This window comes from Dyella nitratireducens, from assembly GCF_014642835.1.
Classification (GTDB): Bacteria; Pseudomonadota; Gammaproteobacteria; order Xanthomonadales; family Rhodanobacteraceae; genus Dyella_B; species Dyella_B nitratireducens.
The window spans coordinates 711,785-769,455 of sequence record NZ_BMJA01000002.1; the positions used below are offsets into that span (position 1 = coordinate 711,785).

29 protein-coding genes (1 of these 29 cut by a window edge) are annotated in these 57,671 nt (G+C 59.1%); 22 read left to right on the forward strand and 7 right to left on the reverse strand.

The window, feature by feature from the left end:
* Nucleotides 1–322: 322 nt before the first annotated feature.
* Nucleotides 323–652, forward strand: coding sequence for a hypothetical protein (locus IEX75_RS14255; protein WP_188794957.1), 330 nt, complete (start codon nucleotides 323–325; stop codon nucleotides 650–652).
* 133 nt (nucleotides 653–785) lie between these two features.
* Here IEX75_RS14255 and IEX75_RS14260 read toward each other — a convergent pair whose 3' ends face one another.
* Both IEX75_RS14260 and IEX75_RS24185 read right to left on the reverse strand, forming a co-directional pair.
* A complete protein-coding gene (locus tag IEX75_RS14260; protein WP_188794958.1) occupies nucleotides 786–1,826 on the reverse strand; it encodes a cytochrome-c peroxidase in 1,041 nt (346 codons plus the stop codon).
* A gap of 31 nt (nucleotides 1,827–1,857) precedes the next feature.
* Nucleotides 1,858–2,367 (reverse strand): hypothetical protein, encoded by a 510-nt coding sequence (locus IEX75_RS24185; protein WP_229720827.1) that lies wholly within the window; start codon nucleotides 2,365–2,367, stop codon nucleotides 1,858–1,860.
* 400 nt (nucleotides 2,368–2,767) lie between these two features.
* Between IEX75_RS24185 and IEX75_RS14270 the strand changes: the two genes are divergently transcribed.
* The 10 genes from IEX75_RS14270 to IEX75_RS14315 all read left to right on the forward strand — a co-directional run bounded on the left by IEX75_RS14270 (nucleotide 2,768) and on the right by IEX75_RS14315 (nucleotide 32,296).
* Complete coding sequence (locus IEX75_RS14270) at nucleotides 2,768–5,371, forward strand: IPT/TIG domain-containing protein (RefSeq protein ID WP_188794959.1); 2,604 nt, start codon at nucleotides 2,768–2,770, stop codon at nucleotides 5,369–5,371.
* Between the two features lie 109 nt (nucleotides 5,372–5,480).
* Nucleotides 5,481–10,787 (forward strand): RHS repeat-associated core domain-containing protein, encoded by a 5,307-nt coding sequence (locus IEX75_RS14275; RefSeq protein WP_188794960.1) that lies wholly within the window; start codon nucleotides 5,481–5,483, stop codon nucleotides 10,785–10,787.
* A gap of 485 nt (nucleotides 10,788–11,272) precedes the next feature.
* Nucleotides 11,273–15,544 carry an RHS repeat-associated core domain-containing protein gene (locus IEX75_RS14280; RefSeq protein ID WP_229720828.1) on the forward strand — a complete coding sequence of 1,424 codons (4,272 nt, stop codon included), beginning with the start codon at nucleotides 11,273–11,275 and terminating at the stop codon, nucleotides 15,542–15,544.
* Nucleotides 15,545–15,547: 3 nt separating this feature from the next.
* Complete coding sequence (locus tag IEX75_RS14285; protein ID WP_188794962.1) at nucleotides 15,548–16,207, forward strand: hypothetical protein; 660 nt, start codon at nucleotides 15,548–15,550, stop codon at nucleotides 16,205–16,207.
* A gap of 413 nt (nucleotides 16,208–16,620) precedes the next feature.
* Complete coding sequence (locus IEX75_RS14290; protein WP_188794963.1) at nucleotides 16,621–17,430, forward strand: class I SAM-dependent methyltransferase; 810 nt, start codon at nucleotides 16,621–16,623, stop codon at nucleotides 17,428–17,430.
* Nucleotides 17,431–17,641: 211 nt separating this feature from the next.
* Nucleotides 17,642–17,848, forward strand: a complete 207-nt coding sequence (locus tag IEX75_RS24480) for an IS3 family transposase (protein ID WP_423373293.1) — start codon at nucleotides 17,642–17,644, stop codon at nucleotides 17,846–17,848.
* A gap of 1,966 nt (nucleotides 17,849–19,814) precedes the next feature.
* Entirely contained in the window at nucleotides 19,815–28,433 is an 8,619-nt protein-coding gene (locus tag IEX75_RS14300) for a glycoside hydrolase family 94 protein (RefSeq protein WP_188794965.1), read from the forward strand.
* A complete protein-coding gene (locus IEX75_RS14305; RefSeq protein WP_188794966.1) occupies nucleotides 28,430–29,113 on the forward strand; it encodes an HAD family hydrolase in 684 nt (227 codons plus the stop codon). The genes IEX75_RS14300 and IEX75_RS14305 overlap by 4 nt, the downstream gene beginning before the upstream one ends.
* 166 nt (nucleotides 29,114–29,279) lie before the next feature.
* Nucleotides 29,280–30,938 carry a phosphoglucomutase (alpha-D-glucose-1,6-bisphosphate-dependent) gene (pgm, locus tag IEX75_RS14310; protein ID WP_188794967.1) on the forward strand — a complete coding sequence of 553 codons (1,659 nt, stop codon included), beginning with the start codon at nucleotides 29,280–29,282 and terminating at the stop codon, nucleotides 30,936–30,938.
* A 335-nt stretch (nucleotides 30,939–31,273) separates the two neighbouring features.
* Nucleotides 31,274–32,296: a cupin-like domain-containing protein gene (locus IEX75_RS14315; RefSeq protein WP_188794968.1), complete on the forward strand. Its 1,023-nt coding sequence runs from the start codon at nucleotides 31,274–31,276 to the stop codon at nucleotides 32,294–32,296.
* Nucleotides 32,297–32,570: 274 nt separating this feature from the next.
* Here the strand turns inward: IEX75_RS14315 and IEX75_RS14320 are convergent, their stop codons facing one another.
* Nucleotides 32,571–34,355, reverse strand: a complete 1,785-nt coding sequence (locus IEX75_RS14320) for a DUF2334 domain-containing protein (protein ID WP_229720829.1) — start codon at nucleotides 34,353–34,355, stop codon at nucleotides 32,571–32,573.
* Nucleotides 34,356–34,764: 409 nt separating this feature from the next.
* Between IEX75_RS14320 and wecB the strand changes: the two genes are divergently transcribed.
* Genes wecB through IEX75_RS14340 form a run of 4 tightly spaced genes read left to right on the forward strand, consistent with a single transcriptional unit; the run spans nucleotide 34,765 to nucleotide 41,915 of the window.
* Complete coding sequence (gene wecB / locus IEX75_RS14325) at nucleotides 34,765–35,877, forward strand: non-hydrolyzing UDP-N-acetylglucosamine 2-epimerase (protein ID WP_188794970.1); 1,113 nt, start codon at nucleotides 34,765–34,767, stop codon at nucleotides 35,875–35,877.
* 16 nt (nucleotides 35,878–35,893) lie between these two features.
* Nucleotides 35,894–38,119 (forward strand): glycosyl transferase family protein, encoded by a 2,226-nt coding sequence (locus IEX75_RS14330; protein WP_188794971.1) that lies wholly within the window; start codon nucleotides 35,894–35,896, stop codon nucleotides 38,117–38,119.
* A complete protein-coding gene (locus IEX75_RS14335; protein WP_188794972.1) occupies nucleotides 38,116–41,019 on the forward strand; it encodes an NfrA family protein in 2,904 nt (967 codons plus the stop codon). Before IEX75_RS14330 ends, IEX75_RS14335 begins: the two co-directional genes overlap by 4 nt.
* The gene (locus tag IEX75_RS14340; RefSeq protein ID WP_188794973.1) at nucleotides 41,019–41,915 is read left to right on the forward strand and encodes a DUF4434 domain-containing protein; all 897 of its coding nucleotides are present in this window, start codon (nucleotides 41,019–41,021) and stop codon (nucleotides 41,913–41,915) included. Before IEX75_RS14335 ends, IEX75_RS14340 begins: the two co-directional genes overlap by 1 nt.
* A gap of 95 nt (nucleotides 41,916–42,010) precedes the next feature.
* Here the strand turns inward: IEX75_RS14340 and IEX75_RS14345 are convergent, their stop codons facing one another.
* The gene (locus tag IEX75_RS14345; RefSeq protein ID WP_229720830.1) at nucleotides 42,011–42,907 is read right to left on the reverse strand and encodes a hypothetical protein; all 897 of its coding nucleotides are present in this window, start codon (nucleotides 42,905–42,907) and stop codon (nucleotides 42,011–42,013) included.
* A gap of 646 nt (nucleotides 42,908–43,553) precedes the next feature.
* Between IEX75_RS14345 and IEX75_RS14350 the strand changes: the two genes are divergently transcribed.
* Nucleotides 43,554–44,543: an LLM class flavin-dependent oxidoreductase gene (locus IEX75_RS14350; protein ID WP_188794975.1), complete on the forward strand. Its 990-nt coding sequence runs from the start codon at nucleotides 43,554–43,556 to the stop codon at nucleotides 44,541–44,543.
* A gap of 96 nt (nucleotides 44,544–44,639) precedes the next feature.
* On the opposite strand, the gene IEX75_RS14355 is transcribed toward IEX75_RS14350, so the two are convergent.
* Entirely contained in the window at nucleotides 44,640–46,109 is a 1,470-nt protein-coding gene (locus tag IEX75_RS14355) for an MFS transporter (RefSeq protein ID WP_188794976.1), read from the reverse strand.
* A gap of 269 nt (nucleotides 46,110–46,378) precedes the next feature.
* Here IEX75_RS14355 and IEX75_RS14360 point away from each other — a divergent pair, with 269 nt between their 5' ends.
* Together IEX75_RS14360 and IEX75_RS14365 are read left to right on the forward strand one after the other, a co-directional pair.
* Entirely contained in the window at nucleotides 46,379–47,038 is a 660-nt protein-coding gene (locus tag IEX75_RS14360) for a response regulator transcription factor (RefSeq protein WP_188794977.1), read from the forward strand.
* A complete protein-coding gene (locus IEX75_RS14365) occupies nucleotides 47,035–48,438 on the forward strand; it encodes a sensor histidine kinase (RefSeq protein ID WP_188794978.1) in 1,404 nt (467 codons plus the stop codon). The genes IEX75_RS14360 and IEX75_RS14365 overlap by 4 nt, the downstream gene beginning before the upstream one ends.
* A 175-nt stretch (nucleotides 48,439–48,613) precedes the next feature.
* Here the strand turns inward: IEX75_RS14365 and IEX75_RS14370 are convergent, their stop codons facing one another.
* Both IEX75_RS14370 and IEX75_RS14375 read right to left on the reverse strand, forming a co-directional pair.
* A complete protein-coding gene (locus IEX75_RS14370; protein ID WP_188794979.1) occupies nucleotides 48,614–51,589 on the reverse strand; it encodes a TonB-dependent receptor plug domain-containing protein in 2,976 nt (991 codons plus the stop codon).
* 137 nt (nucleotides 51,590–51,726) lie between these two features.
* Nucleotides 51,727–53,556, reverse strand: a complete 1,830-nt coding sequence (locus tag IEX75_RS14375) for a YncE family protein (RefSeq protein WP_188794980.1) — start codon at nucleotides 53,554–53,556, stop codon at nucleotides 51,727–51,729.
* Nucleotides 53,557–53,893: 337 nt separating this feature from the next.
* Between IEX75_RS14375 and IEX75_RS14380 the strand changes: the two genes are divergently transcribed.
* The 4 genes in view from IEX75_RS14380 to IEX75_RS14395 are tightly spaced (at most 25 nt apart) and all read left to right on the forward strand, a layout consistent with a single transcriptional unit that may run on beyond the window.
* Complete coding sequence (locus tag IEX75_RS14380; protein WP_188794981.1) at nucleotides 53,894–54,385, forward strand: MarR family transcriptional regulator; 492 nt, start codon at nucleotides 53,894–53,896, stop codon at nucleotides 54,383–54,385.
* Nucleotides 54,386–54,395: 10 nt separating this feature from the next.
* A complete protein-coding gene (locus IEX75_RS14385; RefSeq protein WP_188794982.1) occupies nucleotides 54,396–56,522 on the forward strand; it encodes an FUSC family protein in 2,127 nt (708 codons plus the stop codon).
* Nucleotides 56,512–56,709 carry a DUF1656 domain-containing protein gene (locus IEX75_RS14390; RefSeq protein WP_188794983.1) on the forward strand — a complete coding sequence of 66 codons (198 nt, stop codon included), beginning with the start codon at nucleotides 56,512–56,514 and terminating at the stop codon, nucleotides 56,707–56,709. The genes IEX75_RS14385 and IEX75_RS14390 overlap by 11 nt, the downstream gene beginning before the upstream one ends.
* A gap of 25 nt (nucleotides 56,710–56,734) precedes the next feature.
* Nucleotides 56,735–57,671, forward strand: partial view of an HlyD family secretion protein gene (locus IEX75_RS14395; protein ID WP_188794984.1) — the 5' portion only. 86 nt of this gene lie beyond the right edge of the window; 937 of the gene's 1,023 nt are visible here — the first part of the coding sequence; the start codon lies at nucleotides 56,735–56,737; its stop codon lies off the right edge, out of view.

Consider the following 57,671-nt stretch of genomic DNA (forward strand, 5'->3'; position numbering starts at 1 on the left):
GCCGGAATGACGAATCGCTTTGAAAAAGCATTAACTCGAACTTCGGTTCTTGCCGGAATAACGGAAGAAGTTCGTAAACTCAGTTAGCAATCGCAGCAATGCAAACTTGTGTGTAGATGCTCAAGTAAAAGCTGCGCACATGACCTGTCATTCAATCCTTACAGACAGGCCCATACAGGTTTGCTACGTTCGCCCCGTCATCGACGCCATCCTAATCCGTGCAACGTCGATGACCCATGCAGCAATGCTTGGAGAAGCGCAGATCGTGAGAGCTGGAACTCCCACGACCTGCTGACCACAACCAACTATCATGGAGTTGATCATGGCTGCCATAGATCATACGGCACGCGCACGCCCTCAGGTTCGCAACGAACCCTCATCCCCACCCGATCCGTTCATCGACCAGCGCGACCCGCTGGGCCTGGGCCTGGAAAAGTTCGACAACTACACGGCGAAACTCGCTGGCACCTCGTTGGCCATCAACGTTCTGCGAGGTCTGCTGGAACGCAGTGAAACCAGCAAGAAACCCAACGCCCCGCGCAGCGCGCAGACGTACTGGCCACTTAACTCAGTGCAAGTCACCGGCCTGCATGCAGCCATCTACTTGCTGCAGCAATACGTGGATACGCTCAACCCTGAGCCGGGTGGATAACGCGTTCGCGTCCGTATGGTTCCTTCGCGGCGGGTCGCTTGAGGAACGGCGCGCCGCTTTTGGGGGAATCGTTATTCGTCACTTCGTCGGACGACGGACGCCATGAAATACGTCACCGAGCATTTCATGGCCGTCAGAGTGAGCGCAGAAATTCGGCCAGATCGAGCCGTTCTTCCACGCTGAGATTCAACGGTCGACCTGCCTGCAAGCTGCGGTAATAAACCTCGCGATCAATCGCGTCTTCAAGTGTCGGTACGCTTCCATCGTGCATGTAAGGTGCCGTGTGGGACACGCCACGTAAGGATGGGGTGCGAAACAACCCGATATCTGCCGGGTCCAGTGTGACGTTGAATCGCCCAAGTTGTGCTTCATCCGCATGCGTGGCGACGCGGTCACCCACAGCGCCGCCTTGTAGCGAACGTGCTATCACTCCTTCGGTGACTGCGGGAAGATTCGCCGCGATGCCATCCAAACCGACACCGGATCGGTGATAGGCATGATCGGTAAACGCGGGTGATGAGCCGTCTAGCCGATGACATTCGGCGCAGCCGGCTTTGCCTCGGAACAGGGCTAGCCCGAGTTGAGCACGAGGACTCAAGGCAGCACGATCACCCTGCCGATAACGGTCGAACGGGCTGTCGGGCAGCGTCAACGAGCGGACATACGCGGCGAGCGCCGTGCCAACTTCGTTGGGAGTGGGCGAATCGCCACCGTCAGAAAAGGCTTGCGCAAAAGCCGCGCGGTACGCACTGCTGCGCGTGATTCGCTGCAACAGTTGCGTTTGGTCGTGAAGCCCCATCTCCACCGGATTGGTCAGCGGATCGAGCACCGCTTGCTCAAGCGCCGTACGACGCCCATCCCAAAAGAACGAAGATTCGCTTGCCGCAGCAATAGTGAGAAGACTCGGCGTATTGCGTGTTCCCGCATGCCCATACACCCCGATTGCTACAGGGCGCCCATCCGTATAGCTCTTTTCTGGCACGTGGCAGGACGCGCAGCGCACAGTGCCGTCCGCGCTCAATGATGGATCGTTAAAGAGCTGCTTGCCCAAAGCGATGCGCTGGGCAAGCACTGCTGCGCTGGGCGACGCTTGAGTCGGATGCAATACGAACCCAGTCGCCGCACTGATTAGCACGCCCGCAACCAACGACCCGATCAAAACCCTGCGCGGCATCCTGCACGTTCTCCTGTGACGGATAGGCTATCTACATCGTCACAAAGCGCACGGTTGCGGCACTGGGTTTGAGCGCTGCCGTATCAGCCGATTGCTCGGACGCATCGCTCACGACCATCACGACAATACCCTTCATCACATCCGCTTTCAGCTGCTTGGAAAGGTTTGTGATGAACACGGTGGTCTGCTTCGCATCCGGTCCACCCACAATCAGCATGCCACCCGGCATCAGAATCGGTCCGATGCTGTGCACGATCGAATCCGTTTCATTCTGGCGCCGATCATTGGCTGCCACGCTGTCGCCAGCAGGAATCACGTAGATGTATGGCCGCATGCCCACATCCTTGCCGTGCAGCTTGCCTTGCTGGGCAAGATAGTTACCCCAGGTGTTTTCATCCGCCGTGGCCGCCGGCTTGGCCGGGCCAGCCGGAGGCGATGCATTGGTATTCGAAGCGCCACCATTGGAAGACGCCGAGTGGTTGCACCCTGCCACCGCCACTGCCAAGGCTCCCACGCCTACAAGCAATCCTGACCGAGTCATGTGTTCCCTCATTAAGAAATGGCGCTACCCCTGTGAATGGACTCGGGATCGAATCCATGCGTCTTCATGCACTTCGCTGCGCATTAAAGCTTATGCGTGGATGTGATGGCTACTGGGTGTTTCTTCACAAAATCGTCACGCCATTTTGTGATGGTATACACAAAGGTCATGCCCGCGACGCGTCTATACCGCCACGGACAAGGGGCGCCTATTCAAGGGCATCGCATTACATCAAGCCAGCCATTCGTGACCAGGCGGCATAAGGGACGTGCGTATGGAGTTGCAGCACTGCGGAGCAGTTAAGGGCCAGAACCGTCGCTTTGGCTTGAGATGGGGATGCCGATCAGGGCGACATTTGCTTGTCTTGGTCTTTTGGCTGCTATGCAGCGCCGTGCTTGGCATGAGCGAAGCCAGTGCACAATCAACCAGCTACGTCTATGACGCCAACGGCCGCGTTGTGGCAGTCACCGCGAATAGCGGCACCAGCGTTCAGTACGGCTACAACCCCCTGGGGCACACCAATCAGATCAGTTCGGCGCTGTCGCCCGGACAACTGGCGATCTTTGCCTTTATACCCATGCATGGCGTAGCTGGCACGGAGGTTACCCTCGAAGGCCAGGGTTTCAGCAGCAGTGCGGCCAACGACAGTGTGAGCTTCAACGGCACGGCGGCGACGATACTTTCCGCTTCGGCCACCCAATTAGTGGTCAACGTTCCCAACGGTGCGACGACGGGGCCGATCAGCGTGACCGTCAACGGTCAAACAGCAAGCAGCGCCACGCCATTCGAGGTCGACGATACCGGGGTACCTCCCACCATCAGCCAGGTCAGTCCCGCCATCGTGGCGGTGGGCGGGACAGTGACCGTGACCGGTACGCACCTGGATCCGTTACCTGGGCAAACAGTGGTTCAAATGGCGGGGAACGACGTTACATTGTCGGCTGCATCCGATGCCCAATTGCAATTCGTCGTGCCGAGTACGGGCACGAGCGGCTATGTCGTGGCACAAACAGCATACGGACAGGCATCGAGTCCGGCTCCTATCCTTGTTCTGCCCGCTGGGATCAGCGCAGCAAGCGTGGTGAGTAGCGGCAATACCACCGTCGATGGGGCTTCGGTCAATCTGAACATCGGGGCAGCCGGTCAGACGGGTGCGGTGCTATTCAGCGCGACTGCAGGCAGCTGGCTAAGCCTGCAGGCGAGCAATATCGTCACCACGGCAAGCAATATCGCCTATACGATTTACGCGCCAGGTAATCAGGTGATCCTGTCAGGCACCGTCTCAACCGCGTCACCGTCGATCCACTTACCTCAGCTCAGCGGCAACGGTACTTATCTGGCGACCTTCCAGCCGGATACAGCGGGGGCACAGTTGACGGTGATGGTGCAGACCAATCAGGCACTGACGCCTAGCGTGCCGGCGACAGTGGTTACAACGGTACCCGCGCAAAGCCAGCGCGTACTGTTCCAGGCGACGGCAGGGGAGTCGCTGGCATTCGACGTGGTGAATACCACCACGTCACCGGCCAACCAAGCAGTGACCTATACCGTATATACGCCGAGCGGCGCGAGCTATACCAGTACGTCGACGGCGAGTACGGGTTTGATCAATCTCGGCAATTTGCCGACAAGCGGGACATATCAGATTGTGATCGCGCCAGGTGGCGGCGTGACAGGAACGATGCAAGTGGAGATGATCCCGAGTGCGGCTGGGACGCTGCTTCCAACCGACACACCGCAAAGTTATGCCACCACGATCTCCGGTGAGAACGCCTACCTGTCATTCACAGCCAACCTGGGCGACAACCTGGATCTGACGTTCAATAACGTCAGTGGTTCCTTCAATGTGACCGTGTTCAATGCAGCCGGAACGCAGATAACAAGCTTCTCATGCGCGCCGTCGAACCCTGGTGCGAGTTGCATGCAACACCTGTGGTATCTGGCAGCGGGGACCTATTCCGTCGTGGCTGTACCCACTGGAGGCACCATCAGCTTCAGTGTGCTGCTTCAGCCCGATGTGGTGGGGCCGGCGTTAGTGTCCGGTACCCCGGTAACGGTCAATCTGAGTGCAGGGCAGGCGGAGCGGCTGACGTTCAACGCGAATGCGGGTGACTCGGTGACTTTGAATTTGTCGGCAGTGAGCACAACGCCTGCAGGCCAGTATGTGTATGTCAACGTGTATCGCCCGGACACAGGCCCCATTACGACGGACAACCACTATTCATACCTCGATAGCACCGGTGCGAGCACGACGTTGAATCTGTCAAACCTTCCAGCCACTGGTACTTACACCCTTGTGGTCTACACGGTTTATGGGGAACCAGCGAGTGCGCAACTCACGTCAATAACGAGTGGGGTGCAGACGCTACCTTCAACCGGCACGCCGCAGAGTTATGCCACCACAGTCGCCGGTCAGAACGCCTATCTTTCATTCACCGCGAACCTAGGCGACAACCTCGATCTGACGTTCAATAATGTCAGTGGTTCCTTCAATGTATCCGTGTTCAATGCAGCCGGAACGCAGATAACAAGCTTCTCATGCGCACCGTCGAATCCTGGTGCGAGTTGCATGCAACACCTGTGGTATCTGGCAGCGGGAACCTATTCCGTCGTGGCTGTGCCCAGTGGAGGCACCATCAGCTTTAATGCGTTGCTTCAGCCTGATGTGGTGGGGCCGGCGTTGGTGAGCGGCACCCCCGTTATGGTCAATCTGAGTGCAGGGCAAGCGGAGCGCCTGACGTTCAACGCGAATACGGGTGACTCGGTGACCTTGAATTTGTCGGCGGTGAGCACGACGCCGGCAGGCCAGGATGTGTATGTCAACGTGTACCGTCCGGATACAGGTCCGATCACGGCGGACTACCACTATGCGTATCTCGACAGCACCGGCGCGAGCACCACGTTGAACCTGCCAAACCTTCCGGCCACTGGTACTTACACCCTTGTGGTCTACACGGTTTATGGGGAACCAGCGAGTGCACAGTTGACCGAGACGGCGCAGTAGCCAACACCGCGCGATCGGGTATTTCGATGAACATATGGAATCAAGCCGCAGCGTTTCTGGGGAGCTGGTGATGAAGGCGCAATGGAAGGGATGGTTTGGGACGGGGAGCATGAGCGCCCTTGGCATAGCGGCGCTCAGTGCGGTTGCCTTGGCGTTGCCGCCTGCGACCTCGCCGGAGCGAGTCATCAGCGCCGGTCACACCTATGTATTGCCGGCCTCCGCTGACGTCAGTCACACGTTGTTACCGGACGGCCGCACCTTGGAAATTCATGGTGCGCAAGGCAGGGGGGCTATCGTCGATGGTGATCAGCGCCTGTCGTTCCCGCTTCCGGAAATACGCCGCTTTGCTTCCGTCACCGTCATGCCAAACGGCTTGGTATTACTGTGGGGCGGTATCGATGCACAGGGGCACCTGCTCGATAGCGGCGAATGGTTCAATCCCGACACGCAACATTTTGTACGCACAGGCCCCTTGGGCTTGCCCGCACGTGCAGGTCATACACTGACGGTGCTGTCGGATGGTACGTTGCTGATGACGGGTGGCTGGTCGTCCGATGGCACATCGGCTACCACGGCGGTGGTATGGCAGGAAGCCTCCCATCAAGCCACCTCGTTGCCGGAGACCCACGTGCCGCGCATGGATGCGATCGCCACGTTGCAGGCCGATGGCTCGGTGCGCATCGAGAACGGTGTCGATGTCAAAGGGCAGCCGTTGCATGATGCGTGGACCTTCCATCCGGAGGTTTCGTCAAAGCTTGCCACCGCAAAACCGTCATTAGCGTCGCTGATTGCTGAAACCCGTCCCCTCTCGGATACCCAACAAGCCTCCATTCACGGCCCCTTGGTGTTGCGCTTTGCCGTACCGGTCGATCTCAAGCAACTGAATACTCACAGCGTGACGTTGCTGGGACCGGAAGGCACGGTACGTGTGCACGTGATCGGCACTGAGGGCGGCCGCTTGGCGTTCGTGCAATTGCCGGATGACCTGTATCCCGGTTCGCGCTACACACTGTTCGTGAAAGGCTTGCATACCTCGACAGGGGCGGCCATGCCTTACACCACGGTCGGCTTTACGACCGCGAGTACCGATGCCACGGGCGTGGTGGTGGCGGGTCACGGTGGACGGCCGGCGCCGGAAGAGACGACGGCTACTTCCTCACTGCCGCCGCTTTACGTAATGGCGGGTGGCGATCATGCGGCACCCTGCCCAGACGATAGCTTGTGTCGCGCGCACAGCTTTGTGCGTGATGGTGCGTTTTATCCTGGCAAGAACAATGCGCCCGATTTCACCGGTGCGCACTGGCGCCTCTATGCTCCTTATCAGCATCTGCCCGATACGCATGCACTGGAAGCCGCGTTACCGAAGGGCACGACAGCGCTGATCGGCCAGGTGCGGCAGATCGACGAAACCCCGGTCGTCAACGCAGAAGTGAGCATCGGCGAGACCACCGTGCACACCGATGCAAAGGGTGTGTTCGTGCTGTCCAACATCCCGGCCGGCCGCGACGAATTGCTCGTGGACGGCGCCTCGGCTAGCCACGGTGAGGTGAAGTACGGCCGCTTCGTCGTGGGTGCGGACGTGAAGGCCAAGGCCATCAGCCACATGCCGTTCGTGATGTACCTGCCGCGCATTTTGCCGCGCGATGAAATCACGCTGCCGACGCCAACCACGCGCGAAGTCGTGCTGACCCACCCGGATATGCCGGGATTGGAATTGCACGTACCCGCGGGTGCAGTGTTCAAAGACCGCCATGGCCACGTGCTGACGCATATTGCGTTGGTACCCACGCCGGTCGATCACGCCCCGTTCCCGCTGCCCGACAACTTTCCGATGTACTTCACCATCCAGCCGGGTGATGCGGTGGTGCAGGGGCTTACACCCGAAGCGGCCCGGGGCATCCGTGTGGTGTATCCGAACTACGGCAAAGCTAAAGCCAGTGCGCCGGCGGATTTTTGGGTGTACAGCGTCAAGGAAGGTTGGCAGATGTATGGCTCGGGGCACGTGACGGCTGATACGAAGCATCTGGCACCGGACCCGGGTGTGACGTTGGCTTGGGCATTGGGTGCCGGTGCTTCGCAGAGCAGTGGCAATCCACCCAATGCAAAAAAACCGAACAATTGCAAGAAAGGACAACCGATCGATTTGCAGACCGGCATCCTGTTCCACGAATGGAACGACTTCGCCATCAATGATGTGATGCCGCTGACGCTCACACGCGCCTACACCTCGGCCGATTCCAATTCCCATGCCTTCGGCATCGGTGGCAATGCCAACTTCGGCATCCATTTGTGGAGCGCGGCCAATGGTGGTGTGACCACGGCCATGTCGTTGGTGCTGCCCTGCGGTGAAGGGATTGCCTACAACCAGATCAGCGGCAACGATACCTGGCCGCTAACCGGTGCCGTGTGGGAGCACACGGGCACCGACTCGGCCTACTACGGCTCGACCATCCAGTTCCTGCTGGACAACACGCCACTAGGGGCGCACTGGATACTCACCATGAAGGACGGCACCCAGTACGCCTTCACGCGCCACGTGCCCAATTCCCTGTCGTGGATACAGGACCGCTACGGCAACCAGATCCAGTTCAACTACAACGGCGGCCTGATCCAGCAGATGGTGTCACCCAGTGGTCGCACCATCACCTTCAACTACGACAGCAGCAATCGCGTCACCAGCGCCACCGACAACAGTGGACGCACGATCGGCTATGCCTATAACAGTGCCGGCAGCCTGGCCACGGTCACCTATCCCGATCAGACCACCGAGCAATACACCTACGACAGCAACAACCGCATGCTGACCATGCAGGACCGGCGCGGTCATGTGTGGGTCACCAATCAGTACGACACCAATGGAAGGGTGACCAAGCAAACGTACGCGGATAACACGGCCTACCAGTTTGCCTACGCCACAGACAGCAATAACAACGTCACCACGACCACCGTGACCGATCCCAACGGCAACCAGGAACAGGTGGCGTTCGATCCGGTCAGTAGTTATCCCAGCAGTGACACCCAGGCCTACGGCACCTCGTTGGCCCAAACGACGACTTATCAGCGCGAGCCATCGGGTCTTCTTGATGGTGAAACGGATGCCCTGGGACGTACCACGGCTTACACCTACGATGCATTGGGCAATGTCACGAGCGTTACCCGGTTGTCCGGTACACCGAATGCGGTCACTAGCCAGTTCACCTACACCAGCGACTACAATCAGCTCGCGTCGGTGACTGATCCGCTGGGTCATGCGATCAATTTCAGTTATACCAACGGCTGCTTGACCCAAGTCACCGACCCACTAGGCCACAGTACGACGACTCAATGCAACAGTGCGGGTCAGCCCACGGCGACCCGGGATGCACTGGGCAATACGGTGACGTTTGCCTACCAGGGCTATGACCTTCAAAGCACTACTGATCCCCTGAACCGTACCACCAACTATGTGGTGGATACCTTGGGTCGTCGCATCGCCATCCGCGATGCCTTGGGTAACGTCACACTCACCCAGTACGACACCAACGACCGCGTGGTGTCCAGGACCGATGCGCTCAATCAGACCACCTCACTGAACTACGACGGCAACGGCAACCTGTTGAGCGTCACGCTGCCCAACACCGGCGTGGTCCAATACACCTACGACAACCGCAACCATCCAATCACCCGCACAGACGCGATGAACCAGAGTGAGTCGTGGACGTATGACGGCATGGGCAACGTGCTCACGCACACCGACCGCAAAGGGCAGGTCACGGACATCAGCTATGACGCGCTCAACCGTCGAAGCCTGGTGTCTTATGCAGATGGCTCCGGCATCCAGTCCAGTTACGATGCTGGCAATCGCCTCACAAGCCTCGTCGACTCGATCAGTGGCACGTTGAATTGGGGCTACGATGGCCTTGACAGAGTGACAAGCACCAGTAACCCGCAGGGCAGCATCAGCTACACCTACGATGCGGCCGGCAGGCGCATCAGCATGACGGCCGCTGCCCAGGCAACAGCCAACTACAGCTACGACAACGCCAATCGCCTGACGGCGATCACGCAGGGTAGCGAGACGGTGCAGTTGGCTTACGATGCAGACAACCATAGAACGACGTTGACGCTGCCTAACGGCATCAGCGTTGCCTACGGGTATGACACCGCCAGTGAGTTGACGGGGCTGACGTATACCCAAGGCAATGGTACGAATCTGGGGAACCTGACCTATGGCTATGACGCGGATGGGCGAATCGTCAGCAAAGGCGGCACTTTCGCGACAGACGTGTTGCCCATGGCAACGACGCAACCGGCGACGTTCGATCTCAATGATCGGGAAACGAGCTTCAACGGTGCAGCACTCACCTATGATGCCAACGGCAATCTGACCAGCGATGGCACAAATACGTATACGTGGAATGCGCGCAATCAGCTTACGCAGATCAGTCAGGGCGGTAACGCCCCACTGAGCTTCATCTATGACGCGCTGGGGAGGCGTATCAGCAAGACGATACAGGGCACTGCTACACAGTTCCTGTATGACGGGAGCAATGCTGTGCAGGAGACGCAGGGCAGCACGGTCAACCCGATTCTGGTCGGGCTAGGTATCGACGAGCGCTTCGCACGCAACGACGTGACGGGACGAACCTACTTCCTGACGGACTTGCTCAACAGCACGATTGCTTTGATTGATCCAACTGGCGCTATCAAGCAGAAGTACAGTTATGACCCATATGGGAACGTGACAGCGAGCGACACGACCACGGGGTTTACGAATCCGTATCAGTACACAGGTAGGGAGGCTGACACGGCTGGGCTCTACTACTACCGCGCGCGCTATTACAGCCCCATGATGGGTGGGTTCATCAGCGAGGATCCCAGCGCGTTTGGCGGAGGACAACTAAGCTTCTATGCCTATGTAGGGGGCAATCCGATTGCAGGTACTGATCCTCTTGGTTTAGATGATACGTTTTGCAGAATTGACCCGAGTTCGTGCGGTTGGAACGTCGACAATCCCACATATGGGAACATTTCCGTGGGGATCAATGAAACCGGAAACGAAGCTATTTTTGGCGAATCAGGAGAATGGGGGTTTGCCGCTGATACGACTCCGAACATGTGTTTTTATGCGACAACTTGCGGATCGGTGGCTACCACCATGGGTGCTGGCGGTGCAGTGGGAGGGACCGCTGCGGTCGGCAACGGAGCTCTAAGTGATGGTGATTCCACAACTGCTAACTTTGGCTTCGATGGAGGAGAAGCGATTACTGCAGGTGGCTCGTTGCAGTATGACCCCGACAGTGGCCAAATAACCGCTGCTAAGGGTTTTCTAGGCGGCGGGGGTGGCATATGGGGTGGCATGATGGTGTGCAAATCACATTTTTATTGCGCACGCAAAGGGCCGCCGCCCAAGCCAAAGCCTAAACACAAGTGCTGAGTAAAATTGAGCATGAAAAGATTTGATCTTACTATGATATTTAAAGAGCGCCGATTTCTTGGCGTTCGATTGTGGCTTTACACATTTCCATTCGCGGGAATCGGTTTTTTCCTATTCTTGACAGGGCAGAAGACGATTGGATTATTGCTTTTTCTTTTCTCTTGGATTTCGACTGTGATCGGATTCTTTATCCACATTTCCCATTGGCGAGACCGCGAATAGGCATACTCCGTCTCAGGGTAACCTCATGACTCTTCGGCGCTACTGGATACGATTCCAACTTGAGCTTTCCCAGTCCGGCCCAAAGCCGGGGTGTGGTGTAACAGCCCACGACTATGAAGGCCGAAACTGGGGTTGCACTTTCATCGGGTAATCTCGACTTTTTTTGGCTTTCCGATCTTGGCTGGTCGAGCGCGCCACCCGAGTTGAGCCTCAATGACTGCACGAGCCGGTTACGGCACAAAGCTAAGGATCCAGGCCCATCATTGCCACCGCTCTACGTGATGGCGGGCGGTGGCCATGAAGCACCTTGCCCAGACGATAGCTTGTGTCGCGCGCACAGCTTTGTTCGTGATGGTGCGTTTTATCCTGGCAAAAACAACACGCCCGATTTCACCGGTGCGCATTGGCGCCTGTACGCCCCGTATCAGCATCTACCTGATACGCATGCACTCGAAGCCGCGTTGCCGAAGGGCGCGACAACGCTGATCGGCCAGGTGCGGCAGATCGATGAAACCCCGGTCGCCAACGCAGAAGTGAGCATCGGCGAGACCATCGTACGCACTGATGCGCAGGGTGTGTTCGTGCTGTCCAACATACCAGCTGGTCGCGACGAATTGCTTGTGGACGGTGCACCGGCCAGCCACGGTGATGTGAAGTACGGCCGTTTTGTGGTGGGTGCGGACGTGAAGGCCAAGGCCATCAGCCACATGCCGTTCGTGATGTACCTGCCGCGCATCCTGCCGCGCGATGAAATCACGCTGCCGACGCCAACCACGCGCGAAGTAGTGTTGACCCACCCGGATATGCCGGGATTGGAATTGCACGTACCCGCGGGTGCAGTGTTCAAGGACCGCCACGGCCACGTGCTGACGCATATTGCGTTGGTGCCCACGCCGGTCGATCACGCCCCGTTCCCGCTGCCCGACAACTTTCCGATGTACTTCACCATCCAGCCGGGTGATGCAGTGGTGCAAGGACTTACACCGGAAGCGGCCCGAGGCATCCGTGTGGTGTATCCGAACTACGGCAAGGCCAAGGCTAGCTCGCCGGCGGATTTTTGGGTGTACAGCGTCAAGGAAGGTTGGCAGATGTATGGCTCTGGGCATGTGACGGCCGATACCAAACACTTGGCACCGGACCCGGGTGTGACGTTGGCTTGGGCATTGGGTGCCGGGGCCTCGCAGGGTACTGCCAATCCGCCTAACGCAAAAAAACCGAACAATTGCCAAAAAGGACAGCCGATCGATTTGCAGACCGGCATCCTGTTCCATGAATGGAACGACTTTGCGATCCACGATGTGGTGCCGCTAACACTCACGCGTGCCTACACATCGGCTGATACCAATTCACACGCCTTTGGCATCGGTGGCAACGCCAACTTTGGCATCCACTTGTGGAGTGCGGGCAATTTATGGACCAGTGGTGGCAGCAATGGGAATACCTCGATGTCGGTGGTGCTGCCCTGCGGCGAGGGGATTGCCTATAACCAGATCAGTGGCAACGACACCTGGCCACTGACTGGCGCTGTGTGGGAGCACACCGGTACGGATTCGGCCTACTACGGCTCGACTATCCAGTTCCTGCTGGACAACACGCCACTGGGGGCGCACTGGATCCTCACCATGAAGGATGGCACCCAGTACGCCTTCACGCGTCACGTGCCCAATTCCCTGTCGTGGATACAGGACCGTTACGGCAACCAGATCCAGTTCAACTACAACGGCGGATTGATCCAGCAGATGGTGTCGCCGAGTGGTCGTACGATCACCTTCAACTACGACAGCAGCAATCGCATTACGAGTGCCACCGATAACAGTGGACGTACCATCGGCTATGCCTACAACAGTGCCGGCAGTCTAGCGACCGTGACTTATCCCGATCAGACCACGGAGCAATACACCTACGACGGCAACAATCGCATGCTGACCATGCAGGACCGGCGCGGTCACGTGTGGGTGACCAACCAATATGACGCCAACGGAAGGGTGACCAAGCAAACGTACGCGGATAACACGGCCTACCAGTTTGCCTATACCACTGACGGCAATAACAACGTCACCGCCACCACTGTCACCAATCCCAACGGCAGCGAGGAACAGGTGGCTTTTGATCCCATCAGTGGTTACCCCAGCAGCGATACCCAGGCGTATGGCACCTCGTTGGCCCAAATGACGACCTACCAGCGTGAGTCATCGGGTCTCCTCGATAGTGAAACGGATGCTCTGGGGCGTACCACCGCCTATGCCTACGATGAGCTGGGTAATGTCACGAGCATTACTCGATTGTCTGGCACATCGAATGCTGTCACAACTCAGTTCACCTACACCAACGACTACAACCAGCTCGCCTCGGTGACCGATCCGTTAGGCCATACGGTCAACTTCAGTTATACCAATGGCTGCTTGACCCAAGTCACCGACCCGCTGGGTCACGGTGCGACGACTCAATGCAACAGCGCTGGTCAGCCCACGGCGACCCGGGATGCACTGGGCAATACGGTGACGTTTGCCTACCAGGGCTATGACCTTCAAAGCACCACTGATCCCCTGAACCGCACCACCAACTATGTGGTGGATACCTTGGGTCGTCGCATCGCCATCCGCGATGCCTTGGGTAACGTCACACTCACCCAGTACGACACCAACGACCGCGTGGTGTCCAGGACCGATGCGCTCAATCAGACCACCTCACTGAACTACGACGGCAACGGCAACCTGTTGAGCGTGACGCTGCCCAACACCGGCGTGGTCCAATACACCTACGACAACCGCAACCATCCGATTACCCGCACAGACGCGATGAACCAGAGTGAGTCGTGGACGTATGACGGCATGGGCAACGTGCTTACGCACACCGATCGGAAAGGGCAGGTCATGGATATCAGCTACGACGCGCTCAACCGTCGAAGCTTGGTGTCTTATGCGGATGGCTCCGGCATCCAGTCCAGTTACGATGCTGGCAATCGCCTCACAAGCCTCGTCGACTCGATCAGCGGCACGTTGGGCTGGAGCTATGATGGGCTCGATCGCGTCACCAGTAGTAGTACGCCGCAAGGCAGCGTTAACTACACCTACGACGTCGCTGACCGGCGCACCAGTATGACAGCGGTCGCTCAGGCGACGGCCAACTATACCTACGACAACGCCAATCGCCTGACGGTGATTACACAAGGCAACGAAACAGTGCAACTGGCCTATGACGCCGACAACCGAAGGACAGCGTTGACGCTGCCTAATGGCATCACTGTTACCTACGGCTACGACATCGCCAGCGAACTGACTGGGCTGACCTACACCCAGGGCAACGGCAACACGTTAGGCAATCTCACTTACGCTTATGATTCAGATGGTCGGGTTATCAGTAAGAGCGATACGTTTGCGACGGACGCGTTACCTACAGCGACCACCCAAGCGGCAACGTTCGATCTCAACGACCGTGTAACAACTTTCAACGGTGGAGCACTTACCTATGATGCCAACGGAAATCTGACCAGCGATGGGACAAACACGTATGACTGGAATGCGCGGAATCAGCTTGCGCAGATCAGCCAAGGCAGCAATGTCCAATTGAGTTTTAGCTACGACGCGCTGGGCCGGCGTATTAGCAAGACCGTGCAAGGTGTTGCGATGCAGTTCCTGTATGACGGCAACAATGCTGTGCAGGAGACACAGGGCAGTACGGTTAACCCGATTCTGGTCGGGCTAGGCGTTGACGAGCGGTTTGCTCGCAATGATGTCACGGGGCGAACCTACTTCTTGGCAGACTTGCTCAACAGCACGATTGCATTAACTGATCCGACCGGTGCAATCAAGCAGAAATACAGCTACGACCCATATGGGAACGTGATACCGAGCGATACGACCACGGGATTCACGAATCCGTACCAGTACACGGGTAGGGAGGCGGACAGCTCGGGGCTGTATTACTACCGTGCTCGCTACTACAGCCCGATGATGGGAGGCTTCGTCAGTGAGGATCCAGTCACATTTGGCGGCGGTCAACTGAGTTTCTATGCATATGCCGCAAGCGATCCGCTGAGCTACAACGATCCAACAGGGCTGAATGTGACCATGACTTGTCGTCCTTTAAGTGCGCTGGCGATATTGGGCTGGACTACCCCCAAACATTGTGGTGACTTTGTTTGGCATTGGGCTACAGATCCTTGCACAGGCAAAAAATATAAGGTGATCGACTCCCAGTATTCGTTGCCTGGGTTTGCGACTGCACCGACTACTGATCCAAATAATCAGACGTATATAGATGACCGGGCCGCGTTCAATAACCCCGGCGGTGCTAACTCCAATTACGATATTCCACCGCCTCCTGGCATGACACAAGCGCAATTTGATCAGAGCGTGACAAATTGGGGTAATCAATACTCACAAGGTGACTATCGTCTATTCCCTGGCCCGAATTCAAATACCGCAGCATATGACATTATTTTTGGAGCTGGTGGTAATCCACCAGATGTACCGGATGCGCCCGGAAATCTTTATTATCGAATGCCCCATTTTCCGCCAGGCTATGGACAATAACCTATGACTAAGGTTAAGAAGATTATGTTTGGGGGCCGGATGATTGTTGTCATGGGCCTTGCGGTCAGTAGCGTAAGCTGCACGAATTCCGTGTTTGTTGAATCAAAGGACATCACAAAGGGAGAAATTGGTGGCTTTGCAATTGGTATGAGCAAACAGCATGCTATGGAGATTGCACAGCAGGAGCATGTCCATTCGATTAGACCACTCCTAAATGTAGCCTCTGTATATAACTATTCAAACAGCGAAACGCTCCTGTCTCTGGGAGAGGGTCGGTCGATTGAACTCGATAATGGCCGTGATTTGAAAGTTGTCTATACCGTCGCTAGATGCAAAGTCGCCAATGTCCGAACTATCGGTCGCGTAGACAGTCCGTTTGATACACCTGTGGGGACCTCCGTCAATGACTTGATTGTGGAGTTAAAAAAAGCACTCAACGAAAATCATTCACTTTCAGCGCGAGAGGTAGTCAGTAGTGGCAATGGGACATGGTTCGTGGTTGATCAGGCAAAATCGAAAGAGTCGGGAACAATTTTTGCTTACGACGTTTGGTCCTTTGAGGTAACTGCGATTAAACCGGCTGGAGCGGAATTTGTCGTGTACTTTTCGGAGGGATTGATTGATCGAATAACTTACAAACGACCGCGTATTCGTATTGAATGATGTGTATAGAGAAAACGGGGTTAGGAACAAAGAGGCCATTGCTGGCAGTAGTCATCAGGGGGTGTGCATGATTGGTCATAAAAACATAGGCGTGTACAACGCAATGCTCATGCAAAGTGATTTCGCGTAGGTCATCGAGGTACCGAACACGATCGATGTCAATGAAAAAAAGCACGGTTGCTTATTGTTGCCATGCTAGACAACATACTGAGGTATGCCAGCAAGATCGAGTCGGAGCTGGCGAGACATGGCTCTTGGGTCCATCACAGGGTGACTTCATCACGCAGATGACCAGCACCGGAGGCGTCCGGAAACTATCGCGTTCGAGTGACGGAAAGTGCAACCTACCCCTATTTCGTTAGACCCTCGTTTCGCTATGATCGCTGCACTAGTGGAGGGAACGGATAAGCAACATGAAACTACGCAGGCTTGTGCGTAACACGCTTTATGGGTTACTCGATATTCGCGATTCCCTGACCGGGCGCCGTGGGCCAATGGTGCCACCCCGCCGGCTGATGAATGTCGGAAGCAATTCGCGCTGGTTGAACGACTTCACGTCGATCGGCGACGAGGTATTCGGGTATCTCAAAGAGGTAGGTGGAGTGAAACCCACCGATCGCGTGCTGGACATTGGATGTGGCGTTGGCCGCTTGGCGATCCCGCTGACCGGCTATCTGACGTCCGGAAGCTATGAGGGTTTCGATATTGAAAAGGCACCGATCGAGTATTGCCAGCGCGTGATTACGTCGAGGTTCCCAAACTTTCGGTTCAGGCATATCGACCTGTTCAATACGCACTACACGCCGAATAGTTCAACTCAGCCGCACGAGTTCCGATTCCCCTATCCGGACAACAGTTTCGACTTCGTATTCTTGACGTCTGTATTCACGCATATGCGTCATCGTGAAGTAGCCAGCTACCTGGCCGAGATTCGTCGCGTTTTGGCTCCAGGTGGACGATGCTTTGCAACATTCTTTCTGCTGAACCAAGAAACCGATACAATGATCGAGACTAATCCTCAAACTCTGACGTTCAGGCACCCCATGGAGCATGGACGGGCGAACAACGCAGCCAATCCCGATGCGGCCTTTGCTTTCGATGAGACATTTATCCGGACCCTCTATCACGACAACGCCATGCAGATAGAACGTCTTGCCTACGGCTCGTGGCGCGGAATACCTAGCACTACTGGTTATCAAGACACTGTCGTTTCGACCAAGTAAGGATGGAAGGTAATTATCTTATCTCCGATCCAATCATTGAGTTGCTGAAGGCGTGCCTACAGGAGCAACAGTTCATTGATGGCCAAAACGTGAGATGTGGGCTCCACTAAACCAAAGCTAGTGGGGCCCATAGGTGCCAAACCAAGACGTTGCGGCGGCACAAGGTGTGCCGCGAGCACATCATCTCGCAGCACGTTCTTGATGACGAAGAATTCATCACGACAATACCGTCATGGAGAGCTTTTTCAGCTCGCTCAAGCAGGGGCTGATGTATCACGAACGTTTCAAAGATCGTGATACGGCCAGAGCTCTCATTTTTGAATACGTCGAAAGCCTCTATAACCGGCAACGATTACATAGTAGCTTGAGCTACCACACCCTCGACGCTTTCGAGAGAATGGCTGAGGTGACTAATTAAACTGTCCGTGGAAACGGGGTCGCTCAACCTGAACCTTGTTTTGCCAGGCGTGTACTACTATCGTGCTTGTTACTGCAGCCCGATGATGGGTGGGTTTATCAGTGAAGAGCAAATTGGAAAATTAATTGAAACGCGATTAGCATGTGAGGTTCGTGGTATGGATTGGCTCACGGCTTTTTTTTCTGATTGGATGTCTCCAGCTTATTTATTTGTTTCATTGTTGCTTGGGCTGTTGTCATGTCTTCTGTTATCAAATAAAAATCATGAATCTTTGCGATTTTTCAATAAAAGATCAAGGTTCGTAAGATTTTTTTGCGCGATGTTTTTTATTACATTTTCTATGATATCACTATATGCTTCTCACGGCGCGCTAGCTTTTCAGTACTATCTGGATATTAAAAAATTTCATCCATAACGCGAGTTATACATAATGCAATCTAATTAATGGTTTCAATTGAATAGGGTGAATCAGGGTTCATCATTTTGCTACTAGCGTCAATTGTATGCAGAGCGGTGTAATGCTGTGTAGATCGCATTTTTATCGCGACTTACAGGTCCATCTTTCAAGGCCAGAGCACAAGTGCTGAGTTGAATTAAGCAATCATGCATGAAAAGATTTGATCCATCTATGATATTTAAGGGTCGCCGATTTCTTGGCGTTCGATTATGGCTGTACACATTTCCGTTCGCGGGAATCGGCTTTTTCCTATTCTTGACAGGGCAGAAGGCGCTTGGATTTTTTTTTCTTGTCTCTTGGATTTCGACTGTGATCGGATTCTTTATCCATATTTCCCATTGGCGAGATCACGAATAGGGATATTCCGTCCCAGGTAACCTCCCATGACTCTTTAGCGCTATTGGATACGATTTCAGTTCGATCTTTCCCAGTCCGGCCCAAAGCCGGGGTGTGGTGTAACAGCCCATGACTATGAAGATGCCTTGGTGATTTTGCGTAGCACTGTCTTTCGGGATAGGGAGATGCCCGTTATCGAGCAGGTTATCGAAGGAGTGGACATCTTTTCGTTGGATCAAAAACACGTCATCCCAAATATGGAGGTGCCTGTTTGGAGAGGAGTTTGGTATCCAAAGGGATACTCTCAAACGCCATAGCTCTGAGCTAGCCTAAGTCTATGCTTAGATCACTTGCCGAAGACTTGCGACAGGACGACGACGTTCACTTTGCAAAAACACAAAGATCGGGACGGGTTTGGTTAAGCGGCTTAACTTCTTTCTAGCTACCTTGCTGCCCGCTTTCAGCCAAATCAAACAAAGCATGGCAGGCACTTGGTGCAATCAAGCCCTCGACAAACATCGATCATCAATGATGAAAAGGCGACTTAGTGTTTTGCTGTGTTTCTTCTTGGCATTCGGCGCTTATGCTACGAATTGGCTAAGTCCTCCGCCAACACTCAATCAAAAGGTTTCGGACCAAGAAGTCTCCGACTCAGACTTCTTTGAAGTTCCGGTTTCAAAGTTTGAAGCGGCTGAGGAATCTCTGAAGACGGATGCTTAATGTCTCGCTGAGAAGCAACGAGGCTTCCTATTACGGTCACCCGGGATTTCAGTGCAGCTCGCCGAGGAGGCTTTATTTGGTACGCGCGTCCTTTGGCAACGGCGGCACCGGTAAGTTTTCGATGTACTGGCGGGGGGCCTGGCTTGTTATTTCACATATGTCGCTCGGGCCATCCGGAGAGCCTAGGCGATCCGCGCTGGTAGCCTGCCTTTCCAAGGTTCCCGTTGCTGTTTATGGCGCCATCGGTGGAGCGCTTTAACTACAACGTACCGAAACTAAAGGGGGAGGCCCGCCTCATAACGTCCACCTTCGCGCTTACGTACCTCAATTTCACGTTCCGGCAGCTACTTTTTAATTTCAGCGCACCGTGACGCATGCCCGCGGGCGTGCGAAAAACGCCGGGGCATCGGATCTGCCCCAGCGGAAGTTCGTTACCGAGCCGGGCCGGGAGCGATGTTCAAGACCAGCCAATCCGTTCTGTTGCAGGCTGCATTACATGCCCATTCGGCGGCCGAATCCTTGGCGGCGGCCGAGCAATCGATGGAGCCGGCGCTGCGGGCGGAGTTGTTCAGCGCCGAGCAGATGGAGCAGCACGGCATCGGGCTGGCCAAGCAGCACAAGCTGAGCCCGCGCTCGTCCTCGGATCGGCTGCTCAAACGCCTGGATGAAAACGCAACGCTACTGGTGCAGGCGTGTGAAGCGTTGACGGCGGCGGCCAAGAGCAGCCGGCGCATGTCGCCGGCGGCGGAATGGTTGCTGGACAACTACTACCTGATCGAAGACCAGATCCGCATCGCGCGTAAGCACTTGCCGCGGCGCTACAACCGCGAGTTGCCGTGCCTGGTGCAGGAAGGCGAGGGCAGTGGCTTGCCGCGCGTATACGTGCTGGCGCTGGAAACCATCTCGCATGGCGATGGCCGGGTGGATGATGAAAGCCTGGGCCGTTTTATCACCGCCTATCAGAGCGTGCAGCCGCTGAAGCTGGGTGAGCTGTGGGCCATTCCCATCATGCTGCGCCTGGCGCTGATCGAAAACCTGCGCCGCGCGGCGGTGCGTGTGCTGTCGGATTGGCGTTACCGCGACCAGGCCGGCAAATGGGCCGATCTGCTGGTGGAGATCGCCGAGCGCGATCCAAAGAGCGTGGTGATCGGCGTGGCCGACATGGCGCGCTCCGATCCGCCGATGACCAGCGCTTTTGTGGCGGAACTTGCGCGCCGTCTGCAGGGGCAGAGTCCCGTACTGGCGATGCCGCTGACCTGGGTGGAGCAGCGCCTGGCTGAAACCGGTTCCGGCATTGAACATGAATTGCAGCTCGAAGCGCAGGAGCAGGCCGCCAACCAGGTTTCCGTCGGCAACAGCATTGGCACGCTGCGTCATCTGTCAGCGATCGATTGGCATGCGTTCGTCGAGCGCTTGAGCATCGTCGAGCAGGCGTTGCAGAAAGATCCGGCTGGGGTGCATCCGCACATGGATTTCGCCACGCGCGACCAATACCGCCACGTGATCGAGCGGTTGGCGCGTTCGAGCAACTTTGCCGAAGGCGAGATTGCGCAGCAGGCGGTCGAACTCGCCACGGCCCACGCGACGGAGCACACGGTCGCCGGCATCGGCGCACACGTAGGCTATTACTTGATCGACGAGGGGCTGCCCGCGTTAGAACAGAAGGCCGGCTACCGCTATCACGCGTGGGCCAACCTGCGGCGCGCGCTGCAACGTCACGCGCTGGTGTTGTACCTGGGCATGACGACCTTGCTCACGCTGGCATTCGCCGTACCGATGGTGCGAGCCGCCAGCATCAGCGGATTTCCGGATTGGGCGCTGGTGCTGATTGCCATCCCGGCTTTGCTGGCCACCAGCCAGTTCGCGCTGGGGCTGGTGAACTGGATTGTCACCGTGACGACCTCGCCCAGCATGCTTCCGCGCATGGATTACGCACGCGGTGTGCCACCTGCCTCACGCACGCTGGTGGCGGTGCCGGCCTTGCTGGGCAGCGCACAAGATGTGGAAGACATGATCGAAGCGCTGGAAGTGCACTTTCTGGCCAACCGCGACCAGAACGTGCACTTTGCCCTGCTCAGTGACTTCAAGGATGCGGACGAGGAATGGCTGGAAAACGACCAGCCCATCCTGCGTCTTGCGCGGCAACATCTGGAAGCCTTGAACGCGAAGTACGCTCCAGGTTCCGGTGATCGCTTTTTCCTGTTGCATCGTCCTCGCCGCTTCAATGCCGCGGACAAGCTATGGATGGGCTACGAGCGCAAGCGCGGCAAGCTCACCGATCTCAACAACCTTCTCCGCACGGGCAACACGGCAGCGTTCATGCTCACCGTGGGGCCGATGGAGTCGCTGCGCAGCATCCGTTACGTGATCACGCTGGATGCGGACACCCAGCTGCCGCGCGACACCGCGCAGGCGTTGGCCAGTGTGATGGCGCATCCGCTCAACCGCCCGGCGTACGATGCATCGACAGGCCGCATGCTGCGCGGCCACGGCATTTTGCAACCGCGCTTGGGCATCAGCTTGCCCAGCAGCGGCCGCTCGCGCTACGCCATGCTGTTCGGCAGCGAAGTGGGTATCGATCCGTATACACGCATGGTGTCGGATGTCTATCAGGATTTTTTCGGTGAAGGCTCCTTCATCGGCAAGGGCATCTACGATGTGGAAGCCATCGCGCAATCGCTGGATGACCGCTTCCCCGACAACACCATTCTCAGCCATGACCTGATCGAAGGCTGCTATGCCCGCTCCGGCCTGCTCAGCGATGTGCCGCTGTATGAGGAATACCCATCCAGCTACGTCGGCGATTACCAGCGCCGCCACCGCTGGATTCGCGGCGACTGGCAGTTGCTGCCGTGGATGTTGTCGCGCGTGCCCGACGCACAGCGCGAGTGGGTGAAGAACACGCTGGATGGCCTGTCGCGCTGGAAGATCTTCGACAATCTGCGGCGCAGCCTGGTGCCGCCTTCGTTCGTGGCCTTGCTGCTGATTGCCTGGCTCGGTTTCACGCAACCGATCATCTGGACGGTGGCGATACTGGCTTTGCTGTTTACCTTGCCGTTGTTGTCCTCGCTGCTGGCGATCGTGCAAAAGCAGGAAGACATCACGCTCACCTCGCATCTGAAGTCCGCCCTGACGCCGGCCGGCCAGCACATCGCACGCGCGCTGTTCAACCTGACCACCTTGCCGCACGAGGCGTATTACAGCCTCGATGCGATCGTACGCACGCTATGGCGCATGGCGGTGAGCGGACGAAACCTGTTGCAATGGCGCACCTCGCGCGACGTGGCGCAGGAAGGACCGCACACCGCCGCGCGCACGTATCGCTTGATGTGGGTCAATCCTGCGCTGGCTGTGTTGACGGCTGCAGCGGTGTGGTCGCGTCAGCCGCTGGCGCTCGCGCCAGCCGTGCCGGTATTGCTGCTGTGGTTCCTCGGCCCGGTGGTGGTGCGCCGGTCGAGCGAACGGCGCAAGGAAGTGGCCTTCGTGCCTTCGCGTCGGCAGACACGCTTTATGCGCTCGCTCTCGCGCCGCATCTGGGCTTTCTTCGAAACCTATGTCGGCCCGGAAGATAACTGGCTGCCGCCCGACAACGTGCAGGAAGTGCCAGCCTTGGTGGTGGCACATCGCACGTCGCCGACCAATATCGGATTGTCGCTGCTGTCCTGCCTTACCGCCTACGATTTCGGTTACATCACCGCCGGGCGGCTGCTCGACCGTGTCGCCAAGACCGTGCAGACCTTGCAGGGCATGTCGCGCTATCGTGGGCATTTGTACAACTGGTACGACACCGTCACGCTGCAACCGCTTGCGCCGAATTACGTATCTTCCGTGGATAGCGGCAATCTTGCCGCGCATCTGCTGGTGCTGCGGCCCGGCTTGCTGGCCTTGCTCGACGAACCGGTGTTCCATCCGCGCTCGCTGGAGGGCCTGCGCGATACGCTCACGCTGATGCGCGATGCCATGCCGGATGGCAACGCCAACGCCGCCATCGCCAGCTTGCGCCAGTTGCTGCGCGACCATGTGCAGGAGCCGCCCGCATCGCTGGATCGCGTGTTGATCCATCTGGTGGACCTGCAGATGCGTATCGACAGCCTCGGTACCGCCGTTCCCCGCGATGGCAACGACGAGACCCATTTCTGGCATGAGCGCTTGCGCGAGCAGCTCGCCGATATTCGCCACGAGGTGGAGCTGGTCTCCGCATGGGCCACCCACTTGTCGGAGCAGGAAGGTATTCCAAGTTTGCGCCAGCTGCTGCTTGCCGCCGGCACCGGCGGCGATAGCGAGTCGTCCAGCCCGAAGGCGCGCCGTGATGAAATCTTGCGTCTGTCGTCGAGCATCTCGGAGCTGGCGACGATGGATTTCCGTTTCCTGTTCGATCCGCGCAAGAAGCTGTTGTCCATCGGCTACAACGTCGACGAGCGCCGTCTGGATGCCAGCTGTTACGACCTGCTTGCCTCCGAAGCGCGTCTCGCCAGTTACCTTGCGATTGCGCAAGGGCAGTTGCCGCAAGACAACTGGTTTGCGCTGGGCCGCCTGCTTACCACCGCGGGCGGCAAGCCGGTGTTGTTGTCATGGTCGGGCTCGATGTTCGAATACCTGATGCCGATGCTGGTGATGCCCACCTACGAAGGCACGCTGCTGGACCAGACCTGCCGTGCCGCCGTGCGGCGCCAGATCGACTACGGCCAGCAAGCCGGCGTGCCGTGGGGTGTTTCGGAATCGGGTTACAACACGGTCGACGTGCATCTGAATTACCAATACCGCGCGTTCGGCGTGCCGGGCTTGGGCCTGAAGCGCGGCTTGGGCGAAGACGTGGTGATCGCACCTTATGCAAGCGTGATGGCCTTGATGGTGGCGCCGGCTGACGCGTATGCAAACCTCGAGCGGCTGGCAGCTGACGGCAGGCGAGGGCGTTTCGGTTTCTACGAAGCGGTCGATTACACGCCGGCACGTGTGCCGCATGGGCAGACGGCGGTGACCATATCGTCGTTCATGGCGCACCACCAGGGCATGAGCCTGCTGTCGCTGGCCTATCTGCTGCTGGATCAGCCGATGCAGAAGCGCTTCGACAACGATCCGCAATTCCGCGCCGTCTCGCTGCTATTGCAGGAGCGTGTGCCGAAGAACGCCACCGAATACCTGCAGAGCGTCGGTTTCGAGACCTGGCAGACCGGCATGGCCACCGCCGACAATCCGCTGCGCGTGTTCACCGATCCGAACATGCCGCGGCCTGCGGTGCAGTTGTTGTCGAACGGCCGCTATCACGTGATGGTCAGCAGTGCGGGCGGTGGCTACAGCCGTTGCCGTGATCTTGCCGTGCATCGTTGGCACGAGGACATCACCCGCGACAACTGGGGGCAATTCTGTTATCTGCGCGACGTGGAAACCGGCGAGTTCTGGTCCACTACCTACCAGCCCACGCTGGCGAAATCCGATCACTACGAAGCCATTTTCTCCGATGCACGCGCGGAATTCCGTGTGCGCAAGCACCACTACGATGCGCATACCGAGATCGTCGTATCGCCCGAAGACGATATCGAGCTGCGTCGTGTGCGCCTGACCAACCGCGGCCGGCGTCCGCGCACCATCGAGATCACCACGTTTGCCGAACTGGTGATCGCACCAGCCATGGCCGATGCCTCGCATCCGGCCTTTAGCAATCTCTTCGTGCAGACCGAATGGGTCGCCGCAACGCAGGCCTTGATCGGCACGCGCCGCCCGCGTGCGAACGACGAACGCGTACCGTGGATGTGCCATGTGATGGCCGTGCACGATGCGATGATCGACGAGATCTCATACGAGACGGATCGCGCGACATTCGTCGGTCGCAGCCGCAGCATCGTGAAACCCTCGGCGCTGAGCAAGCTGGCATCGCATGCGCAGCTTTCCAACACGGTGGGCTCAGTACTCGATCCGATCGTGTCGATTCGTGTGCGTATCACCTTGCCGCCGGAAGCTTCGGCGACCATCGATGTCGTCACGGGCGTTGCCGAAAACCGCGACGCCTGTTTGCATCTAGCCGACAAATACCGCGACCGTCACCTGGCCGACCGCGTGTTCGATCTCGCCTGGACACACAGTCAGGTGTCGCTACAGCAGCTCAACGCGACGCATGCCGATGCGCGACTCTATGAGCGCATGGCCGCTTCCATTCTTTATGCCAATACTTTGCTGCGCGCCGAAGCGAGCGTGTTGCAGGCCAACCGGCGCGGGCAATCGGGTTTGTGGGGGCAAGCGATTTCGGGTGATCTGCCGATCGTGCTGCTGCGTATCGGCGATATCGCCAACATCGAGTTGGTGCGTCAGGTGGTGCAAGCGCACGCATATTGGCGCATGAAAGGCATGACGGTGGATCTGGTGATCTGGAACGAGGATCAAGCGGGCTATCGCCAGGAATTGCAGGACCTGATCCTGGGCCTGATCGCTTCGAGTACGGAGGCGAGCCTGATCGATCGTCCCGGCGGTATCTTCCTGCGTCCTTCGCAACAACTGTCGTTGGAAGACCGTGTGCTGGTGCAATCGGTGGCGCGCATCGTGCTCTACGACAGTCGCGGTACATTGGCCGAGCAGATCGAGCGACGGCGCGTGGAACCGCAACTGCCGGCCTTGGTGATCAGCCGACAGGGCGGCACCGAGACCACGGCGATCGAAGACAACACGCAAGCGCTGTTTGACACGTTGCAGTTGGGCAACCGCTATGGCGGCTTCTCGCCCGATCTCAGCGAGTACGTGATCATCCAGGGCCCCGGCCGGCACACGCCTGCGCCGTGGGCCAACGTGCTGGCCAATCCGGATTTCGGCTGCGTGGTCTCCGAAGCCGGCAGTGCTTACACCTGGGCCGAGAATTCGCACGAATTCCGCCTCACGCCCTGGCACAACGACCCGGTCAGCGACAGCTGCGGCGAGGCGATGTACGTGCGCGATGAGGAAACCGGCCGCTACTGGTCGCCCACGCCGCTGCCGCATCGCGGCAAGGGCAGCTACGTGACGCGGCATGGTTTCGGCTATTCGGTGTTCGAGCACGTCGAAGAAGGCATCCATACCGAGCTGTGGATGTACGTGGCCTTGCATGCGCCGGTGAAGTTCTGGGTGCTGCGTGTGCGCAACCGTTCGGGGCGTGCGCGGCGCCTGTCCGCCACCGGTTACGTGGAATGGGTGCTGGGCGATATGCGCAACAAATACGCCATGCATATCGTCTCCGAATCCGATCCCGTCACCGGCGCCTTGCTTGCGCGCAACGCGTACAACACCGAATTTCCCGGCCGGGTGGCGTTCTTCGACACCGATGCCACCACGCGCAGCGTGACCTGCGATCGCATGGAATTCATTGGCCGCAACGGCCATCCACGCACACCGGGCGCGATGAGCCGCACCGGTTTGTCCGGACGCATCGGTGCGGGCCTTGATCCTTGCGCGGCGATCCAGGTGCCGTTCGAGCTGGGCAAGGATGACATGCGCGAAGTGATCTTCCGGCTGGGCGCTGCGCGCGATGCCAAAGGTGCGAGCGATCTGGCGCATCGCTATCGGCGCTCCAACGTGGCCATGGCGGCACTGGAAGAAGTGCGCATGCATTGGCGCTGGACCTTGGGGCGCGTGCAGGTGAAAACACCGGATATGGCCGTGAATGCGCTCGCCAACGGTTGGCTCATGTACCAGGTGATTGCTGCGCGCTTCTGGGGGCGCAGCGGCTACTACCAGTCCGGCGGCGCATTCGGCTTCCGCGACCAGTTGCAGGATTCCATGGCGATGGTGTATGCCAGCGGCTACAACGCGCGGCAGCACCTGTTGCTGTGCGCGGCGCATCAGTTCGTGGAAGGCGACGTGCAGCACTGGTGGCATCCGCCTTCCGACCGCGGTGTGCGCACACATTGTTCGGATGATTACCTGTGGCTGCCGCTCGCACTCAGCCGCTATGTGCACACCACGCACGACACCGGCGTGATGGATGAGCGGATCGGCTTTATCGAAGGCAGGGCGGTGCGGCCCGATGAGGAATCCTATTACGACCTGCCGATGCGTTCGCAGCAGAGCGCCACGTTGTACGAGCACTGCGTGCAGGCGATCGAGCGCGGCATCAAGGCATGCGGCCCGCACGGCTTGCCATTGATCGGCACCGGCGACTGGAACGACGGCATGAACAAGGTCGGCGAGAAAGGCATCGGCGAAAGCGTGTGGCTGGGTTTTTTCTTGTACCAGGTGCTGACGACCTTCGCCGAAACCGCGCGGCGTCACGCTGACGAAACCTTCGCGCTGCGCTGCGAACAGGAAGCGCGCAAGCTCGCCACCGCACTGAATGAACATGCCTGGGATGGCGAGTGGTACCGCCGTGCATATTTCGATGACGGCACGCCGCTGGGTTCCAGGCAGAACGAAGAGTGCCGCATCGATTCGATTGCGCAGAGCTGGTCGGTGCTGTCCGGCGCGGCGCCGCCGGAACGCCGCGAGCAGGCGCTGGAATCGCTGGACAAGCACCTGGTGAAACGCGAGGACGGCATCATCCAACTGCTCGATCCGCCGTTCGACCGTTCGTCGCTGGACCCCGGCTACATCAAGGGCTACGTGCCCGGCGTGCGCGAAAACGGCGGGCAGTACACGCATGCGGCCGTTTGGGCCACCATGGCCTTTGCAGCCATGGGCGATGCGCGCCGCGCCTGGGAGCTGCTGCACATGATCAGCCCGATCAGCCACGGCAGCGGCGAGCGCATCGACGTGTACAAGGTGGAGCCCTATGTGGTGGCCGCCGACGTGTATTACGGCGGCGTGCACGACGGGCGCGGCGGCTGGACCTGGTACACCGGGTCCGCCGGCTGGATGTACCGCCTGATCGTGGAATCCCTGCTGGGCCTGCGCGTGGAGGGCGAAAGCCTGTACATCGACCCCGTGCTTCCGCCAGACTGGCCGGAGTACCGCCTGAGCTACCGGCACCGCGAGACCGACTACCAGATCCTGGTGCACGCGGCGCAGGGCAGGGCGGAACCGCGCCGCATCCTGTTCAATGGTAAACCGGTCGAGGGGGACCGCCTGCCGCTGATCGACGATGGCGGCGAGCATCACGTGGATATCTATTTGTGAATCAAGCCAACGCTTCGCACGTATTTTTGCTGGACGTCGACAACACCTTGCTCGACAACGACCGCTTCGGCGCCGACCTGCGCGCCCATCTCACGCGTGAATTCGGCCTGGAGGAATGCGATCGCTACTGGGCGATCTACGAGCAGCTCCGGGATTCGCTGGGCTACGTCGATTACCTGGGGGCACTGCAGCATTTCCGCCTGGAAAACGACACCCGCCCCAGCATTTTCACCTTGTCGTACTGGCTGCTCGATTACCCGTTCGAGCAGCGGTTGTATCCCGCTGCGCTGGAAACCATCGATCAACTCAACAAGCTCGGCCGCACCGTGATCCTTTCCGACGGCGACGTCGTGTTCCAGCCGCACAAGCTTGAGCGCGCCGGTATCCGCGGCGTGGTGCGCGGCGAGGTGCTGATCTTCGTGCACAAGGAGTTGGCGCTGGATGAAATGCTGGCGCGTTATCCCGCCTCTCATTACGTGATGGTGGACGACAAGCCCAACCTGCTGACCAAGATGAAGCGCAAGCTCGGCGACCGTCTCACTACCGTGTTCGTGCGCCAGGGCCATTACGCCTCCGTGGCGAACCTGGCCGAACTGCAGCCCGGGCCGGATTACATCATCCATGCAATCAGCGAGCTGCCGGCGCTGGCCGCAGACCTGGTAGGGGCCACGGCGGCCTGAACCGACTGCGATCGCTAACGCGGCGCAGACGCTGGGTTGATGCTCCGTCGCCGATAATTTGCCGCTGTAGGTTGGGGTGCAAACCCCAACGACGCCATCTTGGTTGACACGACCATGTTGGGGTTTGCACCCCAACCTACGCATACCTTGCGAGGAACCCTTACACGTGAACCCCAAAGTCGACGCGCTTGCCGGAAAACCCGCTCCGGAATCCATGCTGGTAGACGTGCCCAAGCTGCTGGATGCCTATAAGGCGCTGCGCCCCGACCCTTCCGAAACGACCCAGCGCGTGAGCTTCGGCACCTCCGGCCATCGCGGCTCCTCGTTCGACCGCAGCTTCAATGAATGGCACGTGCTGGCCATCACCCAGGCCATCTGCGATTACCGCCGCCAGAAGAACATCACCGGTCCGCTGTACATCGGCATCGATACGCACGCGCTATCCCAGCCGGCGCTCGAAAGTGCTGTCGAAGTGCTGGTCGCCAACGAAGTGGCCGTGGCGATTTCCGCCGGCGGTGAATTCACGCCCACGCCCGCGGTGTCGCACGCCATCCTCACGTACAACCGCAATCGTCATGATGGTTTGGCTGACGGCATCGTCGTTACGCCTTCGCACAACCCGCCTGCTGACGGCGGCTTCAAGTACAACCCGCCCAATGGCGGTCCAGCCGAAACCGACGTCACCAGCTGGATCCAGCAGCGTGCCAACGCCCTGCTCGAAAGCCGCCTGGATGGCGTCAAACGCATCAGCTTTCCGCAGGCGCGGCGTTCCAGCCTGGTGCAGGAATACGACTTTCTCGGCCGTTACGTCGACGATCTGAAAAACATCATCGATTTCGAGGTGATCCGCAGTGCCGGCGTACGCATGGCCGTCGATCCGCTCGGCGGTGCGGGTGTGCATTACTGGCAGCCGATTGCACAGCGTTACGGTATCGACCTGAACGTCGTGAGCGACACGGTCGATCCCACCTTTCGTTTCATGACGGTGGACTGGGACGGCAAGATCCGCATGGATCCCTCGTCGCAATATGCGATGCAACGCCTGATTGGTTTGAAAGATCGCTACGACGTGGCCTTTGCCTGCGATACCGATCATGACCGCCACGGCGTCGTATCGCGCAGCGCCGGCCTGATGCCGTCGAACCATTACCTGTCGGTGATGGTGGATTACCTGTTCCGCCATCGCCCGCAGTGGACCGACAAGGCCAGTGTCGGCAAGACCGTGGTGAGCAGTTCGCTGATCGACCGCGTGACGAAGCGTCTTGGCCGTCGTTTGTATGAAGTACCGGTGGGCTTCAAATGGTTCGCCGATGGCTTGTTCAACGGCGTGCTCGGTTTCGGCTGCGAGGAAAGCGCAGGCGCTTCCATGCTGCGCCACGACGGCAAGGTGTGGACCACGGACAAAGATGGCATTGTCCCCTCGCTGCTTGCCGCGGAAATGACGGCGCGCCTGGGCAAGGACCCGGGCGAGCTGTATGCCGATCTGACCGAAGCCCTGGGCAAGCCGTATTCCAGCCGCGTCGACGCCGCCGCCAACGCACAGCAGAAGGCCAGGCTGGCCAAACTCTCGCCAGGGCAATTGCAGAGCAAGGAGTTGGCCGGCGAGAAGATCACCGAGGTGCTCGACCGCGCGCCCGGCAACAACGCCCCGATCGGCGGCATCAAGGTGATGTCGGAAAGCGGCTGGTTTGCGGCACGCCCGTCGGGTACCGAGGAGATTTACAAGATCTATGGCGAGAGCTTCCGCAGTGAGGAACATCTCAAGGCGATATTGAGCGAAGCGCAGGGCATCGTGGATGCGGCGCTGGCGGGTGATATGGATTAACCCCCCAATTGCCTCACCGTCATTCCGGCGAAGGCCGGAATCCATCGCCAGTACGAAGCATGGATTCCGGCCTTCGCCGGAATGACGGTGAGGCGAGAGTTGACTTGAACGCTAACCTTTAGCCCCCGTACTCGTGTCCGCATTCCTCGGGCATGGGATGCTCCTGGCTGGGCGGACGTCAACGCTTTTTCACATATGGGTTCGACCGGCATCAAAGGGGCGTGCGGGGCTGGACATCGTTGTCATTTCGCCGACAAAATCGCAGTTGCTGCAGGCGGGCCTGCGCTAGGCTCGCTTTCCAATGGCTGCTGCCACGTAACGCGTGAGGGGATGTCATGGCGAACGTCGAGTTGAGGCCGGTGGTCCACGTCGACAATGAGTGGCGCCGATGGATTGCCGAAAACCTGCTGCTGGATGGCCCGCCGCAGGCTATCTACGAACAGATGCTGCAAGCGGGCATTGCGCATGAAGAAGCCGTGCAGGAAATTCAGCAGGCGATGACCAGCCCTTACATCGTGGGTGCGCAGCGCTTGCGCAACCGCCTGGCGAAACACGATTGGGTGCTGGAAGCGCAGCGTCACATGAATCGCCTGCGCGACACGGAGGTGCCGCGCCGACACAAACTGTCGCGCGAGGAATTTCTCGACGCGTACTACACGGCCGGCCGCCCGGTCATCATCACCGGCATGATGGACGACTGGCCCGCGATGACCAGGTGGAGCCTGGATTATTTCAAGGAGCGCTGCGGCGATCGCGAGGTAGAGATCCAGTTCGGCCGCGATTCGGATACGCAATACGAATTGCGCAAAACGGCGCATCGCAAGACGATGCTGTTCGGCGATTACGTCGAGATGGTGCGCAACGCCGAGCGCAGCAATGATTTCTACATGACGGCTTACAACGAGGGCAAGAATCGCAAGGCGCTCGACGTGTTGTGGCAGGACATCGTGCAGATTCCCGAGTACTTGAACGGCAATGATTCAACACAAGGGTTTCTGTGGTTCGGTCCACCCGGCACCATCACGCCGTTCCATCACGACCTCACCAACAACTTCATGGCGCAAGTGATGGGCCGCAAGCGCATCCTGCTGATGCCGGCGTGCGAGATCGCTCACGTCTACAACCACGAACACTGCTTTACCCATGTGGATGGCCGACAGATCGACCTGCAGCGCTATCCGCGCATGGCCGGCGTGCAGGTGCTGTCGTGCACCTTGAATCCTGGCGAAGTGCTGTTCTTGCCGGTCGGTTGCTGGCACTTCGTGGAAGGGCTGGATATGTCGGTGACAGTGTCGTTTACCAACTTCCTGTGGGATAACGATTTCACGGCGGAGTATCCGCAGCAGCAAGTCTTTTAGTTTGGGCTTGCGAGTAACGTGACCTGGCCTCACCGTCATTCCGGCGAAGGCCGGAATCCAGTTTAAATATGCGTCCGAAGGACACAACATGTTTTATGTTGAGTGCTTCGCACGACTCATTTGTACTGGATTCCGGCTTTCGCCGGAATGACGATTCGCTTTGAAGTGGAACTCACGCGAGCGCCAGGTTTGCAGCGCACGAGGGAGCCCCTTTCCCGAAGGAAAGGGGCTCTTCATGCCGGAGGTTTGCAGGGTGGCCGCCGGCGATGAACTGTCAGCCCTTCGTAATGACACTCACGGACACGAAGGTGTATCCCATCGCCTGCAGGCCTTGCACGATCTGCTTGAGGTAGCTGATGTCCAGGGTCGGATCGATAAAGAAGCTTTGCACGGCATCCTGGATCACCGTGTTGCAGTTGGCGCTATACAGGATGTCGGCCGGAAAACGTGGCGGATTGTTGTTGTATTCCACCAGTTCGACGTCGCCCAATTGTTCGGGCATCACCACGGAACCGAACACGTTGCGTACCAGGTACGGATAAAACTGGCCGTAGATGCGGGTGTAATCCGGTGTCCCTGTTCCGCAAGCGCCATTCGGGCACCAGCCGATGGCATACAAGTCGCGTTGAGACATCGCATGGAAGTTGGATTGGAATACCTGGTAGTCGACCGCCGAGGCGGCATAGTGCGGCGGTACGAAGACCGTGGGCAGGATCAAACCCGCCTTGGCGAATTCCTGGAAGCCGGCGGTGACGCGTGCCTGCGTCCATGATGCGGAATCGACCGGCACGGGGGCGTCAAAAATCACGTAGTTGGACGAGTCGATATGTGCCGTATAGAACTCGAAATCGTCACCACTGACACCGGTGTAGGGATTGTCGATATTGGAATATTGATGCGTGTAACCATGCATCATCATGACGCCGCCCCTGGCTTCCATGTATTTCAGTGCACTGACCAGGGCCGTGGCCTGATACAGATGGATCGATACCGGCACGCCATTGTTGTAGTAGCCGTTCGGATCCACGTAATACGGAATCAACGCGACGCTGAAAGGCACGTTCTTGCTGTACAGGTAGTCGGCGATCGCACGCAACTGGGCAGGGCTGTCTTCCGCATCCACGTCCTCAATGCGCACCAGCGCACGTTTGCGTGACAGCATGTTCGGGTTGGATACCTTGCCGATCAGGTCGATGGCCGCCAGGTAACGATCGTTCGGGCCGGTATAGCTGAAAGGAATCTCGCCGATATAGGTGAGATTGGCACCCTTGGTCGCCCAGTTGACGGTGCCGCCAGTGTCGTTGGTGGCGACAGCCAATACCTGCGCCTTGGTGGAATCGTTGATGGTTGTCTGCAGCAGGCCGGAAGGCACGGCCAGCGCATTGCGTTGCAGCGCGATGTTCTTGTAGGTCACCGTCAAGGTGTTGGAGAAGTCGAAGTACATCGGTGTGAAGCCGTATTGCCCGGCGAAATTCGTAGCGCGCGCAGACAGCTGCCAGATGTTGTCGTTCATCCACAACACCGGCTTGGTGGTCGCCAGTACGTCGTCCAACAGCGCGGTGGGCAAGGGCTCGCCATAGGTCGAGCCGATGTAGATCAATCCCGTGTAGCTATTGAGTTCGCCCGCAACGTAGTTCACGGCGGGCTGCAACGTGTATTTGCTGCCGTGCGTGACAAGGTTGCCGGCCATGACGCCATAGGCTTCGCCCAGCCAACCCCATTGCCCGGTGATGTCATACAGCACGAGCGTGTTCTGGTTTGGATTTGCACCCGGCGCGGCAGCGTAAGCATTCGCAGCGGCCGTCACCGCGGCCTTGATCGTGTGCGTGATGGTGCTCGATATGTTCGACACCTGCTTGGCCGATATCTGCACTTTCGGCAGTGCTGCGTGAGGTGGCGGCGGTGGCGCAGGCAAGGCCGCGCGATCAAGGCTCGGCATCATGCTGCCTTGGGCTGCATGCGCAACGGACATCGGGCCGGATGCCGCGAGTAGCGCCACTGCAACGCCGAGGAGGAAAGATTGAAAACGAGATGGCCCGCAGAGTGATGGTCTGAGCATGGGATTTCCCTCGCGCAAAGACGAAGACAACGCGCAACAGCCGCTATGCCGCCCTGCGCGCATGGCTGTGAATGCGATTCAATCCCGAAAGCCCAGGCCCCTGTCCCGTGTAAGGAACGCCTCGCCGTGGAAGAGATTACGTCGAAGCGCTCGATTTGTCGACTAGCAAATTATTTGTATCGAGTCAATATGCCTATAACAATAAAATAATGAAAATAATGTGTTTACTTAACTCGTAGTTGGCAATATGGCGCACAGCGCAGCTTTTTGCGCCGAACTGCCAGCGCATTCACCGATTCCGTCCACTCGGAACATGCGCGGTCCGCTGCTCGCGACTGGGCATTAGGGGGCGAGGACAGGATGTTCGGGAAGCAGGGTGGTGTCGCCATCCTGCACGTGAGGGGGATGTATGCAGGACATCCTGATCGTTTCCGGCACGCGGCCGGAGATCATCAAGCTGGCGCCGTTGTATCACTGCCTGCATGCAAGTGGTTGGGCGCGACCGCACTGGCTGCACACCGGGCAACATGGCGAGATGGCGCAGCAGATGCTCGCCTGTTTCGACATCATTCCCGACATGGCGCTTGAGCGCGGCGGCGATGGCTTGTGCGAATTCAGCACCTGTTGCCGCCAACTGCTCGACAACGTGATGGCAGATGGTGCGTGGTCGCTGGTGCTGGTGCAGGGCGACACCGAAAGCACCTTCCTCGGTGCGCTGTGCGCCTACTATCGCCACATTCCTGTTGCGCACGTCGAGGCGGGTTTGCGCACTTACGATCTGGGCCGGCCCTTTCCCGAAGAGGGATTGCGCCAGATGGTCAGCCGCATCGCCAGCTTCCACTTTGCGCCGACCGAGCGCGCGGCGCTTGCGTTGCGTCGAGAAGCCATTTCTGAGGAACGCATCAGCGTCACCGGTAATACCGTGATCGATGCGCAGCACTGGGTGGTGCAGCGCCATCGTTTGCAGCGTCGCATGGAAGGGCGCGGCCATCTGCTGGTGACGGCGCACCGCCGCGAAAACTGGGGCAGCGATCTGCGCGAAATCTGCTATGCGATCGCTGATGTGGCGAACCATCATACCGAGCTGCAGGTGTTGTTTCCTGTGCATCTCAACCCGGTCGTGAGCAAGCCCGTGCACGCGATCCTTGGCGGTTTGTCCAACGTGCGCTTGAGTCCGCCGCTGGATTACCTGCAGATGCAGCAGGCGCTGCTCGATGCCTGGCTGGTGCTGACCGATTCGGGCGGTTTGCAGGAAGAAGCCCCCACCTTTGGCGTGCCATTGCTGGTGCTGCGCACGGAAACCGAACGGCCGGAAGCGATCGAGGCCGGTTGCGCGCGGCTTGCCGGCACGCGGCGGGCATCCATCGTCAATCAGATCGAGGCGTTATGGTCGGATGCGGCTGCCTACGGTGCCATGGCACATGCGGGCAATCCATTCGGCAACGGCACGGCCAGCGTGCGCGTCGTCGGTCGGCTCAAGAGAGCACTTGCCAGCGACGAGCGCAGGCGCGAAGCGAGCTGAGCCAGCGAGGTGCCCCATGTGGTGGCTCGACGCATTCTCGACCTATCTCTACGCGCTGGGCGCGGTGGTCATCGTCATTGCCTTGCTGATTTTGATCAGCGGCCTGGATGATTTTTTCATCGACGTCGTCTACTGGACGCGGCGCCTGTGGCGGTCGTTGTTCGTCTACAACACGTGCGAGCACATGCTGTACCACCAGTTGTACCGCCCGGCGGAAAAACCGCTGGCGATCATGGTGCCGGCATGGCAGGAAACCGGTGTGATCGGCCCTATGGCCGAGCTGGTGGCCACCACCCTGGATTACGAGAACTACCACATTTTCGTAGGCACGTATCCGAACGACCCGGATACGCAACGCGACGTGGACGAAGTGTGTGTGCGCTTTCCCAACGTGCACAAGGTGGTGTGTGCACGGCCCGGACCGACCAGCAAGGCCGACTGCCTCAACAACGTGCTCGATGCGATCTTGCAATTCGAACAGCGTGCGCGCATGACCTTCGAGGGATTCATCCTGCACGATTCTGAAGACGTGGTGTGCGAACACGAGCTGCGCCTGTTCAATTATCTGGTGCATCGCAAGGACCTGATCCAGATTCCGGTATATCCCTTCGAACGGCAGTGGAACAATTTCACCAGTCTGCATTACCTCGATGAATTCGCCGAGCTGCATGGCAAGGATGTGCCGGTACGCGAAGCGCTGGCGGGCCAAGTGCCCAGTGCGGGCGTAGGTACCTGCTTCAGCCGGCGCGCCGTGCTTGCCTTGATCGAGGAAGGCAACGGCATTGCGTTCGATGTGCAGAGCCTCACCGAGGATTACGATATCGGCTTGCGCTTGAAAGCACGCGGCATGGAAGAGATCTTCGTGCGCTTTCCGGTGCTGCGCTACCAGCGGCATCCCAAGCAGCCCGACCGGCTAGGCCAGAGCCGGCACGAGGCCAACGTGGTCTGCGTGCGTGAATATTTCCCGGACCGCCTGACGACGGCGGTGCGGCAGAAATCGCGCTGGATTATCGGCATCGTCTATCAGGGTTATCGCACCCATGGCTGGAAGCGCAGCCTGGTGCTCAACTATTTCCTGTGGCGCGACCGTAAGGGTGCCATCAGCAACTTCGTCAGTTTTGCCGCCATGCTGATCATGCTGCAGCTTGCCGCCGTCGGCCTGCTGCAGCTGGTGTGGCCAAGTGCGCCGCGCTTCGTGTCGATCTTCGAAGGGCAGGGCTGGTTCGACGGGGTGCTTGTCGCGAACGTCGCGTTGATGGGTAACCGCATGCTGCAGCGGATCATCTTCGTATCCGGCTATTACGGCGTGAAACAGGGGCTGCTTTCGATCCCGCGGTTGCTATGGGGCAACTTGATCAATTTCATGGCGAACTGGCGTGCGATTCGCCAGATCATCCGCTGCGGCGATCCGCGCCGGGTGGCATGGGACAAGACGACGCACGATTTTCCCAGCATCGGCGGGGAGAACCACGCCAAGCGATCGCTGGACGAAGTGTTGGTCGACAACGGCGTGATCTCCGCGGCGGACTTGCACGATGCACAACTGCATCGCATCGATGGCCTGCAACTGGGCAGCTCGATGATTCACGAAGGCCGCATCACGGCCGAGCAACTCGCGGCTCCCATCGCCGAACAGATCGGCGTGTCTTGCGAATCGGTAGACCCCGCCAGCCTGCCACGCGAATTGCTGATGGCCGTGCCCCGGCACGTCGCGCTGCATTACGCCGTGCTGCCGCTACGCGTCGAGAGCGGCACGCTGGTGCTTGCGAGCGAGTCGTACATCGATCCGGTGTCGCTCGCCGCCATCGCACGCCAGCTCGGGCGGCGCGTACGTTATGTGATCGCGTACAAGGGCCAGGTGACGGTTGGTCTGCGTCGCTGGTACGCGCATGCAGAGAAGGGCGATCGCGATCCTCATCATCTGCTTGAAATGGCCGCCGACCGTGGGTTGATCGCGCGCGAACGTGTGTCTCAGTTGTGGAACGGGTACATGTCGCGCCAGGTGATGCTGGGCGAGATTCTGGTTGCGCAAGGCCATTTGGATGAGGTTGCGTTCCGGGCTTTGCTGCTCAATCACGCGCGCAGCGAGCAACGGCTTGGCGAATTCCTGATCGAGCAGGGCGTGATCAGCAAGGAAACCTTGCATCGCCTGCTGCGCTTGCAAGCGTCGTTGCAGCCCAGCGTGACGAGCCTGCTTGAACAGGAATGCGCCAGCTTCCAGCGGCTGGAGCGTGCCTCATGAAACAGACCTTGCCGAGCCGTTGTGCGTTGGCGCTGTTCATCATGGTGCCTGCCTGGCCGCTGTGTGCAGAGAGCCAGGCGTCGCCCGGTGACGGCAGCCGCTATCAGCACTTTATGGTGTATCCGCACCGGCAAGCGGGTTATGCGGCCATGCGCGTTGGCGACGAGCGCACCGCCATCGCTGAATTCACGCGTGCGCGCGAGCTTGCGCCGCAGAGTGTGGATACAGCCTTGGACCTGGCTGAAGCGTACCGGCACTTCGGCCATGCCGCGCAAGCGCAAACGGTATTGAACGAGCAGATGCGCTACACACCGAACGATTCACGGCTACGCGCGGCGATGACACCGCCCGCCTCGCCGGCCGTGGACTGCAACCGCGACAACCGGCCCGTATGCCGCGCCAAGCGCGGCTTCGGCGACCTGCAGACGGGCGATCTCGCTCGCGCACAGGCCGAGCTTGATGCCCCCGACTTCGCCGCCAGTCCGGAAGGCCGCCGCTTGCGCCATGCCCTGGTGCAGCGGGCGATTTATATAGGCGACGACCAACGTGCCGTCACGCAGCTGGCCGAACTGGATGCACACGACAAGCTCAGTAGTGACGAGCGCAATCAATGGTTCATGCTGTTGCTCAAGCTGGGCAAGCTCGATGCTGCGCAACAGCTGCAATCGCGTGGCGGACTGGATGCGCCAACGCAGCAGCTGTCCATGGCGCAGGCGATGGGAAGCAGTGGCGATCGCAAGCTGCTCGCGTCGTACATGGCGGTGCATCAGCCCACCTTCGCCAACGCGAAGGACGAGCGGCAATGGATCAATCTGCTGGCGATGGCAGGGCGCATCCAGCCCGCGCTATTGGATCATTACACGGTGCGCTTTCCCGCCAATGCGGCCTGGCAGGCGCGCGCTGCGCTGCCCTTGGCGATGATGCGCGGCGACCTTACGGTGGCTGGCAGCATGCTGTCCCGCCTGCCGGCGGATGGCTTCCACGAGGAGCGCTTCAGCCTCGATCTGCAGCAAGGTCGATATGCCGAAGCGCAACAGCAGGCAGAGATGCTGATCGCACAACCGGACGGTTATCGTTTGCTTGATCCGCTCAGCTATCGCCTGATGGAAGCCGGCGCGCTGCATGGGGCGAAGCAACTGCTGCTCGATGCGTATCCGTTTACCGGCAATACGCATTCGGCGGCTTTATGGGCTCGCCTGGCAGTGTTGGCCGGCGAGCAACCGGCGCTGTTCTCGGCCGACGATCGCATACGCCTGCGTCGGCCGCTCGATAGTGTGACGCTGCGTGTTGCACAGTTGCAGATTCTGGGTGCGTTGCGTGATTGCGACGGTATCCACCAGGTGATGGCCGATTTGTCGCCGGACTATCCTGCCGAGCTATGGCGGCAATTGGGCGACTGCTATGGCAAGGATCGTCCTGGCCTGGCCGAATATGCCTATGCGCAAGCCGGCAAGCGCAAACCCAGCATGGATACGACACGCGCGCTGGCGTATCAGGCCTATAGCGCGCAGGACTATGAAACGGCTCTGCTGGCCTGGCGTTCCGTACCGGCAGCGCACATGGGGCAGGCTGATCTGATCGCTGCCGCCACTACTGCGCTCACCATCCACGAAACGGCCGTGGCGAGCGCATGGCTGGATACCTATGCGGCGCAAGGCGGAAAGCAGGACGGGACTTACTGGTGGCTGCGCGCGCAAGCCGACGAGCCGCACGATCCGGTGCTGGCGAGTACGGATCTGGAAAACGCCGTCGATGTGCAGCCTGATCCGCGCTACTACGCGCGGCTTGCCGCGTTGCAAGCCCAGGCGGGTGACGCGCAACAGGCGCTGGCTTCATGGCAGCACGCAAGCGCGCTCGCTCCCGATGACGGCGGCTTGGCCGCATCGCTCGGCTATGCCTACCTGCAAGCCGGAGAGCCGCAGAAAGCTCTGGTGTCATTCGAGCGCGCACATCAAGCGGATCCGGATAATCCGGCATTGACCCGCCAACTGCTGTACGTGAACCAGCGGTTGGGCGATTACGCACGGGCGCGGTTCTACGATGAGCAGGCGATCGATCAATTCGGTGCAGTGGACCCTGACGGAACCAGCAGCGATACCAAGCAAGACCAGGACGCGCTCTATAGCCTGCGCCGGCTGCACGAAAACCTTGGCCGTACGTGGAGCTTCAACGCCGACATGTCGTTGGGCGACACCGTATCTTCGGCTGCCAATACCGTGGCGCCCGGTGTTTCCTATCGAAGCTATGCGCAATGGGAGGCTCAATATCATCTCGACCCACAGCTCACCGGAGGGGACCTCAATACACTTACGGCTTACGCGCGCCTGTTTGCCGGCAGCGGCGTCAGCGGCGCGGTGTGGCCGGTGCACGAAGCGATGCTTGGTATCGGTGTGCATTGGAAACCGCTGATCTCGCAAAACATCGTGCTGTCGGTGGAGCAGCAGACCCCTGCCGACAACAGCCGCGATACGCACAACGACACCTTGTTGCGCGCCAGCGGTTCATGGTCGTTTGGTCCGAAACTTAGCGACGACTGGCACGCGAGCGGGTGGGGGTGGCCTGCGCAGAATTTCTATGTCGACATCGCGCACTACCTGCGTGCCAAAGAAAGCGTCGTCACCCTCGATTACCGGTTCGGATTGCATGACAAAATCGCCAGCGGACAAACCATCGAGCCATATATCCATCTGCAATACACCGGCATCGACCGCTCGCAAGGCTTGACCTATCTGCGCGACGGACGTGCTGGCCTCGGCGTGCAGTGGAACGTGTGGTACGGCGAAACGCATTACGACGCTTATCCGCATCGTTTCAGCGTCGCGGTGGAAGGGCAGCACGCCTTCACCACCTATCTGCGTGATAGAAACGCGGTATTCCTGATCGTGAGGACGCAATGGTGATGCGCACATGGCTACGCTTCACGCTGCTGCTGTGGCTGCTCACGCCATGCCTGGCCTGTGCGTCGACGGCCATCATCTATCAGCCGCAGCTGCGCGATCGTGCCGTCGCCGAGACGCAGTGGCCGCTGCTCTTCACGCAATTGCGCGCGCAAGGTTTCGACACGCTGGTGGTGCAATGGACGCAATACGGCGATGCGTTCAGCGATGCCGAAGGCCATGCTTGGTTGCTGCGGCGCGTGCGCGAGGCGCGCAGCGCGGGGTTGAGCATCGTGCTTGGCTTGAACAGCGATCCCGCTTTCTTCCAGCGGCAGGAGGCGTCGACCGCTGCGCTGGGAGGCTATCTGCACACGCTCTCGCGTCGCAATGACGCTTTGGCGCATGGGTGGGTGAATGATTTGGGCGTGGAAGCCATTGACGGCTGGTATCTGCCTTTGGAGATCGACGATAGACGCTGGCGCGATCCTGCAGCGCGCAAGGCATTGCAGGAATATCTGGTTTCCGAACGCCGCCAGCTCGATCGGATTGCAGCGCGACCGGTGTATGTCACCTCCTTTTTCGCCGGCAATATGGCGCCGGAACGCTACGTGGAACTGCTCGACGACGTGCAGCGCACGGGGGTACGAGCATGGGTGCAGGATGGCGCGGGAACCGGGCATCTCAGCGAGGGCGAGCGCAAGCTGTATCTCGATGCAGTCGGTCAATGCACGGCGGCACACGTACACGGCATCGTCTTCGAGATTTTTCACCAGATCGGCGAAGACAAGGCGTTCAGTGCCACGGCGTTGCCCAATGCCAACGCAAGCACGGCCTTGGCGCAACGTGCACCATGCGGTGGCGACAGTGTGTTCTTTGAGTTGCGTTACCTGCCGGAGATGGCGGGGGTGATGAAGCGGTAGGGCGTGGCGCCCGAAACGCTTGCTTCGTGCAGGAGGCATCGCGGACGAAGGCTCGTGGCGAACCTTCGTCCGCGCATGCTGCGCTTACCTGCGCATTATTGCGGAACCTTCAACGGTGCGATCGTCTGATCGAGCGTGCTCCAGTATGCCTTGGTGTACGGCACCATCTCTTCGGCGTAATACCACCAGAAGAAGCCGCCGATGAACTTCGGATCCTTGAAGCTGTTGACCATCGGGTAGTACGTCTTGATCAGGCCCGTCTGTACCGACGTGGGCGCGCCGGTGCTGGACGTGCCGATCTCGCCGAAGCCCACTTTCGCGTTCGGGAAGATGCTTTCGAGTGCACTGAAATCAGAGCTCCACGAAGGCGACAATCCTGGGCAATCCTGGTACGGGTAGTAGCTGAAGAGCGCGTAGTCGGTACTCTGCAGAACGGAGGCCGGCAGGAACGTTGTGGGCCAGGTCTTCCAGTAATCCTGGGGCTTTTCCCAGCAATTGTTTCCCTTGCTGTCATCGTTGTAATACAGCGTGACCGCGGTCTTGCCGCCCGCGGCTTTCACGATAGCGCTGGCGGCGGCGACCATCTGCCCGATCTGCGTCTCTTCCGCATTCACGACGCTGTTGCTGCCATCCGGATTCTGGCGCAGCCATTCGCCGTTGATCTCGTTGGCGATCTCCCATACGTCGACCGTGCCGTTCAAACCGTTGACCAATTCCTTGGTTCGCGCGGTGTACGTGTTGATATTGGTCGGGAAGTAATACGAGTCCATGATTTCGCCCATCACGTTGGCGACGGCGTGCAGCTTCACCAGTGAGGGGTAGTACTCGGCGGCGGTGGTGCCCGGATCGAACACCACGCGAACGGTGGGACGATACGGCAGTTTGCTTAGCGAGGTGATGATGGCGTTGAGGTTGGAAAGATCATCCAGGGTCACGCCGTAGATCGGTGCTTTCAGGGTCGCTGCAGCTTGTGCGTCGGCATTCGACGCCAACGGCGCGGATGCTGCAAAAAGAGCGACGGATGCGGCAAGTGGAGCAAGAAGTTTTTTCGTTACGGGTGCAAGTTTTCTCATCGATTCGAGTTCACATACGGTGGCGCTCCTTCGCCTGGTTTAATGTTGTGGCAGTAACGCAAAGCTTTTGGCCACGACATGACGGCGGCGCCGCAAATGAAAGATGCGGCTCCGAACTTGGTCGTGCTTATCCGAGCACCATGGAAATCATCCGTAGAACGGCTTGATCGTCTTCCCCTGAGCGCCGAAACGCGAAAGATGATGGGCAGCAGCCGTTTGGAGTGCCTGCGAAACGTCGAGTACTGCGAACGGTCGACATGCCGACCACCATTCGCTGCGCCGCACGGTGCTTCCCGGGCGGTTGGGAAGCCGTGCGGTACCTATCCTGGGAATGACGCACCTGGATAACGCGGGCCGTTGGGAGTCTAGCGATCGATCCCGCGTGGGAATCAAAAATTGGTTAGATCGAGCTATGTGGCTGCTTTTTTTGTGATCGATCTCACATGGATGCAACTTGAAAAGACTTCGCCGTTCCAGAAGCAGACAGCCACGCGGTTGAGGCGGGAGCCCTGGCATTACGCACAACCGTCCCCACGTTGGGAGCTTCCTTGCATGGGCCTTACGCATGATCCCTTTTTCCGTACTCGACCTCGCCCCCGTCATCGAAGGCAACACACCCACGCAAGCCTTCGCCAATACCCTGGATCTTGCACGCTGGGCCGAGCAACTGGGCTATACCCGCTATTGGCTGGCCGAGCATCACAACATGCCTGGTATTGCCAGTGCGGCGACGGCGGTGTTGATCGGCCACGTGGCTGGTGGCACGTCGACGATCAGGGTAGGGGCGGGCGGCATCATGCTGCCCAATCACGCGCCGCTTCAGGTGGCCGAACAATTCGGTACGTTGGCTTCGCTGTATCCGGGACGCATCGATTTGGGATTGGGACGTGCGCCGGGTACCGATCAAGCGACGGCACGTGCATTGCGCCGCTACTACGAAGGTGCGGAAACTTTTCCCAACGACGTGCAGGAGTTGCTCGCCTACTTCGAACCTGCTGCACCGAGCCAGCTTGTGCGTGCTGTACCTGGCGCTGGGATTGAGGTGCCGGTGTGGCTGTTGGGATCAAGCTTGTTCAGCGCGCAACTCGCGGCTGCACGGGGTTTGCCGTTCGCCTTCGCCTCGCACTTCGCTCCGGATGCGATGGATGAGGCACTGATGCTTTATCGACGCGATTTCAAGCCTTCTGCGCGTCTGGAAAAGCCGTACGCCATGCTTGGTGTCAACGTAGTGGTTGCTGAAACGGATGGTGAGGCACGGCGCTTGTTTACGTCGCAGCAGCAAAGCTTCGTCAATTTGCGGCGTGGGCGACCTGGACTGATTCCGCCGCCGATTGACGATATGGATGCGTATTGGGCGCCGCATGAGAAGGCCATGGTGGAGCGTGCGCTGGCCTGCGCCGTCGTGGGTGATCGGGATATGGTGCGGGACGGCTTGGCGGCGTTTATCGCACGGCATCGGCCGGATGAGTTGATGGTGACGGCGAATATTTTTGATCATGCGGCGCGGAAGCGGTCGTTTGAGTGGGCGATGCAGGCGCGCGAGATGCTCCCGTAGGTTGGGGTGCAAACCCCAACATCGAGATCTATGCAGGCATGGCAACGTTGGGGTTTTCACCCCAACCTACACGCCGTATCGGCGCGACAACCTACCTCAATGGTTGATTCTTTCCAGCGCAATGCCCTTCGTCGAAGGCCCAAAGACACCGATAACGGTAATGCCCACCACCATCGCTATCGCAATGAAGGTGGCGACAGCGAGTGCACCGCCAAGCTCGAGGAAATAACCAACCGCCAGCCCTGCAAACGCAGCAGCAAAGCGGCTCCATGAATACACAAAGCCAACCGCACGCGCACGAATCCGGGTGGGATACAGCTCAGCCTGATAGTTGTGATAGGCGTAGGACATGATGTTGGCGGCAAGCGTGAACACCACGCCAAGCGTGATCAGTACCACGGGCGATGTGGCCTGTGCGAAGCCGAGCATCGCCACGCCCATCACAGCCAGGCCCAGGATGATCTGTGTTTTCCTTTCCAGGTAATCGGCAAAGTAGGTGCCAACCAGCGGGCCGAATGGATTGGCGATGGCGATGATGAAGGAATACTGCAGGCTGTGCGTGATGTTGATGCCGCGTGCGATCAGCAACGTCGGCACCCATGCGGCGAAGCCGTAGAAGCCGATCACCTGCGCCATGTTGAACACCGACAACATGACGGTGCGGCGCCAATAATGTGCTGCAAAGATTTCCCGGAACCGGCCCACGCTTTCTTCCTCCGGCGCTTCGGCATGGACTGGCGGAAGAGGTCTGCCCGTTTCCGTTGCAACCTGGCGCTCGATGCCGGCGGTGATCGTGTCGGCTTCCTTGATGCGTCCATGCAGCGCGAGCCAGCGCGGGCTCTCCGGTACTTGGCGGATAAGAAACCACGCCACGGTGGCACCGGCCGAGCCGATCAGCACCACCCAGCGCCAGCCATCCCATCCGAACGGCGCCGTCGGCACTAGCAGCCAGGCGAACAAGGCCACCACCGGCACGATGCCCAGTGACACGAACTGGTTGAGCGAGAAGGCGCGGCCGCGCAATGCGAGTGGTGTGAGTTCGGAAATATAGGTATCGATGGTGACAAGCTGCACGCCGAAGCCGACGCCGGCGATGAAGCGCCAGAGGTTGAGCAGTTCGCCGGTATGCTGGAAGGCCATGATGGTGGTGCTGCAGACGTACCAGACCAATGACCACGTAAACACCGGGCGTCGGCCGTAGCGATCGGCAAGCTGGCTCAAAAACGCCACGCCCACCCACAAGCCCGCGAAGGTGCAGAAGATGAAGGTGCCGAATCCGGCCACCTTGATACCGGCGAGGCTGGCGAACACGCCCAGGGAGTCCGGCGAAAACAGCCCGGACTTGGCCATGCCTGGCGCGACATAGCCGGTGAAGAACAAATCGTAGTATTCGAACAAGCCACCCAGGGAAATCAGCGCGATGATTTTCCACAATGTGCGTGAGGCAGGCAGCCGGTCGAGGCGCGCGGCGATCGTGGCCGATGTGCTCGCTGCCACGGTATCCGGCCGTTTTTCCACGCCAGGGGCAGGGTCGGTTTGCGCGGATGTGCCTGCCGATAACTTCATGAGGACCTCGATGCGTTGGTTTGAGCTGACACTGTGCATTAAAAAGCATTCCGGGTGAGCATTGAATTTCAGCATCGTCGATGGTCGTGGCTCGCCGGGATAAGGGCTCTGCACCATGACCATAGAACCGCTTCCTGTCGCGGCCATGAAAGCTTCCTTAAAAAATTTTCAGGTAAGCGCGCGTCGTGAAGCGAGCTTGTGCGTCGCGTCAAGCAAGCGCTGTTGTTTGGCGTAGACTCAATCACCGTACAGGGTGACGGGTCTTGTCAATGAAAGTCCTGATCGTCGAAGACCAGTACAAGCTAGGTCAGTTTTTGAAGCGAGGTTTCAGCGAACGCTCCTACACGGCGGAATGGGCGCAGAGCTGCATGGCAGCGCGAGACGCGCTCGCGGAAGATAACTTCGACGTGATCATTCTCGATCTTGGCCTGCCGGATGGGGACGGGCTGGAGCTCTTGTGTGAATGGCGCCGGTGCGGCTTCAACGAGCCGGTACTGATCCTGAGCGCGCGTGACACGGTGGACGATCGCATCGCCGGCTTGAACTTGGGTGCTGACGATTATCTGCCCAAGCCTTTCAGCTTCGAAGAGCTGCTCGCGCATGTACGTTCGCTGATGCGCAGACAATGTGCGGTCAAGCAGACGATGCTCGAGCACAAGAGCATAAAGCTGGATCTACTGAGCCGCACCGTGCGCTTGCGTGGGCAACCGGTGGAGCTCACAAGCCGCGAATTCGCCTTGCTTGAAATCTTCATGCAGAACGCCGGACGCACGTTGACGCGCTCTTATATTTCTGAGCGTGTCTGGCCCGGTTTGGTCGAAGACAACCTGCTGGACGTCTATATGAGCCGGTTGCGTACCAAGCTCGAGGACGGTGCTGGCACGTTGCTGTTCAAGACGCTGCGCGGGATAGGCTACCAACTGGTATGAAGTCCCTGCGGGCGCGCATCAGCTTGTGGTTTGCGCTGAGTGCCACGATCACCCTGGCTGTGCTGTTTGCCGTCGGTTATCTCCTGCTGGAAAGCCATATGCAGCGTGATCTGGACCTGCTCAACAAAACCGAGTTCGAGCAGATTCGCGCTCGACTTGGCACGGACTATGGTGCGTTGACGCCGCAAATCGTGGATCAACGCATACATGAAACTGCCGACTATGCCTCCGTGCTTTTCTACGTCAACATCGACGAGCCGCCGCACGATATGTTGTTCTATTCCAACAATCTGGACGGCAAACCGATTCCAGATGTTCCCGGCAAACATATCTACAACGCTTTCGTGCCCGGTGTGGGGGAATTGCGCGTCGGCGAATTCATCATGCCGCCTTTCGATGTCACGATCGGCACACCAACGCGCCAGATGCGGCAGGATTTGACCGCGTATGTCGAGGTATGCATTGCCTTGCTGGTAATCATGCTGTTGACCAGCGGCTTGATCGGCATTGTCACCAGTCGCCTGATTCTTCGCCCGGTGCGGCTGATCGGCGAAACAGCCAATCGAATACGCTCGGACAATCTGGCAGAGCGCATTGCCGTTCCAGGGGGCAAGGATGAGATCTTTGACCTGGTGCGGTTGCTCAACCAGATGTTCGATCGCCTGGAGGCATCGTTCAAGCAGGCTCGGCAGTTTTCCGAAGAGGTATCGCACGAGTTGAAAACGCCGCTGTCGCTGGTGCGCTTGCACGCCGAGCGCCTGCTTGTCGAAGGCAAGCTCGAACGGCGACAGGAAGACGCCGTGCTTGTGCAGCTCGACGAACTGGCGCGCATCAACCAGATGATAGACGAGCTGCTGTTCATATCGCGCGCCGAAGTGAATGGCGTCACGCTGAATCTCATCAACCAGCATCCCGGACATTTTCTGCGCAGCGTCGAACCGGATCTGCATGCCTTGGTCGAGCACCGTGGACGGCGCCTGCGTTGCGTGCAACACGGTGATGGCCTGGTGGCGATGGAAGAGAAATGGCTGCGCCAGGTCATTTTCAACCTGTTGACCAATGCGCTGCGCGTATCGCCGCCGAACGGCTTGATCACCATGACGTCCATCGTTGCCGACGGAAGCTGGTGCGTCAGCACCGAAGACGAAGGTCCGGGCTTGACGGATGAACAGTGCGAGCGCGTCTTCGACCGCTTCGTGCGTTTCAACGTGCGGGCAGGGGAGGATCAGGGCAGCGGCCTGGGACTTACCATTTGCCGCAGTATCATCGAGCTGCATGGCGGCAGTATCCGCGCCCAGCCGCGTGGCGGCGAACTGGGGTTGCGCGTGAGTTTCAGTCTTCCGGTGGCGACGGTGGTGGAGTCATCGTACGCGATGGGACAGCCTTTGTTAGGGACGTGAGTCACCGCGTAGGCGCAATCGTGCGATAAACCAGTTCTCTCTCCTTGAAGGAGATAAAGAGCAGGGAGACACTACAGTGTCGATTTTTTGCGAACCATAGTGCGCGAGACGGGTGATTCACACTGAGGCTCTTTGGGGTAAGGGAGTGAATCACCCGTCTCGACGCGGTCAAAGCTTAGAACTTGAGCGTTGCTGTGCCATAGATCAGCCGTCCGATGGGTGAGTACGTCGCCACATCAGCGTTGTTGTCGGTAAACGCCTGCGGGGCGAGTGGTGGCATGCGGTTGGCGATGTTATTGATGCCCAGCGCCACCGACCATCCCTTGATGATCTCGTGTGACGCCGAACGATCGACCGAATAGCCAACCCGCAAGTCCCACGTGAGATAACTGCTGACAGGAATGCGCTTGAGCGTGGTGCTTTGTGCGTAGACGATGCCGCCAGGGCCGATGTCTGTCACCGATGCGATGTAATTGTTGCCGACCGTGAGATCCCAGTTGCCGTATTGCCAATCGGCAGTGGTGTAAAAGCTGAAGCGTGGGATCGTCCCCTGCACGCCGGTGCCACCGTTGGTTACGAAGCCGGCGTAGTTGTAATACTGCTGGCCGGGCAGCGCCTGGAACTGGTATTTGAAGAACATCGCGCCGTTGGTGGCAAACGTGAACGTACCGGCGTGATCGCTGACGAAATAATACTCTGCCGACATGTTCGCGGAGCGCACATGCAAGCCGCCCAGGTTGGTGAAGCGGTCGATCGCGTACAGATTCAATGGATCGCCACCGGAGCGCAGATAGGCTTGCACCTGGCCCGGCGCCGTGAATGCCGTAGCGCCCGGCATGCCTGGAAAATTACCCAGCGCCAGGTTGGATGCGAACGGTGACGCCGCGCCAAGCTGGTTCACGCTTTGCAGGATGTTGGTAAAGCCGATGCCACCGGGGTAGCCACGCTGATCCACCGACGAGTAATCGATCGACGCCGTCAAGCCGGGCAGTGCCTGCGGCGTGAAGGTGATGCCCATCGAGCGGGTGACGGCCGTGCTCGGTTTCAGGCGTGGATTGTTGCCGTCTTCACCATTGAACTCGAGCCCAGGAAGGCCGAACACGGATTGAATGACGCTGCTGCCCACCAGCCGTGTGTCGGTGGGGCCGTACATCGCATACAGCGTCGGCGCCGTATACGCCCGCGAGAACGAACCGCGCAGCGTGATCTGGTTGTCGATCGGCTGCCAGCGGAACCCGAACTTGGGTACCAACGAATTGCCGGCGTCGCTGTAATGCTCGTAACGTGCAGCGGCGATAAGGTCAAAGGCATGGAATCCGGGTGCCGACCAGCCGGGACTGGTGATAGGCACGCGAACTTCACTGTAGGCGCTGTCAATGTCGCGTCCGCGGGAGAACGGATCAGCCGCTGTGCCGCCGATCCAGTCGTGCGCGGTGGGGCCGGTATTTCGGCCATTGGGATCTGTGTAGGCGGAGAGCGATTCGTGACGCACCTCCATGCCGAAAGCAACGCCCACTTTGCCAGCCGGTAATTCGAACGGTTTGCCCACCAGCTTGGCGTCGAAGGCATCCAGCTTGCTCTGGGCGTGGATCGCTTCCGTACCGTACAGATTCGCAAGCGCAGCAGGATTGATGCCCGACGTCACCGCCAACGGATCGAGTGCGGGCTGGATGACGAACGCACCCGTACCGGAGAAGCCGGTCTGCACGCGGCTGTAGGCGCCTCCGAGAACGGGATTGCCGTGTGCGTCGTATCCCCCGGCGATTGCGCGCGCGACGTTGGGTGCGTAGATGAGATTGAACTGGTCCTGTTCCAGCGTGTTGTCACTGTGATCGAGCGTGCTTTCCCAGTGCCAGTCGCGGGTGATGTCGCCACGCAGGCCAGCCACGATCCGGAAACCTTCCGCTGTGTTGATGAACTGCTGGGGATAGGGAAGGTAGCCGAATACCACCTGGTTGAATGCGGTGGTCAGCGGGTTGTAGGGGGAGCCCGCCGGTAGCGAGACAGTAGTCCGGATCGGCAGCCACTGGGTGAAACTCTTGGTACGCGAATACAGGATGTTGCCGAAGGCCGTGAGTTTGTTGTCATCCAGCAGGTCGGCAGAAAGATTGATGCTCAAGCCTTTTTGATCCTGCCGCTCCAGCAAGGTCTGGTAGCGGGACACGTCGAAACCATCAGCTACAGCGGTTGGTGTGGTGGTCAGATAGGTGCCGTTGGCGATCAGGCTGTCGATATTCGTGGCGGTTGCCTGCGTGCCGGTTGGGTTGTCTTGCGCAGGGGAACTGAGTCCCGGAGCGAGGATGGCGCCTGGGAAACGGCCATCGGCGCCAACCGTGCCGGGTATGTTGGAGATGCGGCCGTAGAGCGGGCTGGTGAAGCTTCTTGCGTCCTGGTAAAGCGGATCGGTCTTGGCTTCGCTGCCGGTCACGGTGATGTGCACGCCATGCAGTGTCGTGCCCGCCACGAAATAACCGGATTTTTCGCGATAGTTGCCGCTGGCAGCGCCATAGCGCACGCCGACTTCCGCACCCTGGTAGTCCTTTTTCAGGATGATGTTGACCACGCCGCCAATCGCGTCGGAGCCGTAGATGGCCGAAGCGCCATCGGTCAACACTTCGATATGGTCGATCGCCGACACGGGAATCTGGTTCACGTCGACAAAGTTCTTGCCGCCGATGCCGTTGATGCCGCTGGTAGCCACGCGCAGGCCGTCGACCAGCACCAGTGTGTCGAGATTGCGTAACTGCAGCTGAGAACCGCCAGCCGTGTTCTGGTTGTTGTTGTTCGCGTTGCTGGTGCCGGTGTTGCTGCGCCCGGCAAACGAGGGCACCACCTTGCGCAACAGATCGAGTGCGTTGGAGTTGACGCCTGCGGCTTTGATCTCGTCGTTGTCGACGGAGGTCACCGGCACCATGACCTCGTCGGGCGCTACCGGCAGATTGGAACCGGTGACCACCACAGTTGCAAGGGTGGCTGGTTTTTGCGATTTGTCCGGTTGGTCCGCCTTTGGGGTCGTGCCCGCGGAAGTGTCCGGATTTTGTTGCTGGGGCGGTTCGTCCGCATACAGATTGGTGGAAACCGCTGTTGCGCAAGTAGTACCCATTGCCATCAGCAATGCGCCGAGCAATGGCTTTACGGTCAAACTCTGCATAGCGTCTATCCCTCCCCGGACGACACGTTCGCGACTGGTTTCAAATGACGGTCATGTTGTTCCGCTTCGATTTGCTTGCATGGTCGTATACCGTTGTTGTTGGTGGGAAACGCGGGTGATGTTTGATCGGCTTGCGCTTATGGATGAAGCGCAAACCACAGGATTTCTCCTCCTTTGCCCTTGTCGCCGGGCGATGCTGCGAGATAAATGCGGTCAAGTGATTTCCAAAGCATGCCGGACTTGGCGCCTTGCGCGCTTGGCACTCGCGCCAGTTCCGTATAGTGGTCGGCATCGTTCTGCTGGAATACACCGAGGTAGCCGTCGCCGCCGGGTATATAGATGCGCTTGTGCACGTTGTCGTAGAAAAGGCCATCCGATGTTGCCGGCGCATCGAGGCTTGCCACCTGCTTGCCGGTCTCTGTATCAAGCACGATCAGCTTGCTGGGATTGCGTGTACCGATGAACAGCCGATGGTCAGCCTCATCCAGCGCCATGCTCAGATTCGTCTGCGCACCTGTCAGTGGCCAACTGGCGATCACCTGCAGTGTTTTCTTGTCCACCACGGCGACCAGGTTCTTGTCGGCGACATTGACGAACAGTCGATGACCTTGTTCTTCCGCACGCACCGCCTCCACATGATCGGAATCGAAGCGAAGCTTCCGATAAACCTTGCCAGAGTAGGGATCGACCTCGTTGAGGTAGCACTCCTTCATGTCCACGTCCTTGCCGCCGCTCACGATGTAGAGCAGATGGTTGGATTTGTCGTAGACCATCGAGTCCGCGCCCGGCGCGGTATTGATGTAACCAAGTACCTTGTAGGTGGCGGCATCCAGCACGCGCGTACCGCCCTTGCCGCTATCGGTCACGATCAGCCGGTCTTTCTCCGGCAGATAGAGAATCGCGTGCGGCGTGCTGAAAGTGGTGAGCGTCTTTTCATGCGCGCCTGTGTCGAGATTGAACACTTCCAGCGTGCCGTGGTCTTCGGCTGCAAGCAGCAGCTTGTTGCGCTTGGTGTCTACACCGAAGTGGTCGAAGTCGCCGGAGTACTGCGGCTTCCAGGTCGTGCTGCGCCCGATCAGGGTGGCCGGCGCCGACGCCGGATCTGCCGCAGCCGGTGGCGCCATCAGCTTGGTGAGCGAGGGAATCTTGGCGGCCAATTCATCGCGGATCGCGTAGGCGCGTTGCTCCAGGGCTTTCTTGTCGTCGCCGGGCTTGTAGCGGAAAACGATGCCGATGGCGCCGATGGTCTGCTTGCCGGCATCCAGCAGGCGGGTTTCCACCTCGAAGCGATTGCCGTTCACTTCGAGGTTCGGAATGCCGGTACGGATGGCGCGAAGATCGTCATCATCCGCCGCTTTGCCGATGCGCCCGATGCTTGAACCAACGATCACGTTGCTGCTGCTGCCTGGCGGCGTGGCATGCATGGCAAGGATGATGACATCCGGATATGCCACCATGGCTTGGTCGACCAATTGCTGGGCGAGGGTGTTGGTTGGAGTGCTGGCATCGTATTGATACGGCTGGGTCAGATTGCCCGGGTTGGAAATCCGCCTGGCAAGTTGACCGCGAATCTGCTCGGCTCGCTGTTGCAGTGCCTGCTTGTCGTCGCCGTTGTGGTACGGGTAGACGATGCTGAGCGCACCGAGCGTGTCGCCAGTTGTGTCGAACAAGGGTAGTTCGACCTCCAGCCGGTCGCCGGCCTTGTTGACCTCCACCAACGGCTTGCCGGTGTTGACCACCCCCATGTCGTCTGCGTCGCCCTTCTTGCCGATGCGGCCGATGTTGGAAGCGATGATGACGTTGTCCTTCTGCTTGGGCGGTGTGGCGTGGATGGCCATCACCACGATGTCGGGATGCGTTGCGATGGTCTGGTCGACCAGTTCCTGCGCGTAGATCTTGGACGGGGTCTGGGCGTACAGCGGTAGTACCGAGAGAGCAATCGCAGCAGCAAGTACGCGACGAATCATGGTGTCGTATTCCAGGGTGGTTGGCGGTGACGGTTTTGGGTTCTCGCCGTAGCGATCGGAGCCGGGCTTAGAAATAAACCTTCAACCTGACGCTTTCCTGTAATGCGTCTTAAGAAAGATTAAGGTTGCGATGCAGCATTGTTGTGTATTGCATGCCGTATCACTGCGTCCAGTCGTAGGCTGGGGTGCAAACCACCCAAGGTGGCCGTATTGATCGAGATCGCGATGTTGGGGGTTACCCAGTGTGCGAACGTCCGTAGGGCAATTTTCTTTACATCTAAATATTACATTTATATAATATATGCTTGTGAACTATCAGCTCAGAGTTGTGCCCGCCATGGCCGATTTCGCCCTCACCGAACAGCGCCTCGCCGTCACCTGCCGCCGCTACCCCGACTTCCCGCGCCGCCCGGCCACTCTGGTACGCCTGATCAAGTACATTCACAAGCTGCTGAGCGACGACGCCAACGCTACCCTCAAGCCCTACGGCATCAATCATCCGGAATACAACCTGTTGATGATGCTGTATGGCTCGGCCAGCGGTACGATGTCGCCATCGGAGTTGGCGGAGGCCGCAGGGGAGAAGTCCGCCAATATCACACGCTTGACCAACGAGCTGTGTGACAAAGGCCTGATCGACCGCAGCGGCAGCGCCGAAGATCGCCGCAAGATCGAGTTGAGCTTGACGCCGCATGGACAGGTGTTGCTTGAAAGTCTTCTTCCGGATATTTGTACGTTGCTGGCGAAGCAGGGGCGTCATCTCAAGGTTTCCGAGCAGGTTCAGCTCGAAAAGCTGTTGAAGAAGTTTCTGGGCGGATTGGCAGACTGAGGCGGCCACCATGTCCGTAACCCATGTCCAGGCAACACCGCCCGGTACGCGCGACGTTTTCGTGGCGGCCTTGCGCGAGGAGACCACCACCTGGTTGTTCGTGGTGAAGTCGCTGCTCGCCTTCTACATCACCGGCTGGCTGGCCATGCGCCTGGCGCTGCCGCAGCCTTCCACGGCGATGCTCACCACCATCATTGTTGCCAACCGCCAGACCGGCATGGTGCTGGCCAAGAGCTTTTACCGCGCCATCGGCACGATGGTCGGCGCGCTGGCAGGCTTTCTGATCGTGGCTTTCTTTCCACAGGAACGCGTGCTGTTTCTTACCGCGCTGTCACTATGGATTGGTGTATGCGCCGGCGGCGCCACGCTGTATCGCAATTTCAAATCCTATTCGTTCGTGCTGGCCGGTTATACGGCGGCGATCGTGGCGCTGCCGGTCATCAATAACCCGCTGGAAGTGTTCAACACGGTGGTCTGGCGCTTGAGCGAGGTGCTGCTGGGTATCGGTGTCTCCGCCGCGGTGAGTGACATCGTGTTTCCCAGCCGCATCCGCGATGACCTGCGCCGTCTTTGCCGCGCGCAGTTCGCCAACTTCATCGATTTCGTGCAGCGCGCGGTGTGCGGCAAGGTGGCGCGTGCCGATCTGGAGAACGCGCATCTACGCTTCGTGCGTGACGCCGTTGCGGTGGAAGACCTGCGCAGTTCGGTGATTTTCGAAGATCCGGAAGCACGCGCGCGCAGCGGCCACATGCTGCTGCTCAACCAGCGTTTCATGGCAACATCCACCACGCTGCAGACCTTGCATCACCTCATCAATCGCCTGAAGCGCAAGGGACATGAGGTTGCAGCCGACGCGCTGATCGAACTGTACCGGCCATTAGCTGGCGCGCTTGATGCACCGATCGAGGCGGGCGCCGCGGCGCGCGTGTTGTTGCCGCGACTGGATGATGCCCGGCAAGCGATCAGCGAGCGCAAGGGAGCGCTGCGCGCGAACATGAGCTCCGCCTACGACATGCTCGATTTCGACACGGGCGCCACCCTGGTCGATCGCTTCGTTGATGAGCTTTATGCCTACGTCGAAACGGCCTCGCAACTGCAGGCGCCCAGGCTTTTTGGTTCGGTGACCGAACGCGTGCGCTTCGAGCGTGGCAATGACTATTTCGGTTCGGCCCTGACGATGGTACGCACCTCGCTCGTCATGGGTGTCTTGAGTTTCTACTGGATCGTCTCGGCTTGGCCGTCCGGTGCGTCGGCAATGCTGCTGGCAACGGTCTTCGCCGGCTTGTTTGCCGCCGCGCCCAATCCTGCCCAATGGGTGCTGCACACCTCGTTGGGGTTTGTGCTCGGCACGTGCGCGAGCTTCATCTGCCTGTTCTTCGTGTTGCCGTTGATGGATGGCTTCGGGTTGTTTGTGGCCGGTTCCGCACCGTTTCTGATGATCGGCCTGGCGATGATAACGTGGCCCGTCACCGCGCGCGCCGGCGTGGGCTATTGCATGGGCTTTACCTTGACCATCGCCGTGCGCAACGAGATGAGTTACGACGTGGTGTTTTTCTGGAACGACACATTGGCCCAGTACATCGGCCTGGCTGCTACGGGTATGGCCTTCCTGCTCTTGCCTCCGGCTATCGGCAGCCTATGGTTCCGTCGTCGCCAATTGGAGAAATTGCGCCGTCAGGTGCGTCTCGCTGCTTCCGCGCCGTTGCCCGGCTTGCGCGCGCGCTTCGAAAGCATGAATCACGATCTGTTCGGGCAGATCGTGTCGCAGACCGAGCGCGGCAGCCAGGCGTCGCGCCACCTGGTGGCCTGGACGTTGTCCGTCAACGAAGTAGGGCGCACCTTGATCGAGTTGCGCAGTGACATGGCTGGCCGCCCGCTGCCCGAGGAGGTGCGCGAAGCCATCGAACGCACCATCGATGCGATCGCCCAGCTTTACGAGCATCCCGATACCGCTGCCTATATCTATGCGCGCGATGCTGTTGCTGCTACCACGGCGATGATCGAGGGTGATGAAGCCATGGGACTGCTACTCAATCACTTGAACGTATTGCGCCTGGCCATGCTGGACGAGCAATCCGTGCTTGCTGCGTACATGCAAGCGCATCCCCCCGCACAAGGAGTTGCCCATGCCGCGTGAAATCGCCATCGGTGGCGCGCTGGTTCCCGGACTGCTGATCTGGTTCCTGTTGTCTGTCGTGCTGTTGCTGCTGTTCGACTGGGTGGTGGGCCGCTATGGCTTGTACCGCTACGTGTGGCATCCGGCGCTGTTGCGCTTGGCTTTTCTGGTTTGCGTCTTCGGCTGCTTTGCGCTGCTGAACCTTTAACGGCGAATGATTCGACCCTGATTCCATGAAAAACACACTCTACATCCGCATCGCCATCACCGCCGTTCTCGTATTGCTCGCCGCGTTTATCGGCTACGGCTTGTGGCGGCATTACATGTACTCACCGTGGACTCGCGATGGACGCATCCGCGCCAACGTGGTGCGCATCGCACCGGACGTCGCCGGCTTGGTCACCGCGGTGAACGTGGTCGACAACCAGCAAGTAAAGCAAGGCGATGTGCTGTTCGTGATCGACCGCCCACGCTATGAGGATGCCTTCGAGCAGGCCAAGGCCAATCTTGCCGCGGCGCAGGCTTCCGTCGCGGCAGCACAGGCGAATATCGATGCCGCCAAGGCCGCTACCACGCAAAGCAAAGCCAACTTCACCATGTACGAGGCGCAGTCCAGGCGCCGGCAGAGTCTGCGGGACGTGGTATCCAACGAAGACATTGCCAACGCCAGCGCTACCGCCGATGCTGCCCGCGCCACCTGGGACAAGGCGCGCGCAGGCATCGAACAGGCGATTGCCGCGCAACAGCAAGCGCAAGCAGCGGTGAAACAAGCACAGGCAGCGTTGGCCACGGCAGAACTCAACCTGCAACGCACGGAAGTCCGTGCACCGGTGGATGGCTACGTCACCAACCTGCTGGTGCGCGTCGGCGATTACGCCAGCGCCGGTGCGCCGCGCCTTGCGATTATCGACAGCCGTTCGTTCTGGGTGGACGGCTATTTCGAGGAAACCAAGCTGCCGCATCTGCACGTGGGCGATCCGGTCGATATCCGCCTGATGGCCGGTGGCGTGCATTTGCGCGGTACGGTGGAGGGCGTGGCGCGGGGTATTGGCGGTGCGGTCGATCCCACCGGCAACGACCTGCTCGCCAATATCAATCCCACCTTCAACTGGGTGCGGTTGGCGCAGCGTGTGCCGGTGCGCGTGCGCATCGATACCGATCACATGCCGG

Coding starts and splice junctions, on each gene's coding strand:
- IEX75_RS14255 (WP_188794957.1), top strand. CDS start 323: ATGGCTGCCATAGATCATACGGCACGCGCACGCCCTCAGGTTCGCAAC.
- IEX75_RS14260 (WP_188794958.1), bottom strand. CDS start 1,826: ATGCCGCGCAGGGTTTTGATCGGGTCGTTGGTTGCGGGCGTGCTAATC.
- IEX75_RS24185 (WP_229720827.1), bottom strand. CDS start 2,367: ATGACTCGGTCAGGATTGCTTGTAGGCGTGGGAGCCTTGGCAGTGGCG.
- IEX75_RS14270 (WP_188794959.1), top strand. CDS start 2,768: ATGAGCGAAGCCAGTGCACAATCAACCAGCTACGTCTATGACGCCAAC.
- IEX75_RS14275 (WP_188794960.1), top strand. CDS start 5,481: ATGAGCGCCCTTGGCATAGCGGCGCTCAGTGCGGTTGCCTTGGCGTTG.
- IEX75_RS14285 (WP_188794962.1), top strand. CDS start 15,548: ATGACTAAGGTTAAGAAGATTATGTTTGGGGGCCGGATGATTGTTGTC.
- IEX75_RS14290 (WP_188794963.1), top strand. CDS start 16,621: ATGAAACTACGCAGGCTTGTGCGTAACACGCTTTATGGGTTACTCGAT.
- IEX75_RS14300 (WP_188794965.1), top strand. CDS start 19,815: ATGTTCAAGACCAGCCAATCCGTTCTGTTGCAGGCTGCATTACATGCC.
- IEX75_RS14315 (WP_188794968.1), top strand. CDS start 31,274: ATGGCGAACGTCGAGTTGAGGCCGGTGGTCCACGTCGACAATGAGTGG.
- IEX75_RS14320 (WP_229720829.1), bottom strand. CDS start 34,355: ATGCTCAGACCATCACTCTGCGGGCCATCTCGTTTTCAATCTTTCCTC.
- wecB (WP_188794970.1), top strand. CDS start 34,765: ATGCAGGACATCCTGATCGTTTCCGGCACGCGGCCGGAGATCATCAAG.
- IEX75_RS14330 (WP_188794971.1), top strand. CDS start 35,894: ATGTGGTGGCTCGACGCATTCTCGACCTATCTCTACGCGCTGGGCGCG.
- IEX75_RS14335 (WP_188794972.1), top strand. CDS start 38,116: ATGAAACAGACCTTGCCGAGCCGTTGTGCGTTGGCGCTGTTCATCATG.
- IEX75_RS14340 (WP_188794973.1), top strand. CDS start 41,019: ATGCGCACATGGCTACGCTTCACGCTGCTGCTGTGGCTGCTCACGCCA.
- IEX75_RS14350 (WP_188794975.1), top strand. CDS start 43,554: ATGATCCCTTTTTCCGTACTCGACCTCGCCCCCGTCATCGAAGGCAAC.
- IEX75_RS14355 (WP_188794976.1), bottom strand. CDS start 46,109: ATGAAGTTATCGGCAGGCACATCCGCGCAAACCGACCCTGCCCCTGGC.
- IEX75_RS14360 (WP_188794977.1), top strand. CDS start 46,379: ATGAAAGTCCTGATCGTCGAAGACCAGTACAAGCTAGGTCAGTTTTTG.
- IEX75_RS14365 (WP_188794978.1), top strand. CDS start 47,035: ATGAAGTCCCTGCGGGCGCGCATCAGCTTGTGGTTTGCGCTGAGTGCC.
- IEX75_RS14370 (WP_188794979.1), bottom strand. CDS start 51,589: ATGCAGAGTTTGACCGTAAAGCCATTGCTCGGCGCATTGCTGATGGCA.
- IEX75_RS14375 (WP_188794980.1), bottom strand. CDS start 53,556: ATGATTCGTCGCGTACTTGCTGCTGCGATTGCTCTCTCGGTACTACCG.
- IEX75_RS14380 (WP_188794981.1), top strand. CDS start 53,894: ATGGCCGATTTCGCCCTCACCGAACAGCGCCTCGCCGTCACCTGCCGC.
- IEX75_RS14385 (WP_188794982.1), top strand. CDS start 54,396: ATGTCCGTAACCCATGTCCAGGCAACACCGCCCGGTACGCGCGACGTT.
- IEX75_RS14390 (WP_188794983.1), top strand. CDS start 56,512: ATGCCGCGTGAAATCGCCATCGGTGGCGCGCTGGTTCCCGGACTGCTG.